Source organism: Nostoc sp. PCC 7524 (assembly GCF_000316645.1).
In the GTDB taxonomy this organism is placed as follows: Bacteria; Cyanobacteriota; Cyanobacteriia; order Cyanobacteriales; family Nostocaceae; genus Trichormus.
Window position 1 is genome coordinate 1,845,487 of record NC_019684.1, and the last position, 57,671, is coordinate 1,903,157.

The 57,671-nt window shown below is 41.0% G+C and carries 53 protein-coding genes and 1 other RNA gene (1 of these 54 running past the window's edge); 25 read left to right on the forward strand and 29 right to left on the reverse strand.

Going from position 1 to position 57,671, the window contains the following annotated elements; genetic code table 11:
- The first annotated feature begins 221 nt into the window (after positions 1-221).
- Positions 222-569, forward strand: coding sequence for a hypothetical protein (locus tag NOS7524_RS07240; RefSeq protein ID WP_041555222.1), 348 nt, complete (start codon positions 222-224; stop codon positions 567-569).
- A gap of 427 nt (positions 570-996) precedes the next feature.
- Here the strand turns inward: NOS7524_RS07240 and NOS7524_RS28335 are convergent, their stop codons facing one another.
- The 3 genes from NOS7524_RS28335 to NOS7524_RS07250 form a co-directional block, all read right to left on the reverse strand.
- Entirely contained in the window at positions 997-1,233 is a 237-nt protein-coding gene (locus tag NOS7524_RS28335; protein ID WP_015137830.1) for a DUF4327 family protein, read from the reverse strand.
- Positions 1,234-2,189: 956 nt separating this feature from the next.
- Entirely contained in the window at positions 2,190-2,585 is a 396-nt protein-coding gene (gene rbfA / locus NOS7524_RS07245; protein WP_015137831.1) for a 30S ribosome-binding factor RbfA, read from the reverse strand.
- Between the two features lie 120 nt (positions 2,586-2,705).
- Positions 2,706-2,912 carry a DUF751 family protein gene (locus NOS7524_RS07250; protein WP_015137832.1) on the reverse strand — a complete coding sequence of 69 codons (207 nt, stop codon included), beginning with the start codon at positions 2,910-2,912 and terminating at the stop codon, positions 2,706-2,708.
- Between the two features lie 291 nt (positions 2,913-3,203).
- On the opposite strand from NOS7524_RS07250, the gene NOS7524_RS07255 reads away from it, so the two are divergent.
- Complete coding sequence (locus tag NOS7524_RS07255) at positions 3,204-4,037, forward strand: DNA adenine methylase (RefSeq protein WP_015137833.1); 834 nt, start codon at positions 3,204-3,206, stop codon at positions 4,035-4,037.
- Here the strand turns inward: NOS7524_RS07255 and NOS7524_RS07260 are convergent, their stop codons facing one another.
- The 3 genes from NOS7524_RS07260 to NOS7524_RS07270 all read right to left on the reverse strand — a co-directional run bounded on the left by NOS7524_RS07260 (position 4,038) and on the right by NOS7524_RS07270 (position 7,132).
- The gene (locus NOS7524_RS07260) at positions 4,038-4,511 is read right to left on the reverse strand and encodes a PD-(D/E)XK nuclease superfamily protein (protein WP_015137834.1); all 474 of its coding nucleotides are present in this window, start codon (positions 4,509-4,511) and stop codon (positions 4,038-4,040) included.
- 407 nt (positions 4,512-4,918) lie between these two features.
- Positions 4,919-6,133: a HetZ-related protein gene (locus tag NOS7524_RS07265; protein WP_015137835.1), complete on the reverse strand. Its 1,215-nt coding sequence runs from the start codon at positions 6,131-6,133 to the stop codon at positions 4,919-4,921.
- 339 nt (positions 6,134-6,472) lie between these two features.
- Positions 6,473-7,132 carry an L-threonylcarbamoyladenylate synthase gene (locus NOS7524_RS07270; RefSeq protein ID WP_015137836.1) on the reverse strand — a complete coding sequence of 220 codons (660 nt, stop codon included), beginning with the start codon at positions 7,130-7,132 and terminating at the stop codon, positions 6,473-6,475.
- A gap of 159 nt (positions 7,133-7,291) precedes the next feature.
- On the opposite strand from NOS7524_RS07270, the gene larC reads away from it, so the two are divergent.
- Positions 7,292-8,572 carry a nickel pincer cofactor biosynthesis protein LarC gene (gene larC, locus NOS7524_RS07275; RefSeq protein ID WP_015137837.1) on the forward strand — a complete coding sequence of 427 codons (1,281 nt, stop codon included), beginning with the start codon at positions 7,292-7,294 and terminating at the stop codon, positions 8,570-8,572.
- 122 nt (positions 8,573-8,694) lie between these two features.
- On the opposite strand, the gene NOS7524_RS07280 is transcribed toward larC, so the two are convergent.
- Entirely contained in the window at positions 8,695-9,297 is a 603-nt protein-coding gene (locus NOS7524_RS07280; protein WP_015137838.1) for a hypothetical protein, read from the reverse strand.
- A gap of 84 nt (positions 9,298-9,381) precedes the next feature.
- The gene (locus NOS7524_RS07285) at positions 9,382-9,933 is read right to left on the reverse strand and encodes a DUF6658 family protein (RefSeq protein WP_015137839.1); all 552 of its coding nucleotides are present in this window, start codon (positions 9,931-9,933) and stop codon (positions 9,382-9,384) included.
- Between the two features lie 544 nt (positions 9,934-10,477).
- On the opposite strand from NOS7524_RS07285, the gene NOS7524_RS07295 reads away from it, so the two are divergent.
- Positions 10,478-11,401, forward strand: a complete 924-nt coding sequence (locus NOS7524_RS07295) for a lysylphosphatidylglycerol synthase transmembrane domain-containing protein (RefSeq protein WP_015137841.1) — start codon at positions 10,478-10,480, stop codon at positions 11,399-11,401.
- Here the strand turns inward: NOS7524_RS07295 and NOS7524_RS07300 are convergent, their stop codons facing one another.
- Positions 11,402-12,730 carry a hypothetical protein gene (locus tag NOS7524_RS07300; RefSeq protein ID WP_015137842.1) on the reverse strand — a complete coding sequence of 443 codons (1,329 nt, stop codon included), beginning with the start codon at positions 12,728-12,730 and terminating at the stop codon, positions 11,402-11,404.
- Positions 12,731-13,715: 985 nt separating this feature from the next.
- Here NOS7524_RS07300 and ndhL point away from each other — a divergent pair.
- The 4 genes from ndhL to NOS7524_RS07320 all read left to right on the forward strand — a co-directional run bounded on the left by ndhL (position 13,716) and on the right by NOS7524_RS07320 (position 16,071).
- On the forward strand, positions 13,716-13,937 hold the full coding sequence (gene ndhL / locus NOS7524_RS07305; protein ID WP_015137843.1) for an NAD(P)H-quinone oxidoreductase subunit L: 222 nt from the start codon (positions 13,716-13,718) through the stop codon (positions 13,935-13,937).
- 28 nt (positions 13,938-13,965) lie between these two features.
- Positions 13,966-14,286 (forward strand): DUF3007 family protein, encoded by a 321-nt coding sequence (locus NOS7524_RS07310; protein ID WP_015137844.1) that lies wholly within the window; start codon positions 13,966-13,968, stop codon positions 14,284-14,286.
- Between the two features lie 85 nt (positions 14,287-14,371).
- Positions 14,372-15,172, forward strand: coding sequence for a tryptophan synthase subunit alpha (gene trpA, locus NOS7524_RS07315; protein ID WP_015137845.1), 801 nt, complete (start codon positions 14,372-14,374; stop codon positions 15,170-15,172).
- 245 nt (positions 15,173-15,417) lie between these two features.
- Positions 15,418-16,071, forward strand: a complete 654-nt coding sequence (locus NOS7524_RS07320) for a hypothetical protein (RefSeq protein WP_015137846.1) — start codon at positions 15,418-15,420, stop codon at positions 16,069-16,071.
- Positions 16,072-16,175: 104 nt separating this feature from the next.
- Here the strand turns inward: NOS7524_RS07320 and NOS7524_RS07325 are convergent, their stop codons facing one another.
- Complete coding sequence (locus tag NOS7524_RS07325; RefSeq protein WP_015137847.1) at positions 16,176-18,089, reverse strand: serine/threonine protein kinase; 1,914 nt, start codon at positions 18,087-18,089, stop codon at positions 16,176-16,178.
- Between the two features lie 166 nt (positions 18,090-18,255).
- Here NOS7524_RS07325 and NOS7524_RS07330 point away from each other — a divergent pair, with 166 nt between their 5' ends.
- Both NOS7524_RS07330 and NOS7524_RS07335 read left to right on the forward strand, forming a co-directional pair.
- Positions 18,256-18,741 carry a hypothetical protein gene (locus tag NOS7524_RS07330; RefSeq protein ID WP_015137848.1) on the forward strand — a complete coding sequence of 162 codons (486 nt, stop codon included), beginning with the start codon at positions 18,256-18,258 and terminating at the stop codon, positions 18,739-18,741.
- Positions 18,742-18,885: 144 nt separating this feature from the next.
- Complete coding sequence (locus NOS7524_RS07335) at positions 18,886-19,323, forward strand: hypothetical protein (protein ID WP_015137849.1); 438 nt, start codon at positions 18,886-18,888, stop codon at positions 19,321-19,323.
- Positions 19,324-19,407: 84 nt separating this feature from the next.
- Here the strand turns inward: NOS7524_RS07335 and NOS7524_RS07340 are convergent, their stop codons facing one another.
- Together NOS7524_RS07340 and NOS7524_RS07345 are read right to left on the reverse strand one after the other, a co-directional pair.
- Complete coding sequence (locus NOS7524_RS07340; RefSeq protein WP_015137850.1) at positions 19,408-20,403, reverse strand: M20/M25/M40 family metallo-hydrolase; 996 nt, start codon at positions 20,401-20,403, stop codon at positions 19,408-19,410.
- Between the two features lie 84 nt (positions 20,404-20,487).
- Positions 20,488-21,432: a WD40 repeat domain-containing protein gene (locus NOS7524_RS07345; RefSeq protein WP_015137851.1), complete on the reverse strand. Its 945-nt coding sequence runs from the start codon at positions 21,430-21,432 to the stop codon at positions 20,488-20,490.
- Between the two features lie 174 nt (positions 21,433-21,606).
- On the opposite strand from NOS7524_RS07345, the gene NOS7524_RS07350 reads away from it, so the two are divergent.
- The 3 genes from NOS7524_RS07350 to NOS7524_RS07360 are packed head-to-tail and all read left to right on the forward strand — an operon-like array spanning position 21,607 to position 23,996.
- Positions 21,607-22,062: a hypothetical protein gene (locus NOS7524_RS07350; protein WP_015137852.1), complete on the forward strand. Its 456-nt coding sequence runs from the start codon at positions 21,607-21,609 to the stop codon at positions 22,060-22,062.
- A 43-nt stretch (positions 22,063-22,105) separates the two neighbouring features.
- Positions 22,106-23,380, forward strand: a complete 1,275-nt coding sequence (locus NOS7524_RS07355) for an urease accessory protein UreH domain-containing protein (protein WP_015137853.1) — start codon at positions 22,106-22,108, stop codon at positions 23,378-23,380.
- Positions 23,355-23,996 (forward strand): hypothetical protein, encoded by a 642-nt coding sequence (locus NOS7524_RS07360; protein WP_015137854.1) that lies wholly within the window; start codon positions 23,355-23,357, stop codon positions 23,994-23,996. The genes NOS7524_RS07355 and NOS7524_RS07360 overlap by 26 nt, the downstream gene beginning before the upstream one ends.
- Before the next feature lies 1 nt (position 23,997).
- Here NOS7524_RS07360 and NOS7524_RS07365 read toward each other — a convergent pair whose 3' ends face one another.
- Together NOS7524_RS07365 and galE are read right to left on the reverse strand one after the other, a co-directional pair.
- Positions 23,998-24,864, reverse strand: a complete 867-nt coding sequence (locus NOS7524_RS07365; protein ID WP_015137855.1) for a DUF4231 domain-containing protein — start codon at positions 24,862-24,864, stop codon at positions 23,998-24,000.
- 397 nt (positions 24,865-25,261) lie between these two features.
- On the reverse strand, positions 25,262-26,260 hold the full coding sequence (gene galE, locus NOS7524_RS07370) for a UDP-glucose 4-epimerase GalE (RefSeq protein ID WP_015137856.1): 999 nt from the start codon (positions 26,258-26,260) through the stop codon (positions 25,262-25,264).
- A 240-nt stretch (positions 26,261-26,500) separates the two neighbouring features.
- Between galE and NOS7524_RS07375 the strand changes: the two genes are divergently transcribed.
- The 4 genes from NOS7524_RS07375 to NOS7524_RS07390 all read left to right on the forward strand — a co-directional run bounded on the left by NOS7524_RS07375 (position 26,501) and on the right by NOS7524_RS07390 (position 31,553).
- Positions 26,501-27,196: a hypothetical protein gene (locus tag NOS7524_RS07375; protein ID WP_015137857.1), complete on the forward strand. Its 696-nt coding sequence runs from the start codon at positions 26,501-26,503 to the stop codon at positions 27,194-27,196.
- Positions 27,197-27,278: 82 nt separating this feature from the next.
- Positions 27,279-29,030, forward strand: a complete 1,752-nt coding sequence (locus tag NOS7524_RS07380) for an ABC transporter ATP-binding protein (protein WP_015137858.1) — start codon at positions 27,279-27,281, stop codon at positions 29,028-29,030.
- Between the two features lie 83 nt (positions 29,031-29,113).
- Complete coding sequence (locus NOS7524_RS07385; protein WP_015137859.1) at positions 29,114-30,601, forward strand: sensor histidine kinase; 1,488 nt, start codon at positions 29,114-29,116, stop codon at positions 30,599-30,601.
- Between the two features lie 319 nt (positions 30,602-30,920).
- Positions 30,921-31,553 (forward strand): HupE/UreJ family protein, encoded by a 633-nt coding sequence (locus NOS7524_RS07390; RefSeq protein WP_015137860.1) that lies wholly within the window; start codon positions 30,921-30,923, stop codon positions 31,551-31,553.
- A gap of 127 nt (positions 31,554-31,680) precedes the next feature.
- On the opposite strand, the gene NOS7524_RS07395 is transcribed toward NOS7524_RS07390, so the two are convergent.
- Positions 31,681-32,358 carry a sugar transferase gene (locus tag NOS7524_RS07395; protein WP_041555223.1) on the reverse strand — a complete coding sequence of 226 codons (678 nt, stop codon included), beginning with the start codon at positions 32,356-32,358 and terminating at the stop codon, positions 31,681-31,683.
- Between the two features lie 804 nt (positions 32,359-33,162).
- Here NOS7524_RS07395 and NOS7524_RS07400 point away from each other — a divergent pair.
- On the forward strand, positions 33,163-33,498 hold the full coding sequence (locus NOS7524_RS07400; protein WP_015137862.1) for a hypothetical protein: 336 nt from the start codon (positions 33,163-33,165) through the stop codon (positions 33,496-33,498).
- Between the two features lie 115 nt (positions 33,499-33,613).
- Here the strand turns inward: NOS7524_RS07400 and surE are convergent, their stop codons facing one another.
- Both surE and NOS7524_RS07410 read right to left on the reverse strand, forming a co-directional pair.
- Positions 33,614-34,294, reverse strand: coding sequence for a 5'/3'-nucleotidase SurE (gene surE / locus NOS7524_RS07405; protein ID WP_015137863.1), 681 nt, complete (start codon positions 34,292-34,294; stop codon positions 33,614-33,616).
- Between the two features lie 43 nt (positions 34,295-34,337).
- Complete coding sequence (locus NOS7524_RS07410) at positions 34,338-35,252, reverse strand: M48 family metallopeptidase (RefSeq protein ID WP_015137864.1); 915 nt, start codon at positions 35,250-35,252, stop codon at positions 34,338-34,340.
- Between the two features lie 82 nt (positions 35,253-35,334).
- Between NOS7524_RS07410 and NOS7524_RS07415 the strand changes: the two genes are divergently transcribed.
- Both NOS7524_RS07415 and NOS7524_RS07420 read left to right on the forward strand, forming a co-directional pair.
- Positions 35,335-36,111 (forward strand): ZIP family metal transporter, encoded by a 777-nt coding sequence (locus NOS7524_RS07415; protein WP_015137865.1) that lies wholly within the window; start codon positions 35,335-35,337, stop codon positions 36,109-36,111.
- Positions 36,112-36,216: 105 nt separating this feature from the next.
- A complete protein-coding gene (locus NOS7524_RS07420; protein ID WP_015137866.1) occupies positions 36,217-37,533 on the forward strand; it encodes a site-specific DNA-methyltransferase in 1,317 nt (438 codons plus the stop codon).
- On the opposite strand, the gene NOS7524_RS07425 is transcribed toward NOS7524_RS07420, so the two are convergent.
- Positions 37,508-38,368, reverse strand: a complete 861-nt coding sequence (locus NOS7524_RS07425; protein ID WP_015137867.1) for a hypothetical protein — start codon at positions 38,366-38,368, stop codon at positions 37,508-37,510. The two genes, NOS7524_RS07420 and NOS7524_RS07425, sit on opposite strands and share 26 nt — an antisense overlap.
- A 140-nt stretch (positions 38,369-38,508) precedes the next feature.
- Here NOS7524_RS07425 and psb32 point away from each other — a divergent pair, with 140 nt between their 5' ends.
- Positions 38,509-39,246: a photosystem II repair protein Psb32 gene (gene psb32 / locus NOS7524_RS07430; RefSeq protein ID WP_015137868.1), complete on the forward strand. Its 738-nt coding sequence runs from the start codon at positions 38,509-38,511 to the stop codon at positions 39,244-39,246.
- Positions 39,247-39,291: 45 nt separating this feature from the next.
- On the opposite strand, the gene NOS7524_RS07435 is transcribed toward psb32, so the two are convergent.
- From NOS7524_RS07435 to NOS7524_RS07445, 3 genes are all read right to left on the reverse strand, one after another.
- Positions 39,292-39,675 carry a DUF4346 domain-containing protein gene (locus NOS7524_RS07435; protein WP_015137869.1) on the reverse strand — a complete coding sequence of 128 codons (384 nt, stop codon included), beginning with the start codon at positions 39,673-39,675 and terminating at the stop codon, positions 39,292-39,294.
- An 89-nt stretch (positions 39,676-39,764) separates the two neighbouring features.
- Entirely contained in the window at positions 39,765-40,946 is a 1,182-nt protein-coding gene (locus NOS7524_RS07440) for a GNAT family N-acetyltransferase (protein ID WP_015137870.1), read from the reverse strand.
- Positions 40,947-41,049: 103 nt separating this feature from the next.
- Positions 41,050-41,757, reverse strand: a complete 708-nt coding sequence (locus NOS7524_RS07445; protein WP_015137871.1) for a RibD family protein — start codon at positions 41,755-41,757, stop codon at positions 41,050-41,052.
- Between the two features lie 294 nt (positions 41,758-42,051).
- Between NOS7524_RS07445 and NOS7524_RS07450 the strand changes: the two genes are divergently transcribed.
- Entirely contained in the window at positions 42,052-44,133 is a 2,082-nt protein-coding gene (locus NOS7524_RS07450) for a sensor histidine kinase (RefSeq protein ID WP_015137872.1), read from the forward strand.
- A 105-nt stretch (positions 44,134-44,238) separates the two neighbouring features.
- Here the strand turns inward: NOS7524_RS07450 and NOS7524_RS07455 are convergent, their stop codons facing one another.
- From NOS7524_RS07455 to corA, 6 genes are all read right to left on the reverse strand, one after another.
- Positions 44,239-44,592, reverse strand: coding sequence for a hypothetical protein (locus tag NOS7524_RS07455; RefSeq protein ID WP_015137873.1), 354 nt, complete (start codon positions 44,590-44,592; stop codon positions 44,239-44,241).
- Positions 44,593-44,736: 144 nt separating this feature from the next.
- Positions 44,737-45,774: a Gfo/Idh/MocA family protein gene (locus NOS7524_RS07460; protein WP_015137874.1), complete on the reverse strand. Its 1,038-nt coding sequence runs from the start codon at positions 45,772-45,774 to the stop codon at positions 44,737-44,739.
- 271 nt (positions 45,775-46,045) lie between these two features.
- Entirely contained in the window at positions 46,046-46,762 is a 717-nt protein-coding gene (gene rnc, locus NOS7524_RS07465; protein ID WP_015137875.1) for a ribonuclease III, read from the reverse strand.
- A gap of 121 nt (positions 46,763-46,883) precedes the next feature.
- Positions 46,884-47,330, reverse strand: an RNA gene (rnpB, locus tag NOS7524_RS27965) — RNase P RNA component class A.
- Positions 47,331-47,377: 47 nt separating this feature from the next.
- Entirely contained in the window at positions 47,378-48,079 is a 702-nt protein-coding gene (locus tag NOS7524_RS07470) for a hypothetical protein (RefSeq protein WP_015137876.1), read from the reverse strand.
- Positions 48,080-48,142: 63 nt separating this feature from the next.
- Complete coding sequence (gene corA, locus NOS7524_RS07475) at positions 48,143-49,279, reverse strand: magnesium/cobalt transporter CorA (protein ID WP_041555616.1); 1,137 nt, start codon at positions 49,277-49,279, stop codon at positions 48,143-48,145.
- Between the two features lie 243 nt (positions 49,280-49,522).
- Here corA and cobW point away from each other — a divergent pair, with 243 nt between their 5' ends.
- Entirely contained in the window at positions 49,523-50,563 is a 1,041-nt protein-coding gene (cobW, locus tag NOS7524_RS07480) for a cobalamin biosynthesis protein CobW (RefSeq protein WP_015137878.1), read from the forward strand.
- Positions 50,564-50,579: 16 nt separating this feature from the next.
- The gene (locus NOS7524_RS07485) at positions 50,580-51,032 is read left to right on the forward strand and encodes an ABA4-like family protein (protein WP_015137879.1); all 453 of its coding nucleotides are present in this window, start codon (positions 50,580-50,582) and stop codon (positions 51,030-51,032) included.
- A 211-nt stretch (positions 51,033-51,243) separates the two neighbouring features.
- On the opposite strand, the gene NOS7524_RS07490 is transcribed toward NOS7524_RS07485, so the two are convergent.
- Together NOS7524_RS07490 and NOS7524_RS07495 are read right to left on the reverse strand one after the other, a co-directional pair.
- Positions 51,244-51,462, reverse strand: a complete 219-nt coding sequence (locus NOS7524_RS07490) for a hypothetical protein (RefSeq protein ID WP_015137880.1) — start codon at positions 51,460-51,462, stop codon at positions 51,244-51,246.
- Positions 51,463-51,748: 286 nt separating this feature from the next.
- Entirely contained in the window at positions 51,749-52,057 is a 309-nt protein-coding gene (locus NOS7524_RS07495; protein WP_015137881.1) for a DUF3181 family protein, read from the reverse strand.
- 680 nt (positions 52,058-52,737) lie between these two features.
- Here NOS7524_RS07495 and NOS7524_RS28340 point away from each other — a divergent pair.
- Positions 52,738-57,671: the 5' portion of a LamG-like jellyroll fold domain-containing protein gene (locus NOS7524_RS28340; RefSeq protein WP_015137882.1), read on the forward strand. It continues 2,122 nt past the right edge of the window; the window shows 4,934 of its 7,056 coding nt (coding positions 1-4,934); the start codon lies at positions 52,738-52,740; its stop codon lies off the right edge, out of view.

Here is a 57,671-nt window from a genome sequence, read left to right on the forward strand (position 1 = left end):
ATTTTAAATTAAAATTGCTACAACCTAGATAAATCTTGGTAAGAATATAGGAGATAAAAGCATATTTTTAGCATTAATAGGCAAGATATTTTATGAATTTTTCTTGTCTCTGCACGGAAACAAAGCCAGAGAAATTCCGCCTCTGTCAAAATTATGCGTTTGGGCTTGAGTGTCTATTCCAGTAACATAGGTAATTATTAATCAGGTTTCATCAATAGCCTATGTCTTCCACGCCTATGACGCTGAACCTAGTTGAAGGTTCTGTGTCTTTCAGTTTTTCCCCCCAAGCAGCACAGGAATTAAAAGCCGCGATCGCTCAACTGATGGAACGCCTCAAAGCGGTGGCTGCAAAACCTACTTCTGGCAAAGCCTCTCCGCAACCACCATTAGAATATCGTCACACTGGCGAGGTATTTTTAGAAATTTTCTGCAACCCTAATATCTGGCCTACCCCTTTTGCTGCCAAAGTATTACTTACCGTGCGTGATCTCAACATCCGTTTAACTACAGAAGCTGAATTGACGCGGGTGATTGAAGACGTTAACCAATATTTAGAGCAAGTGGGATAAAGGTTCAAAAATAAATTACCGGAGCAGTTGTTTAGGTTAAACTGCTCCGGTCGTGAATTTACATAGAATACTTAAAGCTAAAACACCGGATCTATACAAAAACTTTTTTCTATTGGTTTTTTTATCTGAAAAGCTTTACAAATCAGACTTAAAAACTTTATGGTCAATGGGAAATCAGAGATTCTAGAGCGGGAAAAAACTATCAAAACCAGAGAATATCCCCTCAGCTTAGACAATCAACCTATCGTTTTTAAATCCAGTCAACCAAAATCAGATCCCAATCATGCAAATCACCCTTCGCTGGCGTAACGTCCCACAGGGAAGTTTACATGGGAAGAAGCCTCTGCATTTGCGGGATCAGGCTACAGACTTCTCTTGGGGATGCAGTGGCTCCAAAATCTGAAATCAACCATTGAATCATCTTGAATTAGTCATTATCCCATTGTTCACGACCGATGAGGTCGCCAATGCGATCGCGTAACAAGAAATCGCACTTCTCCAACTCACATTCCACACAAACCCACTCTCTCGCCGGAATGTATTGACAGAGTGTATATATTGGCTGCTGTCGGCTAACCATTCCTTTTTGTACCAGTCGGCGTGCTTCGTCCTGAATTACATCTAGAGAATAGTAATTTAAAGATGGCACCGTATTCACACTCATGGTTTTTACTCACAAAATTTACACGTAAATAGTGTTCCCACTAATTATGGGGAACAAACATAACAGGGATGAGACTTGCGCTTAGGTTTTTGTAGTTTGCTATACGGAACTTATTTCATTTTGACGCTACACACCCTAAAATTATGTAAATAAATGTTAAAAATGTCAAGTTTTCCTGACATTAGGGACATAGTGTAGTATTTTCAACCGAGGAGAAAATTCATTGTGGATGCCAAAGCCCTTAAGCTGAAGCTGTTGGAAGCTTTAAGCACAATTGGGTAGGCGAGAAGAACAGTTCATAAAGCACATACCTAAAACACAAAATCATCACAGTAGAACTATCTCTAGAAATATGGAGATTTATTCATGGCTGAACCAAATCGTAATTTCTAGCAAACGCAAATTTATCAACGGTTGCAGATGTTTTCAAGTTAAGGGCTACCGTACATTAGGAAGACTAGGAAGTTGGCATAAGTTAATCATTTCTTTTAAAAACCGTGTTGCTGACTAACTGATTCGGAGAAATAATCATCTGTCACAGGTTGAAACCAGATGTTTCTAGAGTAACAGTAGCTAAATCAAGGCATATCCAACTTGAGAAGTACCTGGGAAGCGTTCAATGTTGCGATTACGACTTAAGTCATCATTCCATAACATCTATTTACGTAAGTAAATGTCAGCATAATTATGAAGTTTTATTGAATTAGTGGTTTTTGCTGTCAGTGAAGTTATCAGGAGGTAAATTTGTTACCGAATCGTAACATTTTTATCCACCCAAGCTTTAGGGGTTCTCACCCCTAATATTAGTTATGGGGCATCAGCTAGAAGACTTTCCTCATTTCTCTCCACTCCCCACTCCCTACATAGAAACAGACGCGAGCTAGTCACGTCTGTTAAATGGTTGGCGGATTATGCGGAGATTAATTGTTCTCTGGGGACATTGTGGCAGAGGTTACTTATTCTGAAAGTTGTTCATCACTGTTATCCGTAGTATCGTGCCGCTCATCCTGGAGTTTGTTTAATAGTGATAACACTTTAGTTCCTCGCTCAATAGAACGATCTTCGATAAAAATCACTTCAGGAGTGCGACGTAACCGTACTCGCGCCCCTAGTTCGCTACGGACAAAACCTGTGGCTGATTTCAGTCCAGCCATTGTTTCGGCCTTGGCTTCCTCTGTACCATATATACTGACGTAGATTTTGGCGTGTTGGAGATCCCCAGAAACATCAACGTCAGTTACACTAACCATTCCTGTACCAACACGATCATCCTTAATCCCATGAATCAGCATTTGGCTAACTTCCCGCTTAATCAATTCGGCAACACGGGAAACGCGGCGATTTGTAGCCATATAAATCCTACCTCCCCACAGAGGTTAGATAACAACAATTAATTTTGGTTGGAGAGGACAGCACTTGAGGCTCATATCACAAACCCTGTCCTTGAGACCAAGCCACAGTATAGTCTTAATCTAGATTGTACTCAAGCCCAACATTGCCCGTAAAGTAAACGTGACGAATGCCAAGCCCCCGATCGCTAAACCCAAAACAGCAACTAAGGTTACTGGACGTTTTAATAGTGGGAATAGTGGCTCAAAGGTGTTGAGCATAATACCTAATACGATAGTAATCAAGTAGCGGGGGTAGCGAAAAACGTTATCCCAAAATCCGTCAAACATTTTAATTGAGACTGCCTTGTTATAGACTAAACGTTTGTTTTGATCAGCTTTATCCCCCTTATTGTAATCTATACTGCTGTAAATCTACGCAATTATCTAAAATATGCTGCGTTTGTTATATTCTGAGAATTCAGCACTCAATCGTCAAAATTCAGAATTTCTCTGAGTTTGGTATCACTAGCATATTCATCAATTGAATTTTTTCCAGATTCTTGAATTATTCTGACTCATGTATTCTATATTTTGAATTCTGACGTTATATTTAGTAGCCTATAGGTAATTTTTAGTGCAATGGTAAGTCAAGTCCCTAACAAAACTTGCCCCCGTCCCTTTTTAAAGTGGGCTGGGGGTAAAAGTAGATTAATTCCTCAATATATTCGTTATTTACCCAAAGGTTATCAGACTTACTATGAGCCATTCCTCGGTGGTGGCGCTTTGTTTTTTCATTTGCAACCCATCAAGGCTAGATTAACTGATATCAATGCTGAATTAATTACAACTTATCGCTGTGTTCGGGATCATGTTGAGGAATTAATTTGTCTTTTACAAGAGCATAAAACTCAACATAATAGAGATTACTATTACTACATCAGGGCTAATCCTAGTAATAATGATTTAGAACAAGCGGCTAGATTTATTTATTTAAATAAGACTTGTTACAATGGGCTATATCGAGTAAATTCTCAAGGGAAATTTAACGTACCTTTAGGCAGATATAAAAACCCTAATATTTGTCCAGAAGGTTTACTGCGAGCCGCTTCTGTAGCACTGGCAACATCAGAGATTAAACAAGCAGATTTTACAGATATCCTCAATTATGCCACTAGCAGTGATGATTTTGTTTTTTGTGATCCGCCTTATCATCCCATAAGTAATACCAGTTATTTTACTGGTTACAGCCAAAATTCTTTTAGTGAGAAAGACCAAGAACGCTTGCGGAATACTTGCGCCGAATTAGCTAGCCGTGGTGTCAAAGTAGTGGTATGTAATTCTGATTCTGAATTTATTATAAAATTATATAAACAAATTAATTTTAATATTTATTCAATAGAAGCCGCACGTTCAATTAATTCTAATACTCAAAAAAGAGGGATGATTAAAGAATTATTAATTACGTCATATTAACTAAAAATTTTTATTAGCCCAGGCAATAAATCTATCTAGAGTATGCACCGCTAATAAGTTATGATTACAATTAACTTGTTGTTTTAACCATTTAATTGCGCCTTCTCTCATGCCTTCACCTCCAATCACAACAATCGTTGGGGCTGGATAGTATTCTTGAATATTCAAGTTTAAATAAGGAAACTTTTCATCCACAGAACCACCACTTTCTTGCCATTTACATTCAATAATTAATCCCGCAGAACTGACAGGCAAACCTACCACATAGAAGTCAACTTTTAGAGATGTTTCATAAATGCCATTACCAATATAAACTTGTTTGGCGTAGCGTTTTTTTAATAAGCTAGCATTGAGTAAATATTCTGCGGTGACATGATCACCGACTTGAAAATATTCATAAGCAGTTAATACCGCATCAACATTACTTTCTAAAATCTTGCCTGACTGATTTGCTCGTGCGCCTGGAGTCTTCATGATCCGCAATCCCTTGACAAAAATCCCACTGATTCTAGGATTTCACGGAAGCGATCGCAAATCGACAATTACTTAATATGAATTTTTAATACAGCAGAATTTAGAAGTCAGAAGTCAAACAAGTTGTTTTTCACTAATTCAAACACTGCTGTAGATTTATCGCCTAAATTAGTACAATGGTACTAAAAAATGAGCATAAAAATGTTAGAAAATTATGTCATTTATTGATAACAATTTCTGTATCTCAGGAGCAGAACACTAATTAAATATATAGGAATCATATTTGATTTTTGTGGGCGGCGCATAAAAATGTCAGTACACCTGATACTCTTTCCTTTCTGTCACCTGTCACCTGTCACCTGCCACCTGTCACCTGTCACCTGTCACCTACCTACACAAATAATCTTTTAATCTGTTTGAACTTCAGTATTACCATTACGCATTGCCCAAGCCATATCTAGCAATTGAGTCCAACGCTTTTGTAGTTGCTTGGGGGTGCATTTGAGGGCTTTGGCGATCGCTTGATCACTGTGTCTGGCAGTTTTCAATTCTAATAATTGCTGTTGTTGGGATGATAGGGTACTGATAAAAGTTTCCCACTGCTGGGCAGACAAGCCCAATTTTTGCTCCAAACCAGCACCTAACCATTGATGCACTAATTGCCAATGATGTTGTTTGGCAAACTTCTGCACATGATATTTAAAACGCTGTTGGAGATAATCGCGCTGACGGCTGGTAAGACCGAGAATTTGGTCAATTTCTGGCGCGGACAAATCTTGTAGCTTCAGGGTGAGGTAATCTACACAGTCAGATTGTCCTTGGGATTCCAAGTATTTGACTAATTCGGCGATGATGCGATCGCGTTCTGATTCTTCCGATGGATCAAAATTCGCTTGAGCAATCATCTGTGATCTAATTTGTTGTACCGCCGAGTTCCGTTGGTAAGATTCCGCCTCCTCTCCTTTGGCAGATTCTACAGCCATTTCAATATCTACAGCTGTTTCTTGGGGCTGACGACGGGCAAAACCTTGAGCGCGTAAAATGATTAATTGTTGGCTGTTCCCACCGGGTAAATTAATGCGGCGTTTGGCATACTGCTCTGTAAACGCCATGTACTCAGCTAATTGCAACTGAGTGCGCGGGGTGTAATCTTCCGGCAGTTCATTTTCTCGGCGAAAGGCTTTAATAGCTTCAATATAAAACGCTTGTAAAAAATCTTCAATCAAACTATAACGGCCATCAAATCCCAATTCAGAACCAGGGATAGTGACATGACGGTAAACCATCGCCCCCAAGCTACTATGTAATTCCACCCGTCCGCGCCTAGAACCCAGTTGGTAATAATGTAGGCATTTTTGCAGCCGATGGCGCGACAAAGTTAATTGCCAAGATTGAATTTGGCCAGATGTTTGAATACGCGAACTTTTATCACAAATACGTTGCACTTCTTTAGCAATACGTTGAGCTACAGCTTGTATACACCGAGAAGATGCTTTGACTTGAGCTTGCATTTCCTGACACAGCAGTTGTATCAGAGTCTCTGTAGCTGGTAATGCTTCGGTAACTACTTCACTGACAAAAGCAGATGTGGAGGTTGGTAGATTTGCAAGGTTTAGCTTCATGAATTTTCCTGGGTGTGGTGTTGCACCTTAACGCAATGCCTAGACAGCACCTGAACTTAGACTTAATCGCCCATCACAAGCACTGCTGATATATAAGACTGTAAACAATCAAAAAAAGTTACAGAGAAGGTAGTGTGTCGCTTTTTTCACGAACACCGAATCGAGGTTAGCACAAGCATATTTGCTTTGCCCTCAAAATCGCTAAAAAGCTTAATATGTCTCAATCACTGCCATTCCTTTGTTTTTATTCCCAGTTCTTGTAGGTATGACAATCACGAAACTGGAGTATTTTGGTGACATGATTCCGAAACCGACGGGGAAGCCTGTGAAGTTCAGTTGTTATACCCACGCTGACACTGCTTCCCAACCTAAACCCCGTCTAGTAATCATGGGTTCATCTCCCGTTAAGTCTAAAATCGTAGATACCTCATATGTTGGTTCCTGACCTGTATCTACGATTACATCTACTAACTTATCCAAACGATCAAATAGCTCCACGCGTGACAATCTCAATTCTGAATGTAAACTGACTTTGCCATTATCTACTTCATCGGGTGGCAGATGTGCTGAAGTCGAAATAATGGGATTTCCTAGAGCTGACAGTAATGCTAAACAGACGTTGTGATTCGGTACGCGAATCCCGGTAGTTTTGCGTTTCGGACTTTGTACCAGTTTTGGTACTAACTTAGTAGCAGGTAGCAAAAATGTATATGTTCCTGGTATTAGTCGCTTCATAATCCGGTAGGCTGTATCACTCACAAAAGCGTAAGTAGCTACATTGGAAAGAGAAGGACATAAAAATGTGAGTGGTTTGTCGTTTGCTAACTGCTTAATTTGACGCACTCGTTCCACCGCAGATTTGACATTTAAATCACAACCGATCGCATAGACTGTATCTGTAGGATAGAGCATAACCGCGCCACTAGAAAGCGTTGCCCTTATTTCCTCTATTCTGCGGCTTTGGGGATTCTCCGGATGGACGGCGATAATTTTTGCCATAAAAGTTTGAGGTTACTGTCGGTGTTCAAGGGAAATGTAAACTTAAGCGTTGCACATATTTACACAGACGGGCAATGACTTAACTTAGAGAAATAGACTGTTACAGGTGAGATCACAATAATTGTGTAACGCAAACACTTAGTTGAATAATCTACCTTTATGAGCAAAATTGCTTATCTTCAATGTCCAACAGGTATTTCTGGTGATATGTGCTTGGGAGCCTTGGTGAGTTTAGGTGTTCCCCTAGAATATTTAACCGAAAAACTCAATAATTTGGGAATTGCCCCAGAATATAAGTTGAGAGTGGAACTGGTGCAAAGAAATGGCCAGCAGGCGACTAAAGTCCATGTAGATTTAGTAGAGCATGACCATGACCATCATCACCACCACGAACACCATCATGGCCGTCACTTGCCAGAAATTGAGCGGATGATTCTTCAAGCTGGTTTACCATCACGGGCTGAGGCTTGGAGTTTGGCAGTATTTCGCCAATTAGCGGTAGCTGAAGGCGCAGTACATGGGATTGCTCCAGAAAAGGTACATTTTCATGAAGTGGGTGCTGTAGATGCCATTGTGGATATTGTCGGTACTTGCTTGGGTTTAGATTGGTTGGGTATTGATAACGATGCAGCAGGATTACCCCTTCTTTATTGTTCAGCATTTCCTACGGGTGGGGGAACTGTACGCGCTGCCCACGGCCAAATGGCAGTACCAGTTCCAGCCGTTTTGAAGTTATGGGAAATGCGGAATTGTCCTGTTTATAGCAATGGTATTGATCGGGAACTGGTGACACCAACAGGAGCTGCGATCGCCACTACCTTAGCTAAAGGATTTGGTGCAACACCACCAATCACCATCAAACAGATAGGATTAGGAGCCGGTACAATCAATCTCCCTATTCCCAATATACTACGCCTGTGGCTGGGTGAAAGTGCTAGCTCACAGTCAAATTTCATGGATTCTGCGGGAACTAGCCCAAATTTAGAAACTATCTCGGTACTAGAAACTCAAATTGATGATTTAAATCCCCAGGCTATAGGTTATGTATTTGAAGCGTTGTTTGTAGCTGGCGCTGTGGATGTCTTTACCCAACCCATAGGCATGAAAAAATCCCGTCCAGGGATTCTACTCACCGTGATTTGCCATCCAGAAAACTTCAGCGATTGTGAAGCAGTTTTATTCCGCGAAACCACCACTTTAGGCATCCGTCGCACTACCCAGCAACGGAACATCTTAGCCAGAGAAATTCAACCAATAGAAACGAAATACGGCACTGTACGAATTAAAGTAGCATGGCAAGGACAATCATCAGATAAACGCATTGCTAACGTCCAGCCAGAGTATGAAGATTGTGCAGAATTAGCCCGCAAATACAATCTTCCTTGGCGGGAAATTCACCAGATGGCACTACACAGTTGGCAATCCACTTTAGAGCCATAAAAAATCTCCAAAATGTAGGGTGCGTCAGCTAGGTTTTCTCTGACTGACGCACCCTTGTATATTAAGAGAAGTAGTAGACCGTCGCACCCCTACACCTAACTCCCTACTCCCACCTTTCTGTATTAACTAGCCTCTCTAATTGTTCTGTTGACTGCATTGGCGGCATCTTCAGCTCGTCGCTGAATATTTTTGCCAGTATCTTCTGTGCCACGCTGAACACTCTTAGTTAAATCATCAGCAGCGTTCTGGGTGTTTTCTTTGATATTTTCCAGTCCGCGTCGAGTTCCTCTAGTAACGCCTTCCCGTACTTCTTCAGCAGAACTACCGATATCTTCACCTAGATTCTTGACTCTTTGATCAAAGGGTGTGCCTTGCTGATAATTACGAACATATTGTTCTGTGCTATCAATGCCTTTTTCCTCAACATTTCTTTTAGCCATATCCCGCAAAGCTTTGGCTTTAGCTTCTGCTGCTTTTTCTTCGGCTCTAGCTCTGGGATCTACATCACTAAAGTTGTTCATCCCACCTTGCGGAGCATTCAAAGGATAGCTTTTTGTGGGATCGTATCTTTCTACATTCGGTGCTTGAGCGCCAGGTTGTGATGGCTGTGCAGCAATTCCTGGACGATTGCAAGCTTGTACAAATAACAGCAATAATCCCGCCAAAAAAACTGTGAATACTTTTAAGGGACGAAGGTTTCTTACCCAATCAATGACTTTTTTCATAATATGACTCCTTGAATTTTGTACTTTGATGTAACGTTCACCAAGAGGAAATTTGATAAATGAGCAAGCGCCAAGAGTGCTATGCTATCTACCAACTGCGGGATTCTTTTGTAATTCAGGTCTAGCACTTGCTTCATCGGCTTTTTCCTTTAAAAAACCAGAAGCCTCTTTCACGTTTTCTTGGACAGTTCCAATTCGTTCTTGAATGCGAGTGCCTACATCTGGTTCACGCTGAATTAAACCGCCTGGTTTGGGCTGTTGGAAGTCTTTTCCAGTAATGATGGGCAATTCCCCTTCTTTAATTACTCTGCCTGTGGGTGTTTCAGCACCAGGGTAGAGTAGTTCAGATTCTCTATTAACAGCAATCAAAACTTGTGGATTTATTTGTAAGCTAGCTCGGTCTTTTTCCTGATTAATCTTGGGGTCGGTAGACATCCTATATTTGGTATAGTTGTCTCCACCATTCTTATAAGGATTATTAGCGCCGCCAGCTTGTACCGCAGGATTTCTGGGATTTGACCCTTGAGGATTTGCTTGAGTACAAGCAGTGCTAAATACTAACAATAGACCAGCCAAAAATACAGTTAAAACTTGGCGCAGTCGTAGCTTTTTCCATAAAGATATTAGACTGTCCACTCATTCCTCCTTTTAACTAAAGACAAGCTAAATTGCTTATTTGTAGGCACTAAATAAGCAGATTTTTGCGTGCTGGTTTTGGTTTTAGTTATTTACTAATTTGACCAATAGTCTTTAATGTTAAAATTTAAAATTGAGTTTGTCCTCTAGCGTAGGTCACATTATTTTTAGCCAAAATGTGCCAATTTTATCTAACTATGGAAAGATATAAATAAATAGATAAAACAAAAGTTTTTAAACCTAGTTGCATGAATTAATCATTAAATAAATTCCACAACTCAGTACGATAATATCAACCTTTAGCCAGATATTAAACTTATCAAATTACGTTGATCATTCCCATATAAATCAAAAGTAATAGGCTGAATAAACAGCAAAATCCAAAAATTTTTATTGTTAACAAAAGATAAATATCTGGGGTAGTTAGTCAAAAAATATACATTAAATAAATTTATATAGTCTGTGAAATTTTGACAAAAATCTGTTTTTAGCTGATGTAGCATAAGATTTGAGCAAATTCAGCCTTGGGTGTTATAGCGATTAAATGACTATCAAACTGAAGCAAATTTTACGTTGGGTAATTTTAGGGGCAACATTAGTTTTTGTCGGTAAAGCCCTCAAGGATAACTGGGGTGAGGTGACAGCTATCCGCATTGATGAAGTAGGATGGTCGATTTTAGCGATCGCTACCGGTATCACGTTACTGGCGCATACCTGGGCTGGTTGGATCTGGACTTGGATTCTCAAAGAGTTAAATCAACCTGTACCACCTAGCCAATTTATTCAGGTTTACCTGAAAACTAACCTTGCTAAGTATTTACCGGGTAATGTGTGGCATTACTATGGGCGCATTGTCGCCGCCAAAAATGCCAATATTACTGCTGGTGCGGCTACTCTCAGCGTTTTACTAGAACCCTTACTGATGGCGGCGGCGGCTTTAATAATTGTGGTGTTCTTCGGTAGTCAATTCGCAGCCCCCAAAACTACCCTGACTTTACGGGGATTACAGTTGTTGAGTTTGGCAATTATCCTGTATGCAGTACATCCCCGGTTTTTGAACCCAGTGATTAGTTTGTTGTCCAAATTGAAAGCTAAAAAATCTCATCTCCAGCCCAGTGCTGTTGTTAGTATTGCACGCTATCCTCTACGACCTTTATTAGGAGAGTTAGGATTTTTAACACTGCGGGGTATGGGCTTTATCTTAACTGTGTATGCCCTGATGCCCTTGAACCTGAATCAAATTCCTTTGTTGTTGGGTGCTTTTAGTTGTGCTTGGTTGTTGGGGTTGGTGGTTCCTGGTGCGCCTGGCGGCTTGGGTGTATTTGAAGCTACAGCGATCGCTCTTTTACAACATCGCTTTCCCTCGGCGGCGGTGATTAGTGCGATCGCCTTGTATCGTCTCATTAGTATCATTGCCGAAGTAGCTGGGGCTGGGTTAGCTGGGCTAGATGAACGCCTCGCCAAGTAGTTAATAAGATTGAGAAGAATCTCCTTTTACCTGTGAAAATACACGGTAAATATCTAAATTTGTCTGTGCATCTTGAATGGAATTATCTTCTGCCATTTTCAACAAGTTATATTCTACATTTTCCGCATAAATGGCAAAGGTAATATTAAAAAACTCGATAAAATGAATGATCCATTGGCATTCATCCTCGGACTGATGTTTATAGTAACTGATTAAATCAGCAATCCTAGTTTCTAAATGACTGCGGGAATGTCTACAAATAAAAATTATCTTGAGCAGAATAATCACTAAAGTTAAAGGATGACCATGTGAAAGTAATAAAATAAATAACTTTGAAGGCTCTTGTCTATTTTCTATAGTTAGATAATCAATTAGTTTATTGCAAATTCTTAATAATAAATTCTTATTAATATGTTCTTTATCGAGTTCTCTTTTCCACAATTGGAGCTTATCTTTTAAAGATTGCTGTAACAGCGCAGAAGTTTCTTGATTACCAACCGAAAAAAATAGATATTGCTGCAAACTATCTTTAAACTCTCTCAGTGTTTGATTTTCAGTTTGCTTCAGAAATATATTTGCTAGGTTTTCATAACTAAATTGACCTTTTTTGACTACTATCATTTTAATCAGACGCAAAACATTATCACCCAAAATACTGGGGTTGTTATAGCGTGTAGCACTGGAAGCAGAAGACTGAGAACGGGCAATATACATAGCTAAATCAAATTTATACTTATCTTTCATCTGCCTGTAAACTTTGATAGCTGCCTCTTGCTGTTCCTTGGGTTTATCTGCATCTAATGATTGAGCAATCAATAAATAAGCAGCATAGCGATCGCTCCAGTGTTCTTTGCTTTTACTATCATTTTTATAGTTAAATATTTTCAGTTCTTTAAAATCTTGGCTATTAACAAAATTTTCTAGCCATTTTCTATAGATTTCTACCTCTTGATAGCTATTAATTATTTCAGAATTAGGTAATTTAGTAAATAAATCAATTAATTCTTGAATATAATTATGTTTTCTCTTAGATGCCCAATTATTGATTAAAATATAGCAAGAACGTTTGATTGTATGACGAAACTCAGCTTCGTCATTTAAAAATACGATTTTCTTGATGACTGGGACATTATTTAATGTTACCGATGCCAGACAATCGATAAATAAAGATTTAAATTCTTGTAAAACATCTTCTGGTGAAGCAGTATTAACAATCTCTAAAAAGAATCTGTAAACCTTATCCTGAATAATTGGGATAGTTATCTCGTGAGAGTTTAACGGAACACTATCTTGACTTAGTAGATTACCGAGTAAAGTCTTAGCGGTCATGTAATTTCTCAAGACCAACGAGTTTTTAATTATATTGTTATTAGCTTACCCTTCACAGATGAGACTATCAATCAGCTTATTCAAAGCTACAGTGATATTTTCTTGGCAATTAGTAAATTTACGGTGTAGTTACTCAATTATGCAATTATTCCGCCGCGATCGCTCAGAGAAAATACTGAGGCTTAAAGTTACAGACAACTAAGCCTGCCTAGATGATTTAGGCAGGCTGATGTTTTTAAATGTTTATGGGGGTGGAGGGACTTGAACCCTCACGACCGTTTAAGGTCAACGGATTTTCATTCTCCCGCAGCTTTCGCTACTGCCAATAGGCTTTGAGAATTGGACTCTCCCTTTACCCTCGACTTTACGTTAGGGTAGCTCCCGTCGAGTCTCTGCACCTTCCGACTAGCTTAGAGTTACAACCTCTGAGTTGTGAGCTTTTATTTTACTCACTACTCAGCACTCATGACTCTTTCGGCTTGGCTCAGGATTGCCTTGTCTGTGAACAGATTTAGGTTTCCCTGAGTTTGAGAGCTGCCACTTAAAGAATTTCTTCTTTAAGGCTCAATTACTTAAGTCCGTAGCGTCTGCCATTCCGCCACACCCCCCCATTGTCTTGGGAGTTAGTTATTTTTTGGAGGCAGCAAATACCTCCTCATCTATTCCAGCATTAATTGCGTCTTTTGTCCAACCTGATGGAAAAATTTGTATCTAACTTGGGCGAGTTGTTGTCTCTCGTTGAGAGTGGCGTTTAATGCCTCGCACTCAAATAGCTTGAGTATCTTCCACCTTGTTTAACAAGACCACTGCTGGTTTAGCGCCTTCGCTATTGTAGCATTATTTTATGATTTGGATCAGCAATAATCAGGAATTTTTGCGAGAGTCATTTAAAAGCCCAATAGTTACGCTTTCTTCAGCCTCTCTGTTCAGCCTATGATGGAAAACAGATGCACTAAATGATCTGAACCATCCCAAGAGAGAGTTTATGATTGTACCCTTTGTACCCTTGCTATATCTGGCTTTAGCTGGAGCTTATTTGTTAGTTGTGCCTGTGGCTTTAATGCTGTACTTGAACCTACGTTGGTATACGGCAGGCTCGATTGAGCGCACCATTATGTATTTTATGGTTTTCTTCTTCTTTCCAGGACTGTTGGTTTTGTCACCGTTTGTGAATCTGCGGCCCAAGCCACGAAAAATTGAAGTTTAACAAGATTGATTGGTAGGTCATAACACTCATGCGACGGATTGATGCTATCGGAATTGGCTTAGGAGTTTTTATTGCTGGTGGCTTGGTATATTTGGGGTTACAGCTAGTAGGTTTAGATAGTCAACAAGCTGGTATATGGAGCCAAGCCTTCCTAGTGATTGGGTTGATTGCTTGGTTAGCCACCTATGCTTTACGTGCGATGGGAAAACAAATGACCTACCATCAGCAACGAGAAGATTACGAACAAGCCTTTTTCCAAAAACGCCTGGACGAACTTTCTCCCGAAGAATTAGCGAGAATTCAAGCGGAGATTGAGCAGGAGCAACAGGAAAAAGGGGCGAGAGGCTAGTAATTTTCACTCCCCACTCCCCACTAACAAAGGTCAGTTGTTTGTTACTATTGACTCTTGACCAATGACTAATGACTACTGATTAATGACCGCTATTTCCGATCGCTTTCAAACCCTCAAGCGGAATCAAGAGTGCGCTCTGATTCCGTTTATTACTGCTGGTGATCCAGATTTAGAAACTACAGCCGCAGCGTTGAAGATTTTAGACTCTAGTGGGGCTGACTTGATTGAATTGGGTGTTCCCTACTCTGATCCTCTCGCCGATGGGCCAGTGATTCAAGCGGCTGCTACCCGCGCTTTACAACGGGGAACAAAACTAGAGGGTGTACTGGAAATGTTGCAAGCCATTACTCCCAATTTACAAGCACCCATTATTTTATTTACTTATTACAATCCCATTCTGCACCGGGGCATTGACAAATTTTTAGAGCAAATTGCTGCGGCTGGGGTATCTGGCTTGGTGGTTCCTGATTTACCCCTAGAAGAAGCAGGCGGACTACTCAAACCAGCTAGTGAAATTGGTATTGACTTGACACTATTAATTGCGCCTACCAGTTCATCTGAGAGGATAGAAACCATTGCTCGCTCCTCCCAAGGATTTATCTATTTGGTCAGTGTAACTGGTGTGACAGGGATGCGATCGCAAATGGAAACACGGGTATCTGATTTATTACAGAAAATTCGCTCTGTTACAGATAAACCCATTGGTGTCGGTTTTGGCATTTCCCAACCAGAACAAGCACGTCAAGTCAAAGCATGGGGAGCAGATGCAGCCATTGTGGGTAGTGCCTTTGTGAAACGATTAGCCGAAGGTACACCCGAAGAAGGACTAAGTGCGATCGCTCAATTTAGTCAAAGTCTCAAAGCAACCATCAAGACATCTTGATGATCAAGATAAAGTAGATTAAAAAAGTATAACAACGCAGTTTTTTTACCCGTATTTGGTGGACAATTTACGATTTATAGTCTTGAATATTAACATTGGAATACTAAGTGGTAAAAAAACTAGCTGATATAGCAGCTAATGCTTTGGGTATTATGTGAAATTAAATAGGCTTATAAAGATTATGAGTGTGAGAGTGGGTCAGGCAAAAGTTGTAAAATTGACATCGCAGTTGAGGTGGAAAGGCGATGAGTGAGAGTATGGCATTTATTGGCGGTGTCGCCGTAGCTGGACTGGCGGCGCTGTTATTGCTCAGGGGGACAAACGCTTCTTCCCTACAGCCTAACTTCGCTGTTGCCCCCCAAATGCCAGCCACCGTAGTAGCACCCCAGGTAATGCAACCCCCTATGCAATACCCCCCCTACGGACAAGCACAATATCCCCATCAGCCACCTGCTGCGCCTAATCCTGAACAGCGAGTAGAACTAGAACGGCTGAAAATGGACTTGGATCGGTTAAAAAGCGATAACGAACAACTCAGAGCGCAAAATCAGCAACTCCAGTTTCAATTCCAGAATTACAACAACCAACAGCTGCAATTAGCCCAGCAAAACAGCCAAAAAGTAGCAGCCGCCGCTTTCCAAGCTGAAACCCCTTGGTTTAATTCACCCATCGTTTGGGCAGCCGGAGGGGCGACTCTCACCATTGGTGGTGGAATTGTAGTCGCTGGCGTATTATCTTTGTTCTCACCGCGCCAACGTCCTACCAGGACAGTACAAGTAATTCATCCCTACCAAGGTCATACACAGCCTTTAGTTCCTGTGCGACGTGCTGAATTCCTACCCCCAGCCGGAATGGATGCCAGACGCATGGAAACCCATGAATATGACGAAATGCGGTAGGGGCAGAAGGGCAGAAGGGCAGAGGAGCATAGGGGCAGGGGAGATTGTTCTCAAGAATTTTTGAATTTTGTAGGCTTTCCCTGTTCCCCGTTCCCTGTTTCCCGTTAATAACCATTTTGAGGCAATTCTGAAGGGTTAATAATCTCTGGTTCCTCAGTTTCAGGTGTTTCTTGTGAGGGACTTTTTTGCTTTTCTAGATTGTTGTTTTGAGGAAATGCCTGTTTTTTGACATTTTCGGCTGCTTGCTGAAACAACGGTTCTAATTTATCTTGCCAGTATTTAATATTGGGTAACTTTTCGGGATGGTTTTTGTAGTCTAAAACTTTATCCCATTGACCATTATCTATGGCCTGATTGATGTCGTTAAAGAGTGCGTCTGCTTTCGCCCAATCTTCTTGCCACTGGTTAATCATGGCTGCCGTTTCTTTAATACCAGCAGACGCATTTTGAGGAATTGATCTGAGTGTAGCGATCGCTCCTATTAAATCACCTGATTCATACTTTTGTCTGGCTTTAGCCACAATCTCGGTACTCTTTTCCTGAGACGGTGTTGGCGTGGGACTTGGGGCATCTTCTGGTGCTGAGGGTGACACCATTGGGTTATCAAATTGTGGTTTAGCTTGGGGAACAGGTCGAGCAGCGATTAATGTACTATCATCTACTGTTTTCAGAGCTATACCTCTGTCACGCAAACAAGAAATCCATTCCTGATTATTAATAATCACATCTGAGTGCGCCCAAGCTAACCGACTTGAGTTCAGTTTAATTTCCACCCAACCCCGTTTTGTCCGGGTGCCAGTCACCTCAAACTTGCTATTTTCGCCAATTGTTTTTAAAACATTATCAGAATTAATCGAACTCGGTTCAGAACGGATATTAGAGTTACCAGCCACCACCGCCAGGCATTTATCCGCACTAGCTGCATTATTACCCAAGAAATTACCAGCAAAGTTTTTCACATTGGGATAGAAATTGGCCACCAAAGCAGCTGCACCACCCGCCAATAACACCCCAATTAATAATGGCCAGGGGTCAGATTTTTCAGAATTTGGACGAGATGGTTGAACTGAAGGGGGGTTAGCTGGTGCTACGGCTAAAGTTTGCTGTCGAGATAACCGAGATGGTAATGTAGTAGGTTCGTACTTAGAAGTATTAATAGATTTTTGGGCTGTAGAAGACACAGATACAGCTACAGGATTAATCACATTTTGACAAGCTTGCAGTGCTTCTGTTGCCGTTTGATAACGGTCTTTGAAGTGATAACGCACCATCTTAGTTAACACTTCTGCCAGGCGATAATTGACATTAACTAAATGCTGCCAGAGAATTTCACCTGTATTTGGGTCTTCTTGTAGTTCGGCGGCTGTTAGTCCCGTCAAAGCTTGGATGGCAATAATCCCCAAAGAATAGATATCACTATTGGGGCGGGGTTTACCTTGGCCTTGTTCTGTCGGCATATAGCCAGGAGTACCAATAGCGACTGTCGCAGTGGGTTGTCCACCAACCATAACCATTGGTGTCCGCAATTGCTTAACTGCACCAAAGTCTACTAAAACTAATTTATTGTCTGAAGTGCGACGAATGATATTATCTGGCTTAATATCGCGGTGAATCACCCCTTGCTGGTGAACAAACTCTAAGACAGTCAAAACTTCCTGCAACAGTTGAATAACTTGGCTATCACTCCAACGCTTCCCAGAGATGAGTTCTTCTGTGAGGGTGTGTCCTTCTATGTACTCTTGAACTAAATAAAATTCTTGGTTTTCGTCAAAATAAGCCAGTAATCGGGGTATCTGGTCATGATGACCCAGCCTTTCTAAAGTTTCGGCTTCGCTGTTAAACAGACGCTTGGCAGTTTCAAAAACTCTGGGGTCAGAACTAGCGGGTTGTAGGTGCTTAACAACGCAGATGGGGTTGCCTGGTCTGCGGGTATCTTGGGCTATGTAGGTTTGACCAAATCCTCCTGTAGCTAGAACTCTAACGACTTGGTAACGGTGGTCTAGTAGCTTGCCTATCATAAATCCCTCCCCAGAGTTATCACCTAAGTTTTCCCGATGGTAATAAATATCTCCAAATTTTTGGCAGTGAAATCCGCTATCTTGATAAAAGATTTGAACTTAATACGCAATTCTTTTAATAAACACAGACTGTAAATTTTTCTTTTAGTGCCTTTGTTAATTACCGATGCCACCTAGAATAACAGACCAAGTTACATGGCAGCAGGCAGAACTCCTCATGCAACCTGCTTTTATTCGCGTTGTTGATAATCTTCGCAAGCAGCTAGATGAATCAGCTTGGAAAGGAACTTACCAAGACGTGCTGATTTGGCCTGCTAACACCACTGATGAAATCAAAGCTTTGGTAACTCAGTTATTAGAAGAAATGGAAACTGCAACTTTAGAACGAGCAGATGCCATCAGAGAAACCCTAGCTAGTTTACCAATGCCCCATCCAGGATACCACTTATGTTTGCAACGTCAAGACCAACAAATCAGTATTGATTTGTGGGAATTATGCTATCAGGTATGTTTTATTAATTACAGTCCAGAAAGTGAAACGGTTAATATTGATCCAAGTTTAATTGATGACTTAGGTGAAGTTGATTGGCAACAATTGGAAGAAAAGACTAAGGAATTAGTTGGGCAGGTGTTTGCAAATTTACCTGGGTGAGGTGCGATCGCTCATGTTAATAAGATAGTCGAGTAGGCGATCGCCTACTTAATATATGTTGCTTTTCTATTTTTTCCTGGATGACTTGTTTGTGGCTGGTAATTTTAGAACAACAGCAGCTATAGAAGATGTCCTGTTGACTCTATGCGTCGCCAAATTACCATCTATACACTCATATGCTTACTATCATTGTTTCTCATTACGCTTTGGTGGCCTAGTGATGATACTCAATGCAATTCAGAGGCCTTTCTAGCATCAAAAACCCAAAAGTTTCAAGTACAAGCAACTAAGGTAGTGGTTCAGCCGTGGCGTGGTGAACACCATGTATATGGAATATTTATGGTTCTTGACGAATACAAGAAAACTCCTTTTTTCGTCTTAACTGTTAAAGGTGGGGAAAGTAAATGTTCTAAACCATTTGGGTACAGTCAAAATTATGATGATATCTTCGCTGAACCAAACACCCATCTGATCAGAAATTATTTCAAAACCCGCATTGCACTGCGGTTGATTCTCCAAGGTTTATACTCTCAATTAAATAATCCTCAAAACTGGACTTTAACTTACCCGCAAGGGAAGTAGGGGGCAGAGGGGCAGAGGAGCGGAGGGGCAGAGGGGCAGAGGAGAAAAAATAAAAACTATTGCCTATTACCTATTGCCTATTACCTATTGCCTTAACAACTTATTAGTCGCATTGATTACAATCTGTGCAGAACCAGCAAAAAACGATCGCTCGATATTTTGCGGTGTATCACTAGGTTGATGGTAGTGGGGTGTACGGAGATTGGCTGTGTCTGTGACTAAAACAGCGCCTACTCCTTGATACCAAAAAGGCGCATGATCACTGCGGAGAGTGTCAGGTGTCAGCAAGCCTTTGAGGGGAATAGGTAACTTTAAAACATCTGGCAAATTAGCTGTATCTGAATTCTCAAAGGCATTGAGTAAATGTAAATTTTCTGTATCACCCACAGCTACTAAAAAATCACCCTTGTCGCTGGGTGGAGTCACAGGTAAACCCGTCGGGTATTTTTGACAGCCTGTTGTGTAGCAAGCGTAACCTACCATATCCATAACAATGACACCACGTAGGTTTTGCAAGCGTTTTTCTTCAGTAACAAACGCCTTACTACCAAGTAATCCGGCTTCTTCTTGATCAAAAAAGGCCAATTGTAATGTTTGAGGTGTGGGGAGAGAACGAAAAACTCGCGCTATTTCTAGTAAAACAGCTACACCACTGGCATTATCATCAGCACCAGGAGATTCGGCAACAGTATCATAATGGGCTGCAACTAAAATTGCGCCGCCTTTAGTGTCAGTTCCGGCGCGTTCAGCAAAGATATTTACACCATCAGAAAATTTTTCTAATTTTGGTCGCCAACCTAGTTTTCGCAATTCATTGATAATATAGATTCGGGTACGCGATCGCTCAGTTGCTGTGTAGCGTTGAAAATTTAACTTTTCAATATGAGTTAATAATCTATCAATCGATACTTGCGGAGCATTGTTAACTTCCTGAAACTCAGGCTGTGGTTGTGGTGTGACTACTGGTACACTCTCAACAATTTCTGGTGAGGGACGCTGCTCAAAAAATGTGCTACCTCTACCACCCACTATTACGATTGCCACTAGCACCAACAGCGCCAGCCAAATCCTTTTTTTCATCTGAGTTTCTCGTACCTTTCACACTAGACTAGCGTAAACACAAACGAGCCGCAGCCTAAAATCTCCCGGAAGGTATAACCGCAATTAGGACATATCCAAACAAGAGTACAGTATCATCTTTTTATCTCCACTACCAGCAGCTAATTGCTGACCATCTGGACTGAAAGCTACAGTATAGACTGCATCATCAGCCCCTTGATAAGTACAAATTTCTTTACCATTTACTACCTGCCATAACTTGACAGTCTTATCTTTACTGCCACTAGCTAATATCTTGCCATTGGGATGAAAAGCTACAGAACAAACATCATTTTCATGGCCTATTAATGTCCGAATTTCTGCACCCGTATTCATATCCCATAACTTAATTTTCTTATTCTGACTGCCACTAACTAAGATTTTCCCATCTGGACTAAAAGCCAGGGAGTTAATATTGGCAAACCAATCATCGTCTGTTTTAATTGTTTGGACTTGTTGCTTAGTTAAATACAAAATTTTAATATTCTTATCTTTACTACCGCCAGCTAAAATCTTACCATCTGGACTAAAGACAACAGATAATACATCATCAGTAAACCCATGAAAAGATGCTATTTCTTTGCGTTTTTCTAATGACCAAAGCTTAACAGTTTTATCTTGACTTCCACTAGCTAAAATTTTTCCATCTGGGCTGAAAGCAACAGAGTAGACTTTTTCTTCATGTCCTGTAAAAGTATGAATTTCTTGGACTGTTTGCACGTCCCATAACTTAATAGTTTTGTCATCACTCCCACTAGCCAAAGTTTTGCTATTTGGGCTAAAAGCTACTGTATTCACACTGCCAAACCATGAAGATTCACCATGTCCCTTCAAAGTGCAATGCTCCTGATTAGTTAACAAACTCCATATTTTAATAGTTTTATCATCACTAGCACTTGCTAACATCTGTCCATCATGACTAAAGTCAACAGCCAGAACTTTACTACAATGACCTTTGAGAATTTGGACAGATACTAAATTTTGGAGATTTCTTTGGTTAAAAGTGTCCATGATGTCAATGCAGTATCAAAATAGCAGCCTTCTTAATGAAGACTATCATAGAGCAATGCTATACCCAATTCCTGGGAAGTTTTACAGCTTGTCTTTTGACAAAGTGACAAAATTTACTTAAATTTCCGCATAAAACTGATAAAGCATCTTTCTCAATAGATACTGTAAATTGCAATGCGGTCAAACATTTTTCTGGCATCAACTACCTTAGCTTGCCTCACTTTGTTAGTTAATAGTGGGGAAATTGCTAGAGGAGACAATCAACATCATGGTCACTCAAGGCATCATCAAAAAACAATTGAAATTACTCCAGGTCAACCTGTACCATCAGTTGACTTAGTTGTACATAAAGATGCCTCAAAAGGATGGAATTTAGAAGCTAAAGTCTCTAATTTTCGATTTGCACCAGAAAAGATTAATCAAGCAGCTAAACCAGGAGAAGGTCATGGTCATATTTATATCAATGGGCAGAAAATCACCCGCTTGTATGGTTCTTGGTACTATTTAGAACACCTTAAGCCGGGTAGAAATGAAATCACTGTTTCCCTCAATGCCAACAGTCATGAGGCGTTAGTTCACAATGGTAAAGTGATTCAAGATACTGAAATTATTGATGTGCGTAGAGACTAGAGCCTAGGGGCTAGTATATTTCTTGCACTACCCATGACCACATATGTTCGATTTATTTTTAATTACAATTTTGGGATTTTTGGGTAGCTTTGGGCATTGTTTCGGGATGTGCGGGCCACTAACGGTGGCATTTTCTCTGTCTCATCAGCAATCAACCCCACAGAAAACATCCTCAGCAGGTGTATCAACTTTAGAAAAACCTGCCACTACTTGGCAACAGCAATTAATATTCCATGTCTTATTAAATTTGGGACGGATGCTGAGTTATGCCTTAGTCGGGGCTGGCATTGGGGCGCTGGGTTCGGTACTGTTACAAGGTGGACAGTTGGCGGGTGTGGGTAGCGACTTGCGGCGTGTAATGGCAATTATTACTGGTGTGATGCTGATTTGGTTCGGTTTAGGACAAATTACACCCCATTTACTACCTCGCATTCCTTTGCTACATCCCCTATTACAAGGCGGGTTACATAATCGCCTCAGTACCGCAATGGTGAAGTTGTCCTTACATCAGCGATGGTGGACACCCATACTATTGGGTATGACTTGGGGTTTAATGCCTTGTGGTTTTTTGTATGCTGCCCAAATTAAAGCGGCGGAGACTGGTAGTTTATGGCTGGGTACGGCGACTATGCTGGCATTTGGTTTAGGCACACTCCCCACAATGTTAGGTGTCGGTGTGTCTACGGCTTTGGTGAGTCAAGACAGGCGTAGTCAGTTATTTCGCCTAGGTGGTTGGGTGACACTGAGTATTGGCGCAATTACTTTGCTGCGGACTGGTGACACAATGGTAGATTATACCGGACACGCTGCTTTGTTCTGTTTGATGATGGCGTTAATTGCTCGTCCCATTAGTAAATTGTGGGCATCACCTTTACGTTATCGCCGTGCTTTGGGGGTGGGGGCGTTTGTCTTGGCTGTGGTGCATACCACCCACATGATTGAACATTCATTGCAATGGAATTTTGCTGCTTTTTGGTTTTTACCGCCAGAATTTCAACTGGGAATGACTGCCGGTGCGCTAGGATTAATATTAATGACCCCCGCAGCTTTAACAAGTTGGGAATCGTGGCAAAAATCTTGGGGTAAACGCTGGCGACAGATTCATTTATTAAGTGTGCCGGCTTTACTGTTGAGTGTGATTCATGCGGTGTTGATTGGTTCCCATTATTTGGGTTCTTTACAATTGACTTGGGGAAATAAGTTAGCGGTTGTGTTACTGGGAATAGTCACCGTTGGAGTTTTTCTAGTACGAATGCGCTGTTTTTGGTCAAAGTTAACTGTAGAAAAGTTTTATGTTCCCCCAAGTAAATCACAGTAAAGTTACCAGAGACAAACAAGTTTCTTCTTTGCAAGCTGTTAAGTATTTCTTCTTAAGTTGCTTAATTCTGCCCATAATTGATATTCATCCTGCTGCTGCCCATAAAGTAGAAATAGCCGCAGATGTGGGTGCTACACTTCACATTGAACCAAACGATACTCCTCGCGCTGGGGAATCGGCACAAGCTTGGTTTGCTTTGACTCGTAAAGGTGGTAAGGTAATTCCTTTGACACAATGTGACTGTCAATTAGCTGTGTACGCGCAGCCCTACACACCCAACGAACCTGCATTAATAGAACCATCATTAACCCCAGTCAATGCCGAACGCTATCAAGGCATACCAGGGGCAGATATTACCTTTCCCAAACCTGGAATTTATCAACTTAAGTTAATAGGAAAACCCAAATCTGGTGCAGATTTCCAACCCTTTGAGTTGAAATTTGAAGTGACTGTAGCAGCTGGTTCAGGGAGAAATCTTCACAGCCAGCAAGAAATCAAAAATGTTGTGGGAGAGAGTAAATTGTCATCGTTGCCATTGTGGGCGATCGCTCTTCCCACTGTAGCAGTTTTGGGTGTAATATTTGCTGCTTGGCAGCGTCAAAAAGGTAATAGTTAAATTAAGAACTCGGTTCTGAGTGTGATTCGTTAGATTGGGCAGATTCTTTTTTCTCTGATTGCGTCTCGCTAGTCTGTTGCACTTGTTGCAAATGAATATTATTTACTTGCACAATAAAGTATTCTAATGCTTGGCTTGCCTTTTGTTGCTGTTGGATTTCATCAGACGCATCATAGCAACGATAAGGTGGAGTGACTCCCAAAATAAATTTTTCTTGTTCGGCTTCTAACAGTTCAACGGCTGTGTTAGCAGTAATCCAATTCTTTTGAAAAGGAAAAGATGTCACTATGCTTGCCATAATGGAAGCAATAGCTGGACAGATAACAGGCAACCACCTTAACCATGCTTGCCCCGATTCTATTTTATCTACCAACACTAAAATAGGTGTGATGCCCGAAAACACAACAGTCGTAATTTGCAGAATATAGTAAATAGTTCTCGATAAATTCCGAGTCCGTTTATAGTCATCAATTAACTCTTGGCTGTACTGTAAAGCTTTTGCTTTGATAGGGGTAAAATTACTGTATTGTCCAGAATTATTACTCAAGAGATAAGTATATAGTTCAGCTTTTTTGTTAAATTCATGTTGATTAACTAACTTTTTTGAGTCTTGAAAAACTTGCCTATTGATAATAAATACAAAACCTACCAAACTCAGAGAGATGATGCCATAAGTGGTAAAATTCTCATATTTGGAAAACACAAGCACAAAAATCACAGCTATGAATAGGATAGCTAACAATAAATTCTCAATTATCTTCAGTGTCAATAATCTTTTTTGCTCTCCTGAAGAGAATAAATTCGTTCCGCCGTTATAATTAGTGTTTGGGGATTGATTATCAATACTGGTAAATTCAGATGTAGTCATTGCCTGTTATCTCTTTTGTTAATACTTAGTTAAATTTAGCTACTGCAATTCCCTGGAAATCAGAAGATGCAGATATACAAGGCAAATTATCACTACACAGCCTCATCAAATGTTGATGATTTGGTGTGTAAAGAAGAGTCGAATTTAGCAATATTTACAGCTAGCTAGGCTCTCAAAAGTAGAACTAGCTTTATGTGTCAAAATTTACTCGAATATAATCGAACAAAAAATAAGGCGCAATGATAAATAACGATAATTAAGCTTTTTTTAACAAGCCCTTGGGGGAATTGGGCATTGGGTGTAGTCTGTGCTGGGTGCAAGGGGGGAGGACTTTCCCCATTTCTCCCTGCCCCCCCACTTCCCACTCCCGACACCCCACTCCCGACACCCCACTCCCCTATTTATGTCTTTTCAAATGCCATTGCCACGCATGGGCAACAATATCTTTAATATCCGGATATTGGGGTTGCCAACCAAGAAGTTTTCTGGCTTTCTCACCGCTACCAATTAAGCTGGGGGGATCTCCGGGGCGGCGATCGCACTCTTGTATTGGTATATTCATAGCAGTTACCTGTTCAGCAGCTGCGATCACTTCTCTGACAGAAAAGCCTTGGCCATTACCTAAATTGAAAACTTCGCTATCACCACCTTTGAGTAGATACTCTAACCCTAAAACGTGGGCATCTGCCAAGTCGCTCACATGAATGTAATCCCGTATACAAGTACCATCGGGGGTGGGGTAATCAGTGCCGAAAATGGAAATAGATTGACGCTTACCCAAAGCTGTCAGCAGTACCAAGGGAATTAAATGAGTTTCCGGGTTGTGATCCTCACCTAATAACCCATCAGGATGAGCGCCAGCCGCATTGAAATAACGAAAACGCACTGATTTTAAACCATAAGCCACATCAAAATCCGATAGAATCCGCTCTACCATCAGCTTAGTAGCCCCATAGGGATTGATGGGATTTTGGGGATGGTTTTCTGGAATGGGTACAACATCCGGTACACCATAGGTAGCACAGGTGGAAGAAAAGACAAAATTCTTAATAGATGCCGCCAGCATCGCTTCTAACAGCACCAGTGTACCCAGAACGTTGTTGCGGTAGTATTTGGCTGGATCTGTAACTGATTCACCGACATAAGCATAGGCCGAAAAGTGCATGACGGCGGCAAAATTTCTGGTTTTAAATAAATTGTCCAACAGGGCGCGATCGCTAGTATCGCCTTCTACCAGATCTACCTGCAACACTTGCTCTACAAGATCACGATGCCCATAAACCAAGTTATCCAGTATCACCACGTCATAACCTGCTTGCTTGAGAGCTAATACCGTGTGTGAACCGATATATCCCGCTCCCCCCGTTACCAAAATGCTGGGCTTTCCAGGTGACATAGTTTTTCCTTTCCAGTGACAACTACTCAATTAATTTAATTTACCGGTGTACCAAATTACTAATCTGGAAAATTATAAATATTAGACGCAGTGTGAAAAAATTGCACTAAAATCACTACGACGGTAGTCTTTGGTGTGAGGGGTGAGGTATTTTAGGTCAAATTACCGTTGACGATAAAATAAATCCACTTTATGAAACCTCTAGGCTCACCACAAAAGGAGATTTGAGAGTAAAGATCTATGTTTCTACTGCTAAGTCGGGTACTGTTGTGGTTACTAATTGGTGTAATTGTATACTCTGTGTTTCAGAGATTCTACCCTTCTGGAACTTTTGTTGGACGATTAATTTTTGTTGTTTTATTGGTGGTTATAGCTTTGTCATTTCTGAACCCCAATGAACCAGCTGTAGCATCTTTGTGGCGTTTGGTATCGTTTCCCCTAAAACCTTTAGGGGCTGCTGTTTTAATGTTGATGTTTGCGGCGCAAAGGATCAAGGGAGGAGGCATTGATAAACCAGGGGGATATTTAGTTGGTTGGGCGCTGACAGTTTTACTTTTGGCTAGTACACCTGCGATCGCCTATTTCTTAGTCAGAGCTCCGTTAGTCACAGGGGTAACTATCCCTAATTATCAGCTACTATCATCTCCATCGGAGACGATTGTCGCTTTGGACACACAAAGCTACCTCATGCCAGTTACAGATATGGTGGGGGATACTATCTTACCCAGTAGCCAATTAAGCCCAGCCACTTTAGCATTTAAATACTGGGAAACGAAAATCCCCCCTTATCTGATGCAAAATCCCCAACAAATTAGAGAACGAGGATTGCGACTAGAAGACTTTGTACCCAGTGCAGAAACACTCCAACTGACAACACAGGTTTGGGAAAGTTATCTGAATCAAGTTTACGTTTTCTTACGCGGTCGTCAGACATAAGGGTGCGTCAGCACTTTCAAATTTGAGATTGTTTAATCCAAAATCTAAAATCTAAAATTCTTCTGCCCCCTGCCTTAATTCCATGAAACAATCTCGACGAATTGCTAAACTTGGTGCTTACCTCCGTCCCCATTGGCGAGATGCCACTTTCGGCATTTTGGCTTTGTTGTCTGTGAATGGACTAGGGGTTTATATTCCCTGGTTAATTCGCGCTTGCGTTGACGAAATTGCCAATAATTTTAGCTGGTATGAAATACTACGTTATGTAGTAGTGATTATTTTACTCAGTTCTGCTATGTGGCTAATCCGCATGGCTTCGCGACTGTGGATATTTGGCGTAGGACGGCAAGTAGAATTTGACCTCAAACAAAGAATTTTTGAGCATTTACTGAAGCTGGAACCTGCTTATTTTGCGACTAATACCATTGGGGACTTAATTAGCAGGGCTACCAGTGATGTAGATAATGTGAGGCGGTTGTTAGGTTTTGCCGTCTTAAGTTTGGCCAATACGGTGTTTGCTTACGCTCTTACACTACCAGTCATGCTAGCCATTAACATCAATCTCACACTAGCCTCCTTAGCAGTGTATCCCTTGATGTTTGTATTAGTACATTTGTTTAGCGATCGCTTACGTCAACAACAGGCAGTAGTACAAGAAAAACTTTCTGATATTAGTGAACTCATTCAAGAAGATGTCAGTGGCATAGCGTTGATTAAAATCTACGCCCAAGAAGAAAATGAGCGTCGAGCTTTTGCTCAAAAAAATCAACAGCTATTAGGGGCTAACTTGGCACTAGCAAAAAGCCGGAATACCCTATTTCCGCTCATTGGTGGTTTAGCTGGTTTGAGTTCACTAATTATTATCTGGTTGGGAACAACACAGATTGCGGCGGGAACTCTGGCTGTTGGGGATTTTTTGGCATTGCTCATCTATGTAGAGCGGTTAGTTTTCCCTACCGCCTTGTTAGGATTTACCATTACCGCTTACCAACGGGGAGAAGTAAGTATAGATCGCTTAGAAGCTATTCTCAGTGTCACCCCCAAAATTCAAGATGATAGAGGTGCGATATATCTACCGATAGTGCAGGTAAGGGGGGAACTGTCAGCGAAAAATCTCAGTTTCACTTATCCTGGTGCGACTACTCCGGCTCTAGATCAAGTTAACTTTAGAATTAAGCCAGGGGAAACAGTGGCAATTGTCGGTGCCATCGGTTCAGGAAAGTCTACCTTAGCCAATGCCTTACCCCGCTTATTGGATATTGCCCCAGGACAGTTGTTTTTAGATGGGGTAGATATTACCCAGATTGCCTTAGCAGATTTACGTTATGCGATCGCCTACGTACCTCAAGATAGCTTTTTATTTAGCACCACCATCAAAAATAATATTCGCTATGGTGATCCCATCAGCGAACAAGAAAATGTAGAGCAGGTAGCTAAATTAGCCCAAATTCACCCAGAAGTGATTAATTTTCCGCAACAATACGAAACTATAGTCGGTGAACGGGGAATTACGCTTTCTGGTGGACAACGGCAACGTACTGCTTTAGCTAGAGCCTTGTTAGTCAATGCGCCGGTGTTAATCTTAGATGATGCCCTCTCTAGTGTAGATAATCAAACCGCTACCCAAATCCTCAAAAATCTCTCTGGTGGTACAGAACGCAAAACAGTAGTTTTTATTACTCATCAACTTTCGGCTGCGGCCGCAGCTGATCGGATTTTGGTGATGGATAAAGGTAAAATTGTGCAAACTGGAAATCATGTACAGTTATTACAAAAACCTGGACTGTACAGAAATTTGTGGAGCCAACATCAGGTAGAAGAATTACTACGCTAGTATATTTCCTCTAGCATCTATGATTTGGTGTGCGTATAATTTGTCGTGCGAATTGCTTCAGTAATCTACACACGGCAAAATTCATGTTGGATTTAATACATAATTTCTTAGCAGACGGCTTATTTATCCCCCACGGACATTGTTACCTCTGGAAGCCTGGGTTAGTGGGGTTACACATCTTATCAGACTCTCTCATTGCTCTGGCTTATTATTCAATTCCCATCACCATAGTTTATTTTGTCCAAAAACGAGAAGATTTTCCATTTAAATGGATACTCCTCTTATTTGGAGCCTTCATTGTTTCCTGTGGTACAACCCATGTCATGGAAATTTGGACACTTTGGCATCCAACTTACTGGCTATCTGGCTTGATGAAAGCTATTACTGCTTTTATCTCCGTTTATACAGCAATTATTTTAGTACCAATAATTCCCCAGGCGCTAGCTTTACCGAGTCCAGCACAATTAGAGGTAGCTAACAATCAATTAAAAGCGGAAATCGTTGAAAGAAAAACAGCAGAAGCAGCTCTTTTACAAATCAAAACCGAATTAGAAACTATAGTTGAGAATCGCACGGCTCAATTAAAACAAGCGATGTTGCAATCTTTGGCTACTGCTACCAAAGCTCAAGAACAAGCAAGAAAATTAGAAAAAGCCCTCAAAGAATTAGCAACTACACAAGCTCAACTGGTGCAAACCGAAAAAATGTCTTCTTTGGGACAATTAGTCGCAGGTGTTGCCCATGAAATTAATAATCCCATTAACTTTATTTATGGAAATATCCACTTCACGAACGAATATACTCAAGATTTATTAAAATTACTGCTCCTTTACCAAAAGTCTTATCCCCAACCAGTATCAGCTATTCAAGATTATCAGAAAGAAGTTGACATTGATTTTGTAGCAGATGATTTGCAGAAACTTTTAGCTTCTATCAAAATGGGAGCCGAACGCATCCGTGAAATTGTTTTATCTTTACGCAATTTCTCACGCCTAGATGAATCAGAATTGAAACAAGTAGATATTCATGAAGGCATTAATAATACACTTTTGCTATTACAAAACCGCTTAAAATTTCAAGGTAAGCATCCAGACATTCAAGTTATTAAAGAATATGGTAATTTACCTCATATCGATTGTTATCCTGGACAACTAAATCAAGTATTTATGAATGTTCTGGCTAATGCTATTGATGCTTTAGAAGAGACATTAGTCAAAAATATCAAACCATTAACTACACCACAGATTCATATTCGCACAGAAGTTTTAGATAGTAACCAAGTCATGATTCGCATTGCTGACAACGGTTGTGGCATGACGGAAGAGGTGAGACAAAAAATCTTTGATCCATTCTTTACTACTAAACCTGTCGGTTCAGGTAAGGGTTTAGGAATGTCAATTAGCTACCAACTGATAGAAAAGCATGGTGGCAACCTGAAATGCAATTCTTCTCTACTTCAAGGTACAGAGTTTTTGATTCAAATTCCAACTCAGTTGAAGAAGGCAGGAGGCAGGAGGCAGGAGGCAGAGGGCAGAAGGTTTTGTTTAGAAGGGGATTCCGACCCCTCCTAAACAAGAGCCACCAAATTGAAAATTTGGTGGGGGTCTTAAACCCTTGCTCCCTACCCTGCGGGAACCCCTTCGGGGAATGGTCGCGGCAGAGGACAGAGGCCAGTATTCCTTCTGCCTCCTGCCCTCTGCCCTCTGCCTTTCTTGATAAAATTTTCTCAATAAACTATCGCCGGGTTACATAAAAATTCACATAATTGATATTATTCCCGACTCCCTCCAAAGTTCTATCCTTGGCAACTCAGTATTAGTTTGATAGCTGCGTTAGTTTGTTTTGTGGCTTGGGTAGCATAAAGTACCAAAAAACTCGTGCTGCGTAAAAATGCTGAATATATCAAAATCTCCTGCTGTCAGTTTACAGCATCGTCATCTGGGAGCGATCGCTGCGCTCATCTTAATTAGTCTATTAAGTTCCTGGAGTGGATTATCACTTCACCATGTTATTGCTAATGGGTGGGATGGTTTGTTATGGGGAATTGCAGATCCAGTTTTAAGTTTGGTAAGTCTGTCTAGTATCGTAGCAATTGGCTTACTTTCTGCTGGGGTTGTTCAAGGTTTGCTAATCACGACTGTTTTTCTAGTGTCAGCAATTTTGGGCATATTATTGCATCTATCACAGATCAATTTACCAGGTGCAGAGATGACAGTGAGCCTTGCTAGTATTGCCTGTGGTGCGATATTGATCATGCCTCATCAACTACACTGGCTAATCATTGCTATGGTAGGAGCGATCGCTGGCTGTTTTCAAGGTTACGTTAATGCCCAATCTCTCATCGGAGTCGAAATCATCCCCATACTAACCTACATATTAGGCACAGTTTTGACTTTGTATGCAGTTGCCTTAAGTGCTAAAGAAATCACAATTAAAAATGCTTTACCTCAAGTCAATTGCTGGTTAGGTTGGGCTTTCTGTGGAATTGGGATTGTGTTATCGCGTCACGTAACGCACCAGTAAATAACGTTCACAAGGCATCCTAGCAGATTCTAAAGCTACATCTTCCCAGTGCCTAATTATTAGTAACATTTAATGAGCAATTAACTAATGAAAATTACACAGTTAATTACCCATTAAATGTTAATTTTTAGAAAGCACCAATTTTGCCAAAAATGACATAGATTGTTTTGACAATCACTTGTAAATCATATAGTGGATGCCAATTGCTTTGATATTGTAAGTCTAAATCAACTATTTTTTCAAAATCTTTGACGTGAGAACGTCCATTAACTTGCCATTCACCAGTTAATCCAGGCTTGACATTTAAACGTTGCCAGTGACGGTTATTATATTTTGCCACTTCATCAGCAGTAGGCGGACGTGTTCCTACTAAACTCATATCGCCCATCAACACATTCCAAAACTGGGGTAATTCGTCCAAACTGCTGCTTCTTAAAAAGCGTCCTACCTTGGTGACACGAAAGTCGTTTTTATTTTTAAAGACAAATCCATCTGCTTCGTTATCTACTAAAGATTTCAGGTTCTCCGCATCATTGACCATCGAGCGAAATTTCCAAATCCGAAAGACACGGCCTTGAAGGCCATAACGTTCTTGAGAGAAAAGAATCGGTCCTGGACTATCTAGTTTAATGGCGATCGCGATCGGGATAAACACAATAGCCAAAATTAACAGTCCTACCAGACTTCCTAAAATATCCAACCCACGTTTAAATTTCGACTCTACTGAGGGATGTTCTGTAAAACTTAGTTCCCAGTCTTTGTAAGTAGTACCTTGCAATACTCTTGGTGAGGGTGTTTGATACATGGTACATTCTCTAGCCAAGTTGTTTATTAACAATCGTAATATTACTGATTCTCTATCAGAATATAAACTTGACTTCATCACAAACCCGATGTTTTACGGTATATTTACTTAATCTTCATCTATATTCGCGGGATCATGAACTTGTGTAAATTTAAGATGAAGACACATAAATCTATCATAAGGAGGATGGATAGCGCATACTAATATGTGTCAAAGAATTCATTTAGCGGAAAAATTATTACTAACTGATTACCTCAGTAGAAAAGTTCAAGCTGAACTGACAAAATACCAGTGTTCAAAATTGCTGAGTTGAAAGTGCTACTAGCAGAGCGGGAGGTTAACCTGTAATTTTTCGTTCACTCAGCACGCTGCTCAAAGCCCCGAAGAAAGCTAACACAACTAAGTCAGGTAAATAAGGCACATTCCCAAAAGCAAGATTGTCTGACTCAAACATGACATAGCTAGCCTTGCAAGTTGTCAGCAGTTGATTAATAGAGCTTTACACTAGCGAAACTATCAGTTAGGTGGCAAAAATGCTTCTATCATTTGCCAGAAGCAGTAAAAAACAAATTCATCAATAGTAATGAAACGGAAATGATTTAGGGCTGTCTTGATCCAAATTTTAGGAGAATTCCAGCTATAAACACATGGAGTTTTCATTTAAAACAATATCCTAAATTTGTTTAGCCCATAACCAGGGACAACGATTTAATTCATAAGTTAGGAGCAAATTGCAAAGTAGTTATTCTCTCTCCTGACTACTTTCTTCAGAGATTATTCAGTTAGTGAAATTCAAGTACGAAAATGCTCTCTTATAATCGGGGTGGTCAAGAAATGATTTCAGCTGGAGTCGAAGTGAAAATCAGTCGCTTAGAATCCATTGTTGAGCAAATTGGAGAAGCCGTACTCTCTACCACTGAGACAATAGAACGTCTCGCAGATAGATTAGACAATCTTAGCTGCCAAGTTGAAGCACAAGGCAAGCAGCTACAGCAACAAGGCTATCAAATTTTTGCTTTGTGTGATGCTATCCAAAGCTTGGCAGAATCTCAGGATGATTCATTGCAAAGATTAACCCAACTGACACAAACTTTAGACAGGCTCACTTCGTTGATTCAGGGATCAGTTGATGGAGACTAGGGAGGAATCAATTCAAAATTCAACATGGAAGAACTTCTACAAAGAGGTGGGGAAAAGGGGACAAGGGAAAAAACGTAAAATAATCTACCATTCCCCATTCCCTACTCCCCATTCCCTATACCCTTAATTGTGTGACGGCTATCTTCCCAGAAAAACAAACATCTACATCACTTCCTGGTGTCCGTTCCCGTTTGCCATATTCCCCCACATAATAAAAATCGTCACCATCAATGCGAAAGTTGAGTGGTAAAGGTTTGGTACAAGGTTGACAGAAAACCATCTCAGGTTCTGGTTCTCCTGGTTGTAGATGGGGTAAATTGACATTCCAAAAGCATCCCGGTTCTAGGGGACGGTGAAGTAAATCGGCTAACACTTCAGCCGTTAATTTAGCTGCAAAGTCCCAATCAAAATTGAGTTTGGCTTTGCGATAGTGAGAAATAGCAATACCTGGGATACCGTGCATGGCTGCTTCTCTCACAGCCGCAACAGTACCAGAAATATAAGCATCAACTCCCAAGTTACCGCCGGCGTTAATACCCGACAAGACAAATTTGGCATCTTGGCAAATTTGTGCGACAGCAATTCTAATACAATCGGCGGGAGTACCGGCGATCGCATACTCAAAATTAGAACGTCGCTTCAAGTTAATGGGACGAGTGGTAGTAACTTGATGTCCACAACCAGATTGATGATGTTTGGGTGCAGCAATAATGACATTTTTACCGTTGACAGCCTGAAGTAAAGCTTTGATGCCAGGCGCGTCAATACCGTCATCGTTAGTGAGGATTATAGTCATAGATGGGGATTGGGAATAAAAACTTATAAATACCAACAAAATCCTAACTTTGCTCGGTTGTATCCCAAGCAGTTAAAAAGTTCCAGTCTTCGTCATCTTGCTGATTTTCAGCTTGTTGAGTATCTGGTGCTTTTCCTTGTAGTAAATTTTCATAGTCACCGGATTCTACCCACTTTAAAACTTCCGAGGCTCGCATCACCATCCAGGGCAGAAGATGTTCCATAAAGCTAAAAGTCTTAGCAAATTGACCTAAACTATCAAGATTATTAAATTCAAAAGCTCTGGCTTGCAACACAAAATCATTGATTGTGTCCTCGTTCAAATATTCTTGTGGTAATCCGCCCAATTTCATTAAGGCAGTAATAGCCACATCTTGATCTTGACAAGCCAATAAACCAGCCCTATCAGCTGTAAATTTAGCCATCATCATCCAATTGTATAAAGCAATTTCCAACCCATTGGCTGCTATTCCACCCATACCCAGTGTTGTAGTGCTGATCAAATTTTTCACAGCAGGCATAACATGAGCCATCTGTTGGTATGCCAAATACTTACCTTTAATACGTGCAACTTCATGTCCAAACACAAACAGTAGCTCATCGTGAGATAGCCATTCCATCCCTTCTAGATTGATCCCCACTACTGGCTTTTCCACACCAATAGCGTAGGCTTTAATGTATCCTGTACCACGAAACAGAAATAGTTCGGGGATAGGAACAACATCAAGAATGTTACAGGCTTCCTCAAAAGCATTATGGAGGTTGGGAAAATTACGAGGTGTGACTTTAAATTCACTACCTGTTGTTTGCATCCGCAGTAATTTATCAATACCATATTCATTGATTTTCTTCAGCAACATAGGCAGAACTGGGGTTCTTTCTAGAGTTACCAGTGCCTTGTGGTCAAATGGATGCTCATAAAACTCGGTTTTTAAGCCTGTAAATTTTTTTCTGGTCATGAGTTTGTGTAAATATTCCCAGTTGTGATCACTAGCTATAGATACAATACTCAAGAGCATAGCTTAGTGGTTTGAGGGGGCGATGGAATTATCACCAGCGAGTGTGGCTGCGATTTTTTTGGCCGGTGGCGCAACATTTGCCGGAGCGTTGCCTGTATTATTTTTAAGGCGGATTAGCGATCGCCTGACAACAGCCCTGTTGGGCTTTGGTGGCGGGGTAATGTTGGCAGCAACAGCGTTTTCGTTATTAATCCCTGGAATTGAGGCAGCAACTCAAAGCTATGGAGCAAAGCCTTTAGTCGCCCTAGTGATGCTATTGGGAATTAGCTCAGGAAGTGTGCTTTTATCGCTAGTGCATCAGTATGCACCCCACGAACATTTTATTAAGGGAGTCGATGGCGGTAAGGCTGGACGTTTAGCGCGGGTGTGGCTATTTATCATTGCGATCGCCTTGCATAACTTCCCGGAAGGCTTGGCTGTAGGCGTGAGTTTTGGTAGTGAAAATGTCCAGACAGGAATGATTACCGCCTTGGGGATTGGTTTACAGAACTTTCCCGAAGGCTTGATTGTGGCGATGTCCTTAGTGGCAGAAGGGTATACAGTCGGCTATGCGTTGTGGGTAAGTTTTCTCACCGCAACGATTGAGCCAGTTGCTAGCTTCATTGGATTAGGCGTTGTGAGCGTAGCACGGGCATCTCTACCTTGGGCGTTAACTTTTGCCGCAGGTGCAATGCTGTTTGTCATTTGCGACGAAATCATCCCAGAATCCAATCGTCGGGGACGGGAGAATGAGGGTACTATCGGGATTATCGCTGGGTTTACGCTGTTGGTCGTGCTAACAATCTTATTTGGCGAGTAATCACAAGTTGTGTGATTGGGTTGAGATGGGCTAACAAAAGCGACAGTTGCGTCGCAAACATCTTAGAGTAAAAATAAAGATCACCAAGCAGAAAGACAAAGTTAGATGGCGACAGGAATACCTAGTAGACTCAAACACAACAGCACTTTAAAAAATAGTAATAGTATTTCTTTCAGGTTAGAGTATGAGGGAAAAGTAGCAGTTGAAGATATTTTAAATATCTCTCCAGCGCAGTTGCTTTGCGTTGCTAGTGTAGAAAAACAGCCTAAAAATCGATTAATTTACGGCGAAAATTTAAGGGTTCTTAGAGCATTACTAGATGACGTTAATATTGCTGGAAATGTGAGGTTAGTCTACATTGATCCACCATATGCTACGGGTGCTGAATTTGAATCTAGAAAACAAAATCATGCCTACCATGATGTTATTAATGGGGCTAACTATTTAGAGTTTCTGCGTCAAAGGCTCATTTTGCTAAGAGAGCTAATGGCTGATGATGCTTCTATCTACGTCCATCTTGATGATAATATGGCTTTTCCTGTCAAGGTGTTGATGGATGAAATTTTTGGAGCTAAGAATTTCCGCAATTGGATCACAAGGAAGAAATGTAATCCCAAGAACTATACACGAAAACAATACGGCAATATTTCAGATTATATTTTGTTTTATACAAAAACTGAAACGTACGTATGGAATCAAGCCTTTGAAGCTTGGACAGACGGGACTGCTAAAAAAGAATATCAATACATAGAAGAAGAAACCGGGAGACGTTATAAAAAAGTTCCTATTCATGCCCCAGGAACAAGAAATGGTGCTACTGGCCAACAGTGGCGCGGGATGCTTCCTCCTCCTGGTAAACACTGGCAGTATACACCTGAAACTCTAGATGAAATGGATGCCAGAGGTGAAATTTATTGGTCTTCAACAGGTAATCCCAGAAGAAAAGTTTATCTTGACAATAGTAAAGGAATTCCAGTTCAGGATATTTGGCTGGATTTCAAAGATGCCCATAATCAAAATATCAAGATTACAGGTTATCCCACTGAAAAGAACTCAGAAATGCTTAAGCGGATAATTCTTGCCTCTTCTAATAAAGGAGATATCGTACTAGATGCTTTTTCTGGAAGTGGTACGACAATTGCAGTTGCAGAAGAACTAGGACGGCAATGGGTAGCTATAGATAATTCTCTGCTGGCAATAGAAACTACTGTTCATCGTTTAGCTAAAGGTACTGAAGCAATGGGCGACTTTATTAATAGCAATGGCACTCAGATCAAACAACAATCGTTATTAGATACCAATAGAGTTTTACACAGTGGACTTGATTTATATGTGGAGATAGCTTCAGATTTACAAAATATTCCAGAAACATCTATTCAGGAGTGGCATAGTAAACTCAACTTTCAAGCCAATCTTTGGTAAACCTTTCATCTAGCATTTTGAGAGTACATACCATAACTCTACCTTTGCCATAGTTTTCTAGAGCAGCATAGTCATTCCACATAGAACCGAGTGTAAGTCCCGGACCATCATTCAGGAAAAATATTTTTAGAGGTAACTTATACCTATCAGCATATCTCAGAATGTCAGTCACTTTATCTCTGTTTCCACCTGTCCGATCATCTTCTTGCGCTCCTCCTCGATCCGAATCGTAACGAGCAAACCCTATAATCAGTGGCGTTTCATCGTGACGAGAAATGAGAATGTCTGCTGGTGTTTTTGCATCCCACTCTTGCAAAACTTCGTTAAGCATGATATCTCTTCCAGCACGCACTGGTCCTTGAATTGAGTAATCTGAAGCAAAATTTGACTCAAACCATAGAAAGAACGCTTCGGTTAGTTCGTATCCTTTCTGTCCTCGGCTTTTATACTCCATAAGAAGAGCCATGAGTGCTTCATCAGGGTTGGGACGGCTTGCCAAGTTTGCTCTAACTTCCTCTATTTTTCTAAATCTATGTCCATAATCTGCAATAATGTTTGGGATTCTCTTTTTGACCTTTAACATCTCAACAGATGTATCTGGTGATACATATTTGCGAAAAACCCTTAATAACTGAGTTCGGGATGGATTTGGTTTATCAGCAATACTTATTAGCAAATCAACCGAACTTCTAACCAGATAAGCTAACTCTGTAAACTGATCTATAACGCTGCTATAAATAGTTTTTGCTTCATCAAGATAATCTGGATAAAATTCTGAGTCAATGAAAGTAATGTATTGAGAAGCTTTGCTTTTATAGTCACCAAATGAGGTCAAGGGGTATCTCCTTAAAATAACGGTAGCTTGGGTAAACAAGTTGACTGACTAGCCAATCATTAGATCAATCCGTGGAAGAGGTGATTTTGACATTAGTTGTATAGTATTTTTGGTGCTAGTCGGTATTATGGAATCATCAAATGAAACAGCTCCTCAACCAAGTTTTTAGGATGAAGACAATCCTCATCCGGCTAATATTACCTCTGCTGACGGTGATTTTAGCTTCTTCATTATTTGCCACCTCTGCATTAGCTACAGGTGTCTATCAAATACCCAACCTGACAGCAGGCGATTCTAACTGGGTGATAGACCAAGGTGAAGTTATCAGCCGCATCAATGAAGGTCAGATTAGCAGCACCTTTGATGACTTAGCAAAGCAAACTGGTAACGAAGTCAGATTTGTGACAATTCGCCGCCTCGATTATGGAGAAACACCAGCAAGTTTTGCTCAAGCACTGTTTGAAAAATGGTTTCCTACTCCGGAAGCCAAAGCGAATCAAACTTTATTAGTGCTGGATACAGTCACCAATGGGACTGCCATTATTTCTGGGGATCAGGTCAAATCACTGCTCACAGATGAGATTGCTCAGAGTGTGGCTGAAGAAACATTAGCTGCACCCTTACGGGATGGTAACAAATATAATCAGGCATTTTTAGATGCAAGCGATCGCCTAGTGGCAGTCCTCTCCGGCCAACCTGATCCCGGCCCTCCCCAAATTGTTGACAATGTACAGGTAGAAGGCACATTCAAAAAAGCCGAAGAAACAGACAAAGGTAATGCTACGGCTTGGGTAGTTGGACTATTAATTGCTGCCACTATCATCCCGATGGCAACTTACTATATTTATCTGGCAGTTCAACCATCGTCGGAAGGTTAGGGAATGGGGAATAGGGAATCTATTCTCAATGCCCCATTCCCAATTTTAATCTTGAATATACTCTTGCCCTGTTACTAACGCTACTTCCGCACGGACAAATTCCCGTCCTAAGTAGGCGGCGTGATCTAACTGAGTTACAGGACAGGGCTGAGTTTCTTCAAAGATTTTCACAGATAACTCTTTAGCTGTTCTACCACTAAACACTGTGGTGTGAGTGCGTTCTACTTTGCCTCTAGCGGGGATAACTTTTCCTGTTTCTGGGTCAACGGCTAAACCACGATCATCAATAATATTTGTAAAATGCTTGGCGTGAATTAAACCCTCGGCTCGATCCACATAGATAATGAAATAGCCATTGGGATCAAGGTCAATATGACGCTGAGAAAGTTTATCATCAATAGCTGCCAAATTTTCTAGTATCAAATCCATAACCGTTCTCAAAAGTAAATTTCTTTATTCAGGGTTTTTACACTCTAGATCAAGTGTAAATCTTGATTCGCCCGATGTTTTACTATTATTTAAGAATTTCGGTTACTAAAAGGTAACTCTGCATTAATCGCCTCAATTTCTTGTTGCTCTAGTTGAGTAACTTCACTAATGTAGGGACGGAGAATTTGCGCTAAACGATTATTATAAAAGCGATGCAGACTGTAGTTAGGTGCAGCAGGGAAACCACGCCGTTTTTTATGTCGTCCCCCAGCACCAGGATCAAATGATTGGATGCCGTTAGCGATCGCCCACTCAATCGGTGCATAATAACAAGCATCAAAATGTAAGCAATCTATTTCTTGGAAGCTTCCCCAATAGCGTCCATATAATCTCTCACCTTTATACAAGCAAAAAGACATACCCACAGGGTGACGTTCATCCTGTTCACTATAGGCGGCAAAAAATACTACCCGATGGCGATAATTAGTGTGTAGCATCTCAAAAAACTGCTTGGTTAAATACTTGCTACCCCACCAGCCAAACTTATCGCAAGTATCAGCATAAAACTGGTACATCAAAGGAAATAACGACTTAGGAATATCATCACCAGTAACGGGTTGTAGTTTTAAACCTACCTTTTCTACAGCTTTGCGTTCCCGTTTAATATTGCGTCGTTGATTAGCATTAAAAACTGCCAAGTAATCATCAAAATTATTAAACCCTAAATTTTCCCAGACATAACTATGGTGTAACCAAGGCGTAAAACCTTGGCGTTCTAGCAGTGGTCGCCAATCGGGATCAACATACAGGAAATGACAGCCAGAAATGCGATTTTTTACACAAAAATCGTCAATTTCATGTATCATTATCGCTGTAATTTCATCTTCATCTTCCCCATCGGCGATTAAAAATCTATAGCCTTCCGCCGGTGTGAATGGTGTCATTCCCAAAAGTTTGGGGTAATACTGCACGCCAATGCGTTCAGCTAATTCCGCCCACTGCTGATCAAAGACAAATTCACCATAGCTGTGTCCTTTGAGATACAAGGGTGCAGCAGCAATCAGCGTTCTATCTCGCCACAGCGTCAAATGATTTGGTAGCCAACCAGTTTTCGCCGTAGCACTGTGAGAAGCTTCCAAATTATGCAGCCAATTCCACTCTAAAAAAGGCGTTTTCAGGGGTAACGCGAGAGCATCCCAAGCATCTTGGGGGATTTCATTGATGTTGTTAATCCAAACAATAGAGTAACGCGGCTTGAGTTGTTCAACCATTTTAGGTGACAGGGGACAGGGGATAAGTGAAGTATTATTTTTGAATTTTGTAGGCGCAGAATTTTAAATTCCCCAGAGGGGTATTCCCAATGAATAGCGTAGTTTAATTTACTGGTCTTTGCAGGCGATAGTGGAGAAAAACTTCTTGCTCGATGGTTTTGACTTCTAGAAGTTGTAGGCGGGGAGCGAATTGTGAGATGAAGCCGTCACCATCTACGGGTGTGGGTGCAGTCACACCACCTAAAATCAGTGGACAAACTGTCAGCCACAGTTCATCAATTAAATCTGACTCCAGCATAGAAGCTACCAATGCTCCTCCACCCAGTACCGCCAAGCGTGTTATATCTAGAGATGCTAGATGTGCCAAAGCGGCGATCGCGTCAATTGTTCCCTGTGATGTTTCAAAAACCAAAATCTCCTCGAATGGTGGAGGACATTCTCGTTGGTGTTCTTGCCAAGCCAGCGCCCCTGCTGTTGTCGTGAGTAACCAACGTTTGACAGGTTGTTGAAAAAACTTTATTTCCGGATTAAGGTTGGCTGAGTTTGTAATGACTATATGAATCGGCTGGGCAGGTTTGCCCTGTTGTCTTCGATGTTGCAGCAGCAGAGGATGTGTTACGGTCAACGTTGTACCGTAGGCACGCAAAGTGCCAGCACCTAATAAAATGGCATCAGAGGCAGCAATTTGTTCTTCCAGGTGTGCTTTATCAGCACTTGAACCAAATCGCGCAGGCTCACGCCTACAATCTGCTATCTTGCCATCTGCACTCATTGCCAAAACTACTGTAGTATGAGGACGATGTTGCACCATTGAGTTGGTTTGATAGGCTGAATGTTTTTCTTGCTAGTGTGTTGATTTTAAAAAAAATCCCTTTTGGCAGGCTACTGTTTACCAATTTCATTACTATATCTGTATGCAACACAACTCACTTTCATATCTACTCAATCTCAGTTTTGGTATAACACATTGCTTTTTAGCAGTTAAACATTTGATACCTTTAGGGGCTGATTCCAAAGAACGGGTAACTTAATACAATGTCTCCTTGAGCTAGTTTAATTGCATATCTTTGCTGTCGTGGTTTGCAGTTGCGAAGTGAGACAATAGATGGCTAATCCCCGTCAATCATCCTTTCGACGTATTTTAGTAACGAGAATTTTACTGCTGTTTGTGCCAGTTTTATTTGTAGGGCAAATAGCAGCTTTAAATAAGGCACGTTCTAGCCTGTTGAATACTTCACGTCAAAATCTGACAGAAAGTGCCACTATCAAAGGGGAGAAAATTTTAAATGCGATCGCTAACCTCAAAATTAACTTATTAACTGCCAGTCGTACAGCGATTTTACAGTCGGGAACATCTGGAGAAATTCAAGAATTTCTCACTCAATTAACACAACAATTACCTAACTACGTCAATTGTTTGCAATTAACGAACTGGCAAAATGTTGAGATCATTGCTAGTAGTTGCGACAAAAATATCATTGCCAATTTCAGCTTATCTTTCCCTGATGACAGTTTAGATATCAGAACTATACCACCGCCCAAACCAGGAACTACTGGTCAAAGAAATCCGCACAATCAACTGCAATTGGTACTATCTGCCCCGGTTTATAATCGCTCTGGGCAATTGCAGTATGCTTTGAGCTTGCAATCAGCTTTATACCAACAAACCAAGAATAAGCGAGGTTCGCTCACAGGTGACACCATAGTTATTGACCAATACGGGACAATCTTAGCGCACCCAAAAGCCGAGTTTGTCGGCAAGAAGATCACACAACACCCAGATGCAGCCCAACTCCAGAGTATTGTCAAAAATGCGATCGCAGGCAACAATGAGTCAATTAATTTTTCCTTTGGAGATGGGAAAGAATTAGTCACAGGCTATACAGCTATTCCTGATCCCATCACCACCCAGCGACAACACAAATGGGTAGTTCTGGCTGTCACCAGTGTAGATGATGCTCTATTAGGTTTAGAAGAAATCAAACTCATTTTAATTGTATTAACAGTTGGTTTAATTGGTGCGAGCTTATTGGCATCGTTATATCTAGCTCCCTATTTAGCAAATCCTGTAGAAGAATTACGAGACTATGCCTTAAATATTCATAGTCACCATGCCGCCAACCCAGTACCCCATAACTTCCAAATTCGGGAGTTTAATCAACTAGCACAAGCAATAGACCAAATGGTTGATAGGCTCAAAGCTTGGGCAGAAGAAATAGAAATAGCTTGGAAAGAAGCCAAAACCGCTAATCAAAGTAAAAGCCAATTTTTAGCCACAACTTCCCACGAATTACGTAACCCACTCAATATTATTATCAACTGCATCCGTCTAGTTAAAGATGATTTATGTGATAGTCGGGAAGAAGAACTAGAATTTCTGGAACGTGCTGATGAAACAGCCATCCACTTACTAGGAATTATTAACGATTTACTAGATATTTCCAAAATTGAAGCAGGTAAACTCTCTGTAGTCACAGAACCACTTGATTTAAGAAAAATCTTGCTGGAAGTGATTAATTTGCAATCAGTCAATGTTCAACACAAAGGCTTGCAGTTAAAAACTAATTTAGGCACTGAACCAATTCCTGTCAAAGCAGATGCAGCCAAATTGCGACAAGTATTAATCAATATCATTGGTAACGCAACTAAGTTTACAGATGAAGGTGGAATTACAATTTCCACATCTGTGCATCATCATCAGGGCAAATCTCAAGCAACGGTGACGATTACAGATACAGGATTAGGTATTGAACCCGCCCAACAACAAAAACTGTTTCGTCCCTTTGTCAGAGTAGATGGTGATAACACACGCAAATATGAAGGTACAGGATTAGGGTTAGCAATTTCTCGTAACTTAATCGAACTGATGGGAGGTACGATTACCCTAGAAAGTGCCGGACTGAACACAGGCACAACGGTCAAAATTACCTTACCAATAATTGATATTGGTTTGTTATCTGCACCCACAGCTAAGGATAGTGAGCCTTTAGTAAGCTTAGTAGAAAATCAGGAGATTCAAGAGCAAGAAGCGAAGGCAGAACCAGATTCTCAGCACCAAGATTTAGCAACTGAGTATGTGGAGACAGTAATAGACCAAAATTATGAGGTCAGCATTTTATCACCATCTGATGTTCTATCTAGCCTCTCATCGGGAGAAGTTTATATAAAAGAAACTTTGAATAGATAATCAAATTAAACATTTGATTAAAAATAATGTAGAGACGTAGAAATACTACGCCTCTAGAAAGATTTCAGCTAACACATATAAAGATTCTGTAATCATGAAAAAACTTTACTCTTGTATGAAGACTATACCTCTTAAGAGAGTTTCATCCCCTTGTGTCAAAAATTGATATTCTCCATCAGATTTTACGGGTTCTATAACTGGTTTGAATTGTGTTCTAGAAGAGTTAAATAAAACATAATTTCCTGGGAAATTACCACTTTTCCCTGGCTGGAGAACACGTTGTTTGGGACTTAATGTGCTAGCAAAAGGGTAGAAAGTTTGTGTACGGTCTGTATTATTTTTAAGTGAAAATCCAGCCGTAATCGCAGAAGTTTCTTGATTGCTTAATTCATACAATAAATCCGATTCGTAACTATTGAACAAATTTTTTGTTTTTGAAATTTTGATTGTTGATAACATAATTCTCTCCCTCAAAGAATAATTATTTAATTTATAAAAAATAAAAGATTAACTTTAACCAATCTTTAGTTATATTGTAGAAATCATTCTTAAGTGAGAGGATTATTGAAAATTTACCTTCTGCTGTCCTACTATCTACTTGTATCAACCTGAAATTACAACAGTATGACCCCCCTGATGCAAAGATGTTGTGAGCGCAGAGAGAATTTTGACTAACTCTGTACCCACCCAGCCAGATGAGATTGTTGCAGGAGTATTCTGAAGGATACAAGTCACAAAACTTTGACAAACTCGTTTTAATGGTTCTCCCTTCTCTAATTCCAGTACCTCTTGACTTTGATTGATAGGTAAAAACAGATTTCCCTGACGTTCAAACTCACCATGTAATAGCGTCAAAGGTGATGCAGATGACATTTCATCAAAAATCAAAGTCCCAAGACTACCTACCACAGCTAATCTACGCTGTTTATCAGGATTCAACCAGCACAGATGAATATATGCTTGAAAACCATCGGGGTATGTGAGTGTTACCCAAACTAAATCAGCTAAACCGGGTGGGGAGTGGGGAATTTGCCTATTTCCCTCACCTTGTAGCCACACTCTCCCCGTCGCTTGTACGCTGATGGGAACTTGACCTAACCAGTTGTTGAAGATAGCAATATCATGAATGGCTAAATCCCACAGTGCATCAACATCTTGACGGACTGGGCCTAAATGGGTGCGTGCGGCGTAGCCATAACGCAAATCACCTAATTTACCTGCCTGTACTACAGCGTGTCCCCCCTCAACGGCTGGGTGGAATAAATAGGTGTGGTCAACCATCAGTATTAATTGTTTCTGCTCTGCCAATTGGCAAAGTTCTTGACATTCTACTGGGTCGAGAGTTAGGGGTTTTTCTGCTAAAACGTGATAGCCCCAATTGAGAGCATCTTTTACTAAAGCATAATGAGTAGTGGCGGGGGTGGCGATCGCTACGGCTGTCAACCCTGACATTTGTTGCAAATCTTGCCACTGAGTTGTCAATAAAACATTTTCATCTAAGTTAAACTGCTGTTTGACAGCTGCCAACCTTTCCTGATGGGGATCTACTACCGCTACCACACTAACTTGAGGCAGTGCTAAAAAATTCCGCAGTAGATGCACTCCCCAACGCCCAACCCCGATAACAGCAATGTTAATCATTAGTGATTAGTCCATAGTCCATAGTCCATAGTCCATAGTCAAAAGGCGATCGTCAATAGGCGGTCTTAAATGAGTAATGAGTAGTGAGTAGTGAGTAGTGAGTAATACCCATTACTTATTACTTATTACTCATTACTTCAAAATTAAAGACAGTTGGAGTCGGGGATTTAAACCCCAACTCAACTGATACTACATGTAGACGTAAGGGTCTTAAACCCTTGAATTTACGATAATTGGGCATTGGGCATTAAATGTTTCTCCCCCTACTTCCCTACACCTCCTGGGGATTAACTGCTAAAAATGCTACTTTCGCGGCAGCTTGTTCGGCAGCTTTAATAGAGCGTCCTTTACCTTCGCCTAGTTTTTTGTCATATAACCAAACTTCAGCCATGAAACGCTCGTGGGTGCGGTTGGCTTGATTAACTTCTACAACTCGATACTCTGGTAAGACTTTATACTGGGCTTGTGTCCACTCTTGGAGAGCTGCTTTGTAGTTCAGTCTAGCGGGATCGAGGCGAATTTCTGCGGCTAGTTGGCGAAAGTGGGGGTCTAACCAAGGACGAATGAGTTCTAAATTGCTGGTGCTGAGATACAATGCGCCTAAAACAGCCTCAAAAGCATCTGCTAGTCGTGACTCTTGACCAACTTTATCGCTGGTGGCACTACCAGCGACTAACAGATGTAACTCTAAACCATATTCTCTAGCTAATTGAGCGAGAATGCGATCGCTCACCAATACCGACCGAATAGCGGCAAAATCCCCCACCTGACAATCGGGATAAGTTTCCCATAACACCACAGCAGCCGCTAATCGCACCACTGCATCACCAACAAACTCTAGTTGTTCATAATTGGCGGAATCGGAAACCGTAGGATGGGTCAAAGCTAAGTCCAGCAATTGCCACTTAATGGGTGCATTAGTTGGCAGACCTAACTTTCTGACTAAACTTTCCAGCTGACGCTGACGACGTGGATAAACAAGACTCATTAGTTATTAGTCATTAGCCAACAGTTAATAGTTGACAGTTGATAGTTGACAGTTATTAGCCATTAGTCAACAGTTGATAGTCGTTTCTTTTGACTATGGACTATGGACTATGGACTAAAAGAGGAGAGAGTTGGTAGTAAGCCGGGTTCTGTTCTCTATGTAGATTACTCTACATGAGGGCGGTTATCTATCTGGGACGTTTGTTACCAAACGCCTCTTGCGGCTCTATTATGGCGGAACTGGTAAAAGACCAACCGTAGTTCCTCTGGCCTTGCTCCCGACCGGGGTTTACCGAGCCAACGCCTCTCGACGTTGCTGGTGCGCTCTTACCGCACCTTTGCACCCTTACCATGAGAGGTTGCAGGTTACAGGTTAAAGGTTACAGGAATTTTACTGTCACCTGTCACCTGTCACCTGTCACCTGTTGCCTCATTTTGGCGGTATCTTTCTGTGGCACTATCCTCACGATCGCTCGCACTGGACGTTATCCAGCAAGTCTGGTCTTTCGGGAGTCCGGACTTTCCTCAAACCAGTGTTAACTGATCTGCAACCGCCTACGCCTACTCTCTCCCTAGTTACAGTTTAATCCTGGATGATATCATGTGTGTCTTTTGGTTATTTCTTTTTATTCCACGGTAGGGCGTAAGTCCACGGTAGTTTTTTGACGGTGAAGGGGCAATTAATAATACTGATGGGAGGATATTCTGAGCCGGGAGCTATCCCAGCTCTGATTTCTGATAAACGCAGTACCAGTTGTAGGGAAAATTCTATTTCTTTACCTCTGTTCATAAAGTCGTTATACAACTTTTTCTGGGGCGGGCCACCATTTTTTAGTCCACCGATACTAACTAGCGGTTTTTTCACCGTGTAAACGCCCGTTTCTTTATCGCGTTCAAATAAATCTTCGGCGGTGATTGTCTCTGAAAGTGACTTCTTGGGTACGATCAAGCTAGGAATTTGCGGTATGGCCAAGTCACGGGTTAAGTCTGGTGATTTTCTGATGACTCGGCGTGATCTATTGTCAGTGATTAAAGAGCAATTTTCCCAATCTACATAAACCGCCAAATTTTCAGACTTATTCTCGATAGTCATAGACAAGTCTTTGAGGTCGTCTATGGGATCTGAGGCTTTGAGTTTAAAAGATATGCCAATCTTATCGTCCAGACCTTGCTCTTTGAGTTGCTCATCCACCGCGCCCTTTTTAAACTCATATTTAATGCGATCGTCGATGGATTCAACCATGCGATTAAAGACGTAAGCAACGCCGATAATATAAACGGTCAATACAATTAAATTTTGGTCGCTACTCCTAGTCATAACTTAGCGTCCAGACTCCCTATAAAAATTTTCTCTATGCGACTCATGCCCAACTGCCAATATTTAATCACGTTTAATCGTCGTCGAATTTTCTAGCCAACCCCTCTGCCAAAATAAAAAGAGTAAGCCAAAACCAATAAATCCCATGATTGCTAGGCAAAGTGGATAACCCCAATACCAATTCAATTCAGGCATATTATATGGCGATTTTTCTGTATTAAAATTCATGCCATAGATACCTGCAATAAAAGTTAGGGGAATAAAGATTGACGAAACTACCGTCAGCAACTTCATGACTTCATTCATTTTGTTACCGACAGCAGAGAGGTACACATCCATCAACCCAGATGCTAACTCTCGATAAGTTTCTACCATATCCATGACTTGCACTGCATGGTCGTAGCAATCTCGTAAATAAATTTGTACTTCTTCACTAATCAGTTGATTGCGATCGCGTATTAAAGCATTAATAGCATCTCGTTGCGGCCAGATAGCACGACGTAGTTGTAGTAATTCTCGCCGTAGGTGATAAATTTTTTGTAGGGTTTTGCGCGTAGGCTTGGCAATAACTTCTTCTTCTAAGTCTTCTAGTTGCTCCCCGTAAAGTTCCAAAACCGGAAAAAAACCGTCAACAATGGCATCTATAAGGGCGTAGGCTAAGTAATCAGACCCTTTTTGGCGAATCAGCCCTCTGCCTTTTTCAATTCTGAGCCGCACCCCCTCAAAGCAATCATGTTCCGGTTCTTCTTGTACTGTCAGCAGGTATTGTTTCCCTAAAATTAGACTTACTTGTTCACTATAAAAACCATAGGTGTTTTCTTTAGGTACAACCATCCGCGCAATAAATAATAATTGGTCGTCATCATCCTCAACTTTAGGACGCTCCGAGACGTTCACCACATCCTCTAAAACCAGAGGAGGTAATTCAAACACTCGCCCCATGCGTTCTAAAATGTCCTGATTACCTAAACCCTGGACATCTACCCAGGAAACCGATTCTGTATCTAGATAGGGAATACATTCTTCCGGGGTAGCTAGCTGTTGACGAATATAATTTGTCTGGTTGTAATCAATCAATAAAATCGTCGGCGGTGGAGCATCTGCATCGATGATGATGGTTCCAGGTACAGTTCCTGGGTAGTGATAGAACTCATCTCTATGTAATTTAGTAGACGGCTGACGACGCAGCTTTTTGAGCATTCTGACCATGAGCATTTAATCCCAGCATGAACACTCTTCATTCTCGGCAGGAAATCACAAATTAACAACTGTTAACCCTCCACACCCCTCTGCGTTTCCCTCAGCGCGACGGCAGTCGCTACAACGGGGGAAACCCCCGCAACGCGCTGCCTCCCCTCTGCGTTTAAAAATCCCAGAAAAACCGCCCCAGTCAGATATATTAAGAAAGGTATCTTGCGCCAGATAATTACAACATTCCATCAAATGGCTACAAAAATTCCCGTCACCGTCATCACAGGCTTTTTAGGTAGTGGTAAAACCAGCCTAATTCGCCACCTCCTCCAAAACAACCAAGGCCGCCGCATCGCGGTTTTAGTCAACGAATTTGGCGAACTCGGTATAGATGGCGAGTTGTTGAAATCCTGTCAAATTTGCCCAGAAGATGAGGAAGACGGGAATAATATTTTTGAATTAACCAATGGCTGTCTCTGCTGCACAGTCCAAGAAGAGTTCTACCCCACAATGCAGGAGTTAATCAAACGGCGCGATAGTATCGATTGCATTGTGATTGAAACCTCTGGGTTAGCTTTACCCAAACCCCTCGTCAAAGCCTTTCGCTGGCAAGAAATCCGCAACGCCGCTACAGTAGATGCAGTCGTGACAGTTGTAGATTGTGCAGCCGTCGCCGCCGGGACGTTTGCTAGCGATTTGGATGCGATCGCTCTTCAACGCCAAGCTGATGATAGTCTAGAACATGAAACACCTCTGCAAGAACTCTTTGAAGACCAACTAGCCTGTGCAGATTTGGTAGTGTTGAGCAAAACAGATTTAGTAGATGCTGCCACAAGATCACAAGTTGAGGCATTAGTCAAGCAAGAATTACCGCGAGTTGTGAAAATTGTGGAGAGCGATCGCGGTCAACTTGATCCATCTATACTATTAGGATGGCAAGCCGCCGTCGAAGATAATTTAGATAGTCGTCCCAGTCATCACGACACCGAAGAAGACCACGACCACGACGATGAAATCAACTCCACACAAGTAATCTTAGACCGTACCTTTGACCCAGAAAAACTGCAAAAGCAGCTAGAATCACTGGTAAATGCACAAGAAATTTATCGGATTAAAGGCTTTGTCGCAGTGCCAAATAAACCCATGCGTCTAGTAATGCAAGGTGTAGGCAATCGTTTTGAAAAATTTTATGATCGCCCTTGGCAACCTACAGAAACTAGACAAACCCGCTTAGTATTTATTGGTCGTGATTTAAACTCAACAGAGATAGAATCACAACTGGTAGCTTTGTAATTCATTTTAATTTGATATGAATATCACGCAATTATTCAACGTTGCCAATCTTTTTGTCTTGCCTTTTTGGGCATTAATGATTCTGCTGCCTAACTGGAAAGTAACAAAGCGAGTTATGGAATCATACATTCCATTTGTACCTTTAGCTGGAGCTTATTTATATTTGTTTATTACCAGCATCACACCAGAAAACGCCCAAGCTTTATCTAATCCGCAACTAGCAGATATTGCAAGATTCTTTGCTGAAGAAAAAGCTGCGGCGACTGGTTGGATTCATTTTTTAGTGATGGATTTATTTGTTGGTAGGTTTATCTATTGGGAAGGACAGAAAACTGGCATTTGGACAATTCACTCTCTAATACTGTGTTTATTTGCTGGTCCTTTAGGAGTTTTATCTCACATTTTCACAGTCTGGTTTACTAAAGTCATCTCTCCCAAACCTGAAACTGAATTAAGTACCAATTCCTGAGTTTTGAGTAGAAGTAGGGGAGGCAAAAAGCGGTGTGGATTTTCCTCCCGCTTTATTGCCGTTGTGTTACGGCAAGTTAAAGACTTAAGCATTAGAGAAAATAGAGATGAGCCGTAACGCACCCTTGTCTATTGGGAGAAGAAGGAGAGATCAGGAGGACAAGAAAAGATTGTCTCCCTGATTAAACTCCTGTCTTCTGCCTCCTGCCTCATCAAGAAGCTTTAGCCATTCTATAGTTAGCATCTAGCCAACAGCGTGGTAGACTTTCCCCAGATGGGAAGACAAGATTTTCTTTTTTAAATTCATCAGGGTCTTGTTCTTCTTGACCTTCTTGGTCTTGAGCATGAACTATATCCAGATTCGGATCTATTAATTCTTGAATATCAAGAATTTTTACTAAATCTTGGCTATTTTTGATTTGTAAAAACATATTACTACCTCCCAAAAAACAATTCCCAAGTTGAGTGAAAATATGAAAAAAATTCACTCTTAATCTGAGTTATATTTGTGGCGATCGCTGAAATTTCCTAAAAATAACTAAGGTAAATCAGCATCCCAATACATCAGAAACATTGATTTTATGTATCTGTAGTTTAATTTTTCTCAATTTGATGCACTCAATTCAGGCAAGCAAGTCACCAGTTAGACATCCTATAACCAGACGGAGAAATGCTTGCTCAAAAAATGGTGTAAATAACACCTGCCTACATCTATAATTATATCTCGCGTTGATATTTCTCTAAAATATCTACTAAATTAACTTGACATTGCAGTGGTAGTAAATCAATTAAAGGCAGTTCCCGTCTTCCACCACCAATTTTAACTGGTATGGATTCTAACACTTCCATCACGCTGTCTTCAGTGACTGCTTGAGAAGTAATTAAGGGATACAACTGTTCAGCCACAACAGTATGCAGTTTGGCATCAGATAAGTAAAGATGCCATTTGGCAATGTCTATATAGACATTTTCGCCGATTTCAGCTGCTAGGGCTTCTAGTAATTCTGTGGTGTTAGTCTTTGCCATAAAAATCACCCTATATCAAATAAAGAGCGCGAAGTCTCAGACTAATTAACATTATCGCGCAATTCATCAGGCACGCATCACAACCACAGGTTACAATTGCCCCAGCGACCGTAGTCCATCTTCAGGTGGATTTGGGGGGTGTAGGTGAGTAATCAAAATCGTTACAGTTATGATTGGCTTGACCAAGGACTGACGAGCTATATCAACACAAACATCTGCAAGCCTAAAGTATGTAAGGCTTAACTCGATGGCACAAATTTGTCTCAACATCATTTAATTTGTCACTGTACAAGTCCCAACACCGATGGCTGAAATCCTTATTATTTCGTCAACTTACAAAAGTTTTCGATCTACTGAAAATGCGTTAAGTTAAGAGAATTGACTTAATTTTTATACAACTTCGCATTCATCATTTCCCTAACTCTCCTTAAGTTATCTCCATCGACACGTTTGCATTTAACTAATAAAGTAAAAATATCTTCAAAATATTGATTGATTCATTATTCAATCAAGCTGACATTTTGTAAAGGTTTTCCTCAAACGAGCTGTAATCAAGGCAAATAACCTAACAGACTGACTTACAAATATTAAGTTATGTCTGATGTGGTCAATTTGTTTTGCCAATTGTGTAGTTGTAAAACTGTTTTTATTTCTAAATTGAGTAACTTAGGAGAAATTTTATGTTTCTACAGCAAGAAAAACTGCAACACATTAATAGCATCTCCCACGAAGGGAAAATTGTAGTCTTTGCGACAGATGCAAGCGGTAAAATTTACTATACCGTCAAACAAGACGGATTTGAAGACAGTTACGGGAATACGCAGGTAACAGGCTGGGAAGATTGGCAAGAACTAGAATTTCCTCAAGAAGAAAAAGGCGATCGCTCAGTTATTGAGCAAGAACAAGCAGAATTAACTTATACCAAAAACGGCAAAAACTTCTATTTTCTCCAGTCTGTTTATCACACTCAAAATCAGTCAGATGTTGCTCCAGTACAGTTGATTTCTGGATTGGGACATCTTTATGTCTTCCGTCAGTCTAAAGCCAATACTCTGCTAGTAGATCGCTTTGTGTTGGATGGCTTAGAAAATAAGCTGGTTCGCAAGTTAGAAGTCCGCTATAAGCGGAGCCGACAAAAGTACCAACCACTAGAACAAACCAATGGCAACAAGCTTTCTTTGGTAGACTCATTGGATTTCCGGGATGTAGACGGTAATCCTTTTTATGAACCGACAACGGAACTCAGTATTATCAATAATTTATATAGTGGCTGGTTTTCAGTAGTGCTATTGCCAACCAATGAGCATGATCAACACCGTTGGCACATCTTTGCCTACAACAGTCAAACTCAACGTGTAGAACTGACCTCAATTCGGGCTTCTAAAGACGGATTATTTGATGTCAAAGATTACACGATTTTAGAGCCACAACCAGGAGATGAAACTGTTTTATTACCGCGTAGTATCCCAGGAATTATCAAGCGTACTCTCGACATCAAAGGGGTGAACCTAACAGATGGTTTAGCTGCAACTAAGTATGATATTCAAGTTGAGCGTCAAACCCAAGATGGAGAGCAACAACTGCTCAAAGAAGCCACAAGGGTGATGCTGGTGATCCCTACAGAACAAGGAGATACGGCGGCATTGAGTTTTCCTGTGGCTGGAGATGGTACTCTGGCGCAAATTGATGAAACTCCTGCAACTGAGATTTTACGCAGCAACGATCGCCATGTCCTCTTGCCCTTAAATACCCTAGACGAAATCAAAGCAATTGGGGAGAGTATGCCACCAGCCCAAGGTGCGATTACGGGCATGGAAAGAACAGAAGCAGACAACGTTAAAATTATCTCCAACCAATCTGAGAAACTGAAGTATGGCGATATTGTGCAAATTTCCGGCACAAACCACTACAACGGTCATTATGTAGCTAAGACAATCGATGCTAATACCTTTGAAATCGAAGCGAAATGGCTGGAAAGTGAACTGGGAAATTGGGAAGTTGTACCAAAAGAAGAAAGTGGGCTGGTATTTGACGGCATTATTACAGCTTATGAAAAAACGGTAGATGGAAAACTGAGGGTAACTGCGCCTAATCATGGTTTACATCATGGCGATGAAGTCCAAATTACAGATACCCAAGCTTATAACGATACTTACCCCATTATGGAGGTTGAGGGTGATTCCTTTACCATTGGCATGAAGTGGCAGTCTGGCGAGGCTGTGAATTTGAAACTGGAGTCTAAAAAGCGTCGTGGTATCACTTTTAATGGCGATCGCGATTACATTTCTATTCCTCCTCTAGACCTGAAAAAGCCCCATGCAGATATATCTTGTGGTGAAACTTATTCTGCTTGGGTTTATGTCTCTGATAGCCAGACACAAGAACAGCTGATCGTTGGACAAAAAGACGAACTTATGCAGTTGTTCGTCCACCAGGGTAAAGCTGTCCTGAAAGTGCATTTCATTGATGGCTTTAAACAAATTGAAGACACAGAACTCCTCCCCGAAAAAGAATGGGTGCATTTAGCTGGAGTGTTCTCATATAACAAAAAGACTCAGAGGACAACTCTTAGCTTATGCAGAAATGGTCAGGAGGTCGCAAAATCTGAGTTTCAGCAGCTAGTTTCGCCTTTACTGCCAGCAATATCTGCGCTGGAAGAGCCGAGAAACAACGGCAAAGGTAGTAATGCTCAATGGACACCAGAATTTTGGATTGGTGGTGCTGGCGATCGCCAAGCATTTTTTGCCGGCAAGATTTCCGATGTGCAAATTTGGAATCAACCCCGGACTGCACAAGAAATTAAAGACAGTATGTACCTGCAACTCACAGGTAGGGAAGTAGGCTTGGTCGGGTACTGGCGTTTGGGAGCCATTATGGAAGATAAACAACGTCATGTTGTTGATTTTTCTATCTATGGCAATGATGGTACTGTCTACGGTGAAGCGTTTGTCAGTGCTGTTAGTTTAGAGCGTACTCTTAGAGATGGCAAAACTCCAGCAATTAAATACGTCAATAACGAACTGTTTGCAGTTAGCCAACGGGCAACTTACTTAGAAACTTTTGAATTTAGAGGCATCAAGCCAAATAATTTTGAATTTTCCTACTGGGGCAAGCCAAATAGAAATTCCCAGCAGCAAATTGCCTTTGCAGGCGGTGTAACTGAGTTTAAAGATTTGGGTAATGGCTGGTATTTGGCATCTTGTCGCTTTACCGTACCTGATGAAATTACCCTCGTGCGCTCATTTGAAATTTCTCATGTTCAAGGTGACTGGAAGCAGCTAGAAATTCGCAAACACTATATTCGCATAGTCTCCGATAGCATTACTCAAGATAATTACACCGATAGCGTTACTCTCAAAACCCTAGATGCTAAAAATGCTGAGTTGGAGCAAATATTAAAGAAATTACCACCTTTAGAACGGCAAGAAGCTGATTTGTTGAAAGAAAGAAATAAACTTGAAGCCGACTTAGTTATACTTAGGGATGCAAAACTTCGAGAACAGCAAAAGCAACAATTAGTAAAAGATATTAGTGAATATGAGAAGAAAATTTCCCTTCTCAATCAAGAGGTAAATAAATACAGACAACAATATAGGGCAGAACTCAACAATCCTTTGAACTACTATTGCTATATTGCTAGTAGTGATAGTAGTAAAGTTTGGGACATAGAAGGCGGACAAGGTAGAAATGAAGCCGACATTCACCTCTGGAAAAAAGATCCGCGCTCACACACTCAACAATGGAAGTTTGAGCCAGTTAACAATTACTACATGATTGTTAACCGCAAATTCAACGCTTATGTAGCAGATATTGAAGGTGATAAGGATCGCAACAAAGCCGACGTTCATCTGTGGGCAAAAAGTCAAAATCAATCAAAGCAGCAATGGCAGATTGAACCATTCAATAGGCATTACGTATTAGTAAATCGTCGCTTCAATACAAGAGTGGCAGCCGTTGAGGGCGATCCCAATCGTGACAAGGCAGATGTTCATCTTTGGGAAAAAACTGCCGACAGAAACAAGCAACAATGGCGCTTGGAAAAAACAAATGTAGTTGTTAATAATAAAATTGATCAGGCCAGAAATGTTTTAAACAAAAAACAAGCAGAACTGACACAAGCTCAAAACGAGTTACAAAAGCTCAAGCAGGAGTTAAGCAAGTTTGAATTAAAAGAAAATCAAATAGAACAGGAAATCAAAGATTTAGCTGCTCGCCTCCAAACAGTAATAGAACAACTGCAAGCAGTGCAAGCTGAATTAAACCGCCTCAATAATGAATTTCTCAAACAGGTGAGAAATATTCAGCAGTCGCCCCAATCCATGCCGGAACTGTCCACAGATTCTAGAGGTTTAGTTACCAAAGGTGCTTTACTTGGCTTTGTCCGTCCCCTCAGCCGAATTAACGCCATTGAAACTAGCGAAGGTAATGTGCAGCTGAGTTACTTTGATACTCAAGGCAGAATGCGTCAAACTAATTATGATGCTACTTCTGATAGTCGCAACGCTGCATTTGAACAGTGGATTCCTGACTCTGTGCGTGCTTGTCCAAACTTTGATAAGTCAAAGAGTGTGGTGTTGATAGAAGATTCCATTGCTCTGAATGAGGAATGGACAATTGAAGCTTGGTTTTCTTATCCACTTCCTGAAACAACAGCGTGGAATACTTTAACCAGAGGGAAAGAAAAGGATCACCACATTATTGTCAAAGAGGGGAGACAGTTAGGGACTTTCATTGGTAGCTTTCAAGATAGTGGTTACAATATGGAGCAATTATCCCCTGGTTGGCACCACATTGCCGCAGTAGGACGAGGAGAAGGGGAACAAGCTACTACTACTTTTTATATTGATGGTCGCCAAGTTGGTGAATGTCAAGCTAAAACCACAAGTGATGTTTATGCGATCGCCAATTATCAAACTGGCGGACAACAATTTGGCAAAGTAGCTGAAGTTCGGATTTGGCAGATTGCTCTGAGTGCAGAAGAAATTGCAGTTAATAGTAAAACCTTACTCAGCAGTAACGAACCTGGTTTACTTGGTTACTATCCCATGAATGAAGCCCAAGGAACCGAAATCCGAGATCATTCTGAGAATAATCGTCATGGCAAAATGCAAAGTACAACTTGGTTTGCTTGTACAGCATTGATTGGCCATCCCGGACATACAGTCATGCAGTTTGATGGCAAGGACGATTATATCAATTGCGGAAAAGTCGATTTTGCTGGCGATGAATACACTCTAGAAGCTTGGTTTAAGACGACTGCTACTGCCATCGGTGATATTTTTGCAGCTACCACAACGGATCATGGAATTTTACTGGAAGTTGAAAATGAAGGTACTTTGCGTTACTTGCATCGTCACCCCATAGGTGTGAGTGGTGGAACGAACTTGCGTACCAAGGAAAAATATAATGATGGGCAATGGCATCATATAGCAGCAGTTAAAAGCAGCACTGCCATGTTGCTTTATGTAGATGGTTATCTCCAGCAAGAAGATGATGCTCCTAGTGGTTTTAGTCAGCCTTTTAATGTTGACATTGGCAGAATTGGGAGTCATGCTTTAGCACGTCTGTTCAATGGTGAAATAGCGGATGTCCGTGTCTGGAACAAAGCGCGATC

Excerpts from the sequence above, each read along its gene's own strand:
- NOS7524_RS07400 (WP_015137862.1), top strand. The coding sequence starts at position 33,163 with ATGCTCTCTTATAATCGGGGTGGTCAAGAAATGATTTCAGCTGGAGTC.
- NOS7524_RS07415 (WP_015137865.1), top strand. The coding sequence starts at position 35,335 with ATGGAATTATCACCAGCGAGTGTGGCTGCGATTTTTTTGGCCGGTGGC.
- rbfA (WP_015137831.1), bottom strand. The coding sequence starts at position 2,585 with ATGGCTACAAATCGCCGCGTTTCCCGTGTTGCCGAATTGATTAAGCGG.
- NOS7524_RS07390 (WP_015137860.1), top strand. The coding sequence starts at position 30,921 with ATGCTGAATATATCAAAATCTCCTGCTGTCAGTTTACAGCATCGTCAT.
- NOS7524_RS07395 (WP_041555223.1), bottom strand. The coding sequence starts at position 32,358 with ATGTATCAAACACCCTCACCAAGAGTATTGCAAGGTACTACTTACAAA.
- NOS7524_RS07310 (WP_015137844.1), top strand. The coding sequence starts at position 13,966 with ATGCGACGGATTGATGCTATCGGAATTGGCTTAGGAGTTTTTATTGCT.
- NOS7524_RS07355 (WP_015137853.1), top strand. The coding sequence starts at position 22,106 with ATGTTCGATTTATTTTTAATTACAATTTTGGGATTTTTGGGTAGCTTT.
- NOS7524_RS07385 (WP_015137859.1), top strand. The coding sequence starts at position 29,114 with ATGTTGGATTTAATACATAATTTCTTAGCAGACGGCTTATTTATCCCC.
- NOS7524_RS07295 (WP_015137841.1), top strand. The coding sequence starts at position 10,478 with ATGACTATCAAACTGAAGCAAATTTTACGTTGGGTAATTTTAGGGGCA.
- NOS7524_RS07450 (WP_015137872.1), top strand. The coding sequence starts at position 42,052 with ATGGCTAATCCCCGTCAATCATCCTTTCGACGTATTTTAGTAACGAGA.
- NOS7524_RS07340 (WP_015137850.1), bottom strand. The coding sequence starts at position 20,403 with ATGAAAAAAAGGATTTGGCTGGCGCTGTTGGTGCTAGTGGCAATCGTA.
- NOS7524_RS07240 (WP_041555222.1), top strand. The coding sequence starts at position 222 with ATGTCTTCCACGCCTATGACGCTGAACCTAGTTGAAGGTTCTGTGTCT.
- NOS7524_RS07360 (WP_015137854.1), top strand. The coding sequence starts at position 23,355 with ATGTTCCCCCAAGTAAATCACAGTAAAGTTACCAGAGACAAACAAGTT.
- NOS7524_RS07270 (WP_015137836.1), bottom strand. The coding sequence starts at position 7,132 with ATGGCAAAAATTATCGCCGTCCATCCGGAGAATCCCCAAAGCCGCAGA.
- NOS7524_RS07330 (WP_015137848.1), top strand. The coding sequence starts at position 18,256 with ATGCCACCTAGAATAACAGACCAAGTTACATGGCAGCAGGCAGAACTC.
- corA (WP_041555616.1), bottom strand. The coding sequence starts at position 49,279 with ATGCTCAAAAAGCTGCGTCGTCAGCCGTCTACTAAATTACATAGAGAT.
- ndhL (WP_015137843.1), top strand. The coding sequence starts at position 13,716 with ATGATTGTACCCTTTGTACCCTTGCTATATCTGGCTTTAGCTGGAGCT.
- NOS7524_RS07455 (WP_015137873.1), bottom strand. The coding sequence starts at position 44,592 with ATGTTATCAACAATCAAAATTTCAAAAACAAAAAATTTGTTCAATAGT.
- NOS7524_RS07435 (WP_015137869.1), bottom strand. The coding sequence starts at position 39,675 with ATGGATTTGATACTAGAAAATTTGGCAGCTATTGATGATAAACTTTCT.
- NOS7524_RS07300 (WP_015137842.1), bottom strand. The coding sequence starts at position 12,730 with ATGACCGCTAAGACTTTACTCGGTAATCTACTAAGTCAAGATAGTGTT.
- larC (WP_015137837.1), top strand. The coding sequence starts at position 7,292 with ATGAGCAAAATTGCTTATCTTCAATGTCCAACAGGTATTTCTGGTGAT.
- NOS7524_RS07495 (WP_015137881.1), bottom strand. The coding sequence starts at position 52,057 with ATGGCAAAGACTAACACCACAGAATTACTAGAAGCCCTAGCAGCTGAA.
- NOS7524_RS07440 (WP_015137870.1), bottom strand. The coding sequence starts at position 40,946 with ATGGTTGAACAACTCAAGCCGCGTTACTCTATTGTTTGGATTAACAAC.
- NOS7524_RS07365 (WP_015137855.1), bottom strand. The coding sequence starts at position 24,864 with ATGACTACATCTGAATTTACCAGTATTGATAATCAATCCCCAAACACT.
- NOS7524_RS07380 (WP_015137858.1), top strand. The coding sequence starts at position 27,279 with ATGAAACAATCTCGACGAATTGCTAAACTTGGTGCTTACCTCCGTCCC.
- NOS7524_RS07460 (WP_015137874.1), bottom strand. The coding sequence starts at position 45,774 with ATGATTAACATTGCTGTTATCGGGGTTGGGCGTTGGGGAGTGCATCTA.
- NOS7524_RS07250 (WP_015137832.1), bottom strand. The coding sequence starts at position 2,912 with ATGTTTGACGGATTTTGGGATAACGTTTTTCGCTACCCCCGCTACTTG.
- NOS7524_RS07485 (WP_015137879.1), top strand. The coding sequence starts at position 50,580 with ATGAATATCACGCAATTATTCAACGTTGCCAATCTTTTTGTCTTGCCT.
- rnc (WP_015137875.1), bottom strand. The coding sequence starts at position 46,762 with ATGAGTCTTGTTTATCCACGTCGTCAGCGTCAGCTGGAAAGTTTAGTC.
- NOS7524_RS07410 (WP_015137864.1), bottom strand. The coding sequence starts at position 35,252 with ATGACCAGAAAAAAATTTACAGGCTTAAAAACCGAGTTTTATGAGCAT.
- NOS7524_RS07445 (WP_015137871.1), bottom strand. The coding sequence starts at position 41,757 with ATGGTGCAACATCGTCCTCATACTACAGTAGTTTTGGCAATGAGTGCA.
- NOS7524_RS07255 (WP_015137833.1), top strand. The coding sequence starts at position 3,204 with ATGGTAAGTCAAGTCCCTAACAAAACTTGCCCCCGTCCCTTTTTAAAG.
- NOS7524_RS07265 (WP_015137835.1), bottom strand. The coding sequence starts at position 6,133 with ATGAAGCTAAACCTTGCAAATCTACCAACCTCCACATCTGCTTTTGTC.
- NOS7524_RS07335 (WP_015137849.1), top strand. The coding sequence starts at position 18,886 with ATGCGTCGCCAAATTACCATCTATACACTCATATGCTTACTATCATTG.
- psb32 (WP_015137868.1), top strand. The coding sequence starts at position 38,509 with ATGAAACAGCTCCTCAACCAAGTTTTTAGGATGAAGACAATCCTCATC.
- trpA (WP_015137845.1), top strand. The coding sequence starts at position 14,372 with ATGACCGCTATTTCCGATCGCTTTCAAACCCTCAAGCGGAATCAAGAG.
- galE (WP_015137856.1), bottom strand. The coding sequence starts at position 26,260 with ATGTCACCTGGAAAGCCCAGCATTTTGGTAACGGGGGGAGCGGGATAT.
- NOS7524_RS07490 (WP_015137880.1), bottom strand. The coding sequence starts at position 51,462 with ATGTTTTTACAAATCAAAAATAGCCAAGATTTAGTAAAAATTCTTGAT.
- NOS7524_RS07375 (WP_015137857.1), top strand. The coding sequence starts at position 26,501 with ATGTTTCTACTGCTAAGTCGGGTACTGTTGTGGTTACTAATTGGTGTA.
- NOS7524_RS07320 (WP_015137846.1), top strand. The coding sequence starts at position 15,418 with ATGAGTGAGAGTATGGCATTTATTGGCGGTGTCGCCGTAGCTGGACTG.
- NOS7524_RS07420 (WP_015137866.1), top strand. The coding sequence starts at position 36,217 with ATGGCGACAGGAATACCTAGTAGACTCAAACACAACAGCACTTTAAAA.
- cobW (WP_015137878.1), top strand. The coding sequence starts at position 49,523 with ATGGCTACAAAAATTCCCGTCACCGTCATCACAGGCTTTTTAGGTAGT.
- NOS7524_RS07325 (WP_015137847.1), bottom strand. The coding sequence starts at position 18,089 with ATGATAGGCAAGCTACTAGACCACCGTTACCAAGTCGTTAGAGTTCTA.
- NOS7524_RS07470 (WP_015137876.1), bottom strand. The coding sequence starts at position 48,079 with ATGACTAGGAGTAGCGACCAAAATTTAATTGTATTGACCGTTTATATT.
- NOS7524_RS28335 (WP_015137830.1), bottom strand. The coding sequence starts at position 1,233 with ATGAGTGTGAATACGGTGCCATCTTTAAATTACTATTCTCTAGATGTA.
- NOS7524_RS07350 (WP_015137852.1), top strand. The coding sequence starts at position 21,607 with ATGCGGTCAAACATTTTTCTGGCATCAACTACCTTAGCTTGCCTCACT.
- NOS7524_RS07345 (WP_015137851.1), bottom strand. The coding sequence starts at position 21,432 with ATGGACACTTTTAACCAAAGAAATCTCCAAAATTTAGTATCTGTCCAA.
- NOS7524_RS07260 (WP_015137834.1), bottom strand. The coding sequence starts at position 4,511 with ATGAAGACTCCAGGCGCACGAGCAAATCAGTCAGGCAAGATTTTAGAA.
- NOS7524_RS07280 (WP_015137838.1), bottom strand. The coding sequence starts at position 9,297 with ATGAAAAAAGTCATTGATTGGGTAAGAAACCTTCGTCCCTTAAAAGTA.
- surE (WP_015137863.1), bottom strand. The coding sequence starts at position 34,294 with ATGACTATAATCCTCACTAACGATGACGGTATTGACGCGCCTGGCATC.